The organism is Mesorhizobium sp. BHbdii (assembly GCF_053848045.1).
Map to the genome: position 1 here is coordinate 744,106 of NZ_JBSPKX010000003.1, position 56,516 is coordinate 800,621.

Below are 56,516 nucleotides of genomic sequence, written 5' to 3' on the forward strand. Positions count from 1 at the left end.
CACCGGACCCAAGGTGCTGCTGATGGATGAACCGAGCCGCGGCATCGATGTCGGCGCCAAGGCCGACGTCTTCCGCACCATGCGCAAACTGTCCCGCGACGGACTGGGCATACTTTTCGCCACCTCGGATCTCGACGAGGTGATGGCGCTGTCCGACCGGGTCGCGGTGATGAGCAATGGAAAACTGACCGGCATGTTCGATCGCGCCGAGGCGACGGAGGCGGCACTTGTCGCCGCATCGGCGCTTGGCCACGGACCGGTCCCGCGCACGGAGAGCCACGCCCATGACTGACATCCCGGCCAAGGCTTCAGTTGCCTCCGCCTCGAGCGGCTCCGTCCTGCTGACGCTGATGAAGGCGAGGACGTTCATTGCGTTGATCGCCGTCCTGATCTTCTTCTCGATCGCGGCGCCGAATTTCCTGTCGGCCGCCAACCTGATCCTGATGTCGAAGCACGTGGCGCTGAACGCCTTCCTCGCCATGGGCATGACCTTCGTCATCATCACCGGAGGCATCGACCTCTCGGTCGGCTCGATTGTCGGCCTGTGCGGCATGGTCGCCGGCTATCTCGTGCTCAACGGCATCGACCTGCAGGTCGGCTATACGATCTATTTCAACGTCTTCGAAATCGCGCTGATCACGCTGGCGGTCGGCATATTGATCGGCGCCGTCAACGGATTGCTGATCACCAGGCTGAATGTCGCGCCGTTCATCGCCACGCTCGGCGTGCTCTATGTCGCGCGCGGCTTGGCGCTGCTGTCGTCCGATGGCCGCACCTTCCCGAACCTTGTCGGCAAGCCCGATCTGGGTACGACTGGGTTCGGCTTCCTCGGCGCCGGCCGGCTGTTCGGCCTGCCGGTTTCGATATGGATACTTGTCGTTGTAGCACTTGGGGCGGCCTATCTCGCCAAATATACCCCGCTCGGCCGCCACATCTTCGCCGTCGGCGGCAACGAACGGGCGGCGCGGATTTCGGGCGTCAGGGTCAACATGGTGAAGATGTTCGTCTACATGTTCTCCGGCTTCTGCGCGGCGGTCGTCGGCCTGATCATCTCGTCCGAGCTGATGGCCTCGCATCCGGCGACCGGCGAGAGCTTCGAGCTCAACGCCATCGCAGCGGCGGTGCTCGGCGGCACCTCGATGTCGGGCGGCCGCGGCACGATCGGCGGCACCATCGTCGGTGCCTTCGTCATCGGCATTCTCTCCGATGGGCTGGTCATGATGGGGGTGAGCTCGTTCTGGCAGATGGTGATCAAGGGCCTTGTCATCATCGTCGCTGTCGTCGTCGACCAGGCACAGCGCCGGCTGCAGAGCCGCGTGACGCTAATGCAGATGGCAAAGGCGGGCTGATGGCGGCGGAACTGCGTGGAGCGCTGATCGGCTGCGGCTTCTTTGCCGTCAACCAGATGCACGCCTGGCGCGACATCGCCGGCGCCTCGATCGTCGCCATTTGCGACCGCGATTCGGAACGGCTCAGGATAGTCGGCGACCAGTTCGGCATCACGCGGCGCTATACCGACGCGGCAGCACTTTTTGCCGCCGAAAGACTGGATTTCGTCGATATCGCCACCACCGCGCCGAGCCACCGTCCGCTTGTCGAGATGGCGGCGCGGCATCGCGTTCCGGCAATCTGCCAAAAGCCGTTCGCGCCGACGCTTGCCGATGCCAAGGCCATGGCGAAGGCCTGCTCTGACGCCGGCGTGCCGCTCATGGTGCATGAGAATTTTCGCTGGCAGTCGCCGATCCAGGCGGTGCGCGCCGTGCTCGACAGCGGTGATATCGGCACCCCGTTCTTCGGGCGGATCTCGTTCCGCTCGGCCTATGACGTGTTTTCCGGCCAGCCCTATCTGGCGACGGGAAAGCGCTTCATCATCGAGGACCTGGGCATCCATAGTCTCGACATTGGCCGCTTTCTGCTGGGCGACGTTTCGACGATCACGACACGAACCGCTCGCATTAATCCTGAGATTGCCGGCGAGGACGTCGCTACAATGCTAATGGACCACGAGAGCGGCGCAACGTCTGTGGTCGATTGCAGCTATGCGACCAAGCTCGCTACTGAGCCGTTTCCGCAGACGCTGGTCGAGATCGACGGCAGCGGCGGCACGATCCGGCTCGAGCAGGATTACCGACTCACCGTCACCGGCAGGAACGGAACGGCGGTCAGCGACGTCTCGCCACCGCTGCTGCCATGGGCATCGCGACCATGGCACAACATCCAGGAAAGCGTCGTCGCCATCCAAAAGCACTGGGTCAATTGCCTGGCGAACGGGACCGAGCCGGCAACCTCGGGTGCGGACAATCTCAGGACATTGGCGCTGGTCGAGGCCGCCTATGCGGGCGCTGCGAGCCGTGAGCCGGTGCAGCTCGATACTTTGCTGAGATGACCGCCGATGCCTTCCTCCTCTATGGCACGCGCGCCGTCGAGGCCGAGCCGGTCAGGCTACGCGCCGGCGCACTCAGCGCCGACTTCGTCAACGGCAATCTGCGCACCATCCGCCACGGCGGCACGGAAGTGCTGCGCACCATCGCTTATGTCATCAGGGACCGCGACTGGGGCACTTACGAGCCGGCGCTCACGGATTTAGTCATTGACCAGAGTGCCGACACTTTCTCCGTCAGCTATTCGGCAAGTTGCGTCGGACCAAAGGGAAGCCGGCTCGACTTTCGCGCGACGATCGAAGGTTCCGCCGACGGCCAGCTGGTTTTCGACGTGAGCGCGCGTCCCGAAGACGATTTCGAGACCAATCGCTGCGGCTTCTGCATCCTGCATCCGATCGCCGGCCTGGCCGGCAGCCCGATCACCGTCGAGCACACCGACGGCAGCGTGGTGGAAACGAAGCTTCCGCAGCTGATAGACCCCTGGCAGCCTTTCAAGGATTTGCGGGCGATCACCCATGAGGTCCGGCCCGGCGTCACCGCCGAATGCCGGATGGAAGGCGACGTGTTCGAGATGGAGGACCAACGCAACTGGTCGGACGCGTCCTACAAGACCTATGTCCGGCCGCTCGCGCTGCCATGGCCCTATGTGCTGCCTGCCGGCGAGACTGTGCGCCAGACGATCAGCTTGCGCATCTCAGGCGACGTGAAGGCGCCGGCTGCCGCAACAGCCGCCGAACACGTCCGCGTCGAGCTCGGCGAAGCCGGACCGGCACTACCGGATATCGCCGTGATCATCTACCCGGATGAGGTCGAGGCGGCGCTGGCAAACCTTCCGACGCTGTCCGCGCTTGGCCCGCAACAGCTGACGTTCCACTACGACCCGACGCGTGGCCACGGCCTCGAAGCCTTGCAGTCCTATGCCCGGCTCGCCGCAGCCTGCCCGGTCGAGACGACGCTTGAATGCGTCGTTTCCTGCGTTGGCGATCTCGACGCTGAGCTTTCAGGCGTCGCCGATGCGGTGCGACAGGCCAGGCTGAAGCTCTCGGCCATCGCCGTTTCGCCCTCGGTCGACCGGCAGTCAACGCCGCCGGGCAGCGCATGGCCTGAATGTCCGCCGCTCGAGGACGTCTATGCCGCCGCGCGGCGCGCCTTTCCCGATATCCGCCTCGGCGGCGGCATGTTCAGCTATTTCACTGAGTTGAACCGCAAGCGCGTTCCCGCCGACTTGCTCGATTTCGTCACCCACTGCACATGCCCGATCGTGCACGCCGCCGACGATCTCAGCGTCATGCAATCGCTGGAGGCGCTGCCTTTCATCACCGCATCGGTGCGGGCGATCTTCGGGCCAAAACACTACCGGATCGGCCCATCGACCATCGCCATGCGGCAGAACCCCTATGGCGGTGCGACCAAAGCCAATCCGCACCGTCAGCGCATCGCCATGGCCGACCGGGATCCCCGCCATGCCGGCATGTTCGCGGCAGCATGGACGATCGGCTATGCCGCGCGCGTCGCGCCGGCCGGGCTGGAGATGCTCACGCTGTCCAGCTTCACCGGACCGTTCGGCGTGCTGGCGGCATCCGGGGAACCCGTCGGCGAAGGGGAACCCCGGCCGATTTTCGAGGCTATCAAGGGGCTTTGCGAACTGGCCGGCTTCAGGCACTTAGCGGCGAGGACTAGCGATGAGACGCGGGTGCTCACGCTGGCCGGCCGTTCTTCCGCGGGTCAGACCGTCATTTGGCTGGCGAATCTGACGGCGAGCGAAGTGACGGTTGATATCTCCGGGTTCGAACGACGCCACCTTGTGATGCCGCCTTACGCGATCACCCGGATCGGGTGAAATCAGTTGCCGGAATTCATCACATAGAGCGCGCGCGAGCGCTCGAGGTGCTTGATCATCGCCTTCTCGGCTCCGTCGGCATCCTTCTGCTCGATGCGCCCGATGATCTCTTCGTGCTCGGTCAGCGTGAAGTTTTCCTTGCCGGTCCAGATCAGCATCTCGGTGTGATATTCCTTCAGCCAGCCAAGCATCGCTTCGCTGACCGCGACATAAATCGGGTTGCCGGATATTGCCGCAATCTGGGTATGAAACTTCATGTCCGCGGATATGAAGGCCTCGGAATCGCCGCGAAAGCTCCGCTGTTCGGCAACGGTGGCCCGCAGCCGCTGAACGTCCTCTGCTGTGGCCTTTTCGGCGGCCTCCCTGACCATGCCGCGCTCGAAGAAGATGCGCGCGTTCTTGAGGTGCTCCAGCGTGTCCTTCGACGACGACAGGATGATCTTGGCCGCGCCATCGACCTGTTTGATGATCGACTTGGCGGTCAGCTGAAGCACCTTCGCCCGCTCGCCATGCGAGATCGCGACGAGACCCATATTGCTCAACGCCTGCATCGCTTCGCGGATCGCCGGCCTGCCGACCTCGAAGCGCTCCATCAGTTCGCGCTCCGACGGCATGTCGTCGCCTGGCCGCAATTCGCCGCTGGTGATCAGGCGCTTCAGCCTCAAAAACACTTCGTCGGAAAGCTTGCGCCGGACGATCGGCTCCGAACGGTTCATCGTCGCGAATCACTCCTTGACCGGTGTCTATTTAGCATTGTCGCCTCGATTCCCGGAATGCCTGCGCGAGAGCAGGATATCGCTTGCAATGCTTATGTACTCATTATACCAGATTTCAAATATCGGGGAACTTCTTTCGAGCTATGATCACCCTCACCTATCGCGTCGAGACCTCGGCGAGCATCGAGGCGCTGGCGACCAAGATCGCAAGCGACCAGTCGACCGGAACCTTCGTTGCGCTGGCCGGCGAGACCGAAGAGCTCAAGGCGCGGGTGGCGGCACGCGTCCTGGCGATACGGTCTTTGCCGGACGCCGATCGTCCATCGCTTCCCGAAGCCAGCGACGGGCCCTTCAAGCGCGCGGATGTCGACATCGCGTTTCCGCTGGATGCCATCGGTACCGATCTTTCGGCGCTGATGACCATCGCCATCGGTGGCGCCTATTCGATCAAGGGCCTGTCCGGCATCCGCGTCGTCGACATGAAGCTGCCGGATGAGTATCGCAGCGCCCATCCGGGTCCGCAATTCGGCGTCACCGGCAGCCGCCGACTAACCGGCGTGGAGAACCGCCCGATCATCGGGACGATCGTCAAGCCGGCGCTGGGGCTTCGACCGCGCGAAACGGCGGAGATGGTGGGTGAGCTGATCGCCGCCGGCGTCGATTTCATCAAGGACGACGAGAAGCTGATGAGCCCGGCCTATTCGCCCCTGTCGGAACGGGTGAAGGCGATCATGCCGCTCGTCCTCGACCATGAGCAGAAGACCGGTAAAAAGGTCATGTATGCCTTCGGCATCTCGCATGCCGATCCTGACGAGATGATGCGCAACCACGATCTGGTGGCGAAGGCCGGCGGCAATTGCGCTGTGGTCAACATCAACTCCGTCGGCTTCGGCGGCATGGCTTTCCTCAGAAAGCGCTCCAGCCTGGTGATCCACGCCCACCGCAACGGCTGGGACATTCTCACCCGTCACCCCGGGCTTGGCATGGATTTCAAGGTCTGGCAGCAGTTCTGGCGGCTGCTCGGCGTCGATCAGTTCCAGATCAATGGCATCGCCTCGAAATATTGGGAGCCGGACTGGTCATTCGTCGAATCCTTCAAGGCGGTGACCACGCCGATCTTTTCGCCTGATGATTGCGCGTTGCCGGTCGCCGGCTCCGGCCAGTGGGGCGGACAGGCCCCCGAAACCTACCGGCGAACCGGCCGAACGGTCGATCTTCTCTATCTCTGCGGCGGCGGCATCGTCAGCCATCCGAACGGGCCGGGTGCCGGCGTGCGCGCCGTGCAGCAAGCCTGGCAGGCGGCGGTCGATGGTATCCCGCTGGCGGAGTTCGCGCTGACCCATCCCGAACTGGCGGGATCGATCGAGAAATTCGGCGACGGCAAAGCAGCCTGACCCCATGCAAAATCTGCTTCTCAGCTACTATGGCGATGATCTCACCGGCTCGACCGACGTCATGGAGGCGCTCGAGCTCGGCGGCGTGCCGACCGTGCTGTTCATGCGCCAGCCCGACGAGGCCCTGCTTTCGCGGTTCCGGCATTGCCGTGCCATCGGCCTGGCCGGCACCAGCCGAAGCGAGACGCCGCAATGGATGGACACGCATCTGCGGGGCGCCTTGGCCTGGCTGAAGACCCTGAACGCCGAGATCTGCCATTACAAGGTCTGCTCGACTTTCGATTCCAGCCCGGCGATCGGCAGCATCGGCCGGGCGATCGAGATTGGCCGCTCGGTGTTTAGCCAAGACAGCGTGCCGCTGGTGGTCGGCGCGCCGCAGCTCAAGCGCTACACCGCCTTCGGCCATCTGTTCGCGGCCTACCGCGAAAAATACTTCCGTATTGATCGCCATCCCGTGATGAGCCGCCATCCGACCACGCCGATGGATGAATCCGATTTGCTGATCCATCTGTCGCGCCAGACAGACCTCACCTCGGGGCTGGTCGACCTCGCGACGCTGCAGTCAGCGTCCCGATCGGAAGTGTTCGATCGGCTGACCGAAAATGGCAGCGATATCGTGCTTTTGGACGTCGACAGCCGCGAGACTCAGGCGCTTGCCGGCAAGGAGATATGGCGCGTTCGCACGCCGGGCGGCTATTTCGTCGTCGGCTCTTCCGGGATCGAATATGCGCTGCTGGCCGAATGGGCGTCGAACCATACCGTCAGTGCCGAGCCCAGCTTTTCGCCGCCGGGCGCGGCCGACCGGATCGCGGTGGTCTCGGGCAGTTGTTCGCCGACAACGGAACGACAGATCCGGCATGCTCTGACGGACGGTTTCGACGGGATCGAGGTGGACCCTGTCGAACTGGTCTCAGAGGATTCCGACAAGGCGATCGCTCGCGCGGCAGCAAGCGGTCGCGCCAGTCTGGAGGCCGGGCGCAGCGTCGTCCTCTACACGGCGCTTGGACCAGCAGCCGACCGCGGCGCCGAAATCGACCGGCAGGCAGGCGCCCGCCACAAGCTTGGTCGCGGCCTCGGCGAACTTCTTCGCGAGCTGACGATCGAACAAAAGTTGCAGCGCGTGGTCATCGCCGGCGGCGACACGTCGAGCCATGCACTCGGCCAGATGGGCGTCGATGCGCTGACGGTGCGGATGCCGCTGCCCGCCTCACCAGGTTCGCCCCTCTGCGTCGCCCACTCGCGCGTCAAGACGATCGATGGGCTGGAAGTTGCGCTCAAGGGCGGACAGGTCGGAACCGATCGCTATTTCTGCACCATTCGCGATGGGCTCAGTGATTGACAGGAGGCGCGCTGGATTTTCCTGATCTCACGACTTCTTGAACACGGCGCGGTTACCAACCCACGATGCCTGTCCCACATAAGCCGCCGTATGCGTAGCGGCGGGGCGGCGCACAGCGCTCAAGCCGGAGCTGACCCCGGCTCCGCGAGTGAACCAGCGGGATGCCGCGATGTCATTCAGACCGTTGCTTGGTAACGGACGGGTTCGGAGCCAGGAAGAGAAATCGGAGCCCCTGCAGACCGCGTCGTGGGGCAGCTCCTCGATTGTATTCGACAGTCGGCGGTGGGCGTGCCGGGAGGCGGAACTCCGCTGGACAGCCCCTCATCATCTGATCGTGCTGACCGAAGAAGGCGGAACGTCCCATACATCTATCCGGCACGAGGCAAGATCCCTCTATGACGGAATGGATCGTCCCGGAGCCCTCACCTTCGTCCCCGCAGGCGCGGAGCGGCTCGGCTTCTATCGCGATGTAAACCTCTCCTATTCAGCCTTATGGATCGATCCCGATATCGGGCTTCCCGGATGCGAACGCCTGAGAGATTTGCCGATCCTGGTGAACAAGGAAGACGCGGTGATCGCCACGCTGCTGAGTTCGCTTCGCGACGAGATGGCAAGTGGTCACAGGCCGGACACTGCCTATGTCGAGCATCTGGTCGCCCTCGTCTGCCTCCGCGTGGCCATTCTGAACCGGGATCAACATCCTTCTCTGCGTCACGGCTGCCTCAGCCGTCGGGCGCTTGGTCGAGTTCGGGCTTACATCGATGCACATATGCATTCCGACGTTTCGCTAAGCGAGCTGGCAGCCGTCGCGGGCATGGCCGTCGACAGTTTTGCACGTCGTTTCAAAGCGACGACCGGCCTTGCACCCTATGCCTATGTGATCGAGGAACGCGTGCGGCGAGCGGAGATGCTGCTGCGCGAAACGGGTTTGACGATCGGTAGCATTGCCTTTCGGCTCGGCTTTTCAAGCCAAAGCCACTTCACCACGACGTTCCGGCGTCTCAGGGGGATGACGCCTCGGGCCTATCGGGTGAATTCTTCTCCGGAATCCTGACAATGCCGCCGGTTTCTTGAAAGAAAGCCGCCGGCCGCACCCCCACCTCCAGTGTCGATGAGTGACAGAACTGCGACTGGGAGATCATGCATGGCCAGAACAGACAACAGGAGCGGGCCGACTCGTCGGATGGTGCTGGAGGGCGGGGTGGCGACCGGCGTGCTCCTGGCTACCGGTATACCGGTTGACGCCGAGCCGGCCGACAGCGTCACGGCGGCCGCCTCGCCCACGCCGGTACCGACGATGCCGATGTCCCTGCGGATCAACGCGAAGGATTTTGCCGTCGAACTCGACCCGCGGACGACGCTGCTCGACGCCCTGCGCAACCATCTCGGTCTCACCGGCTCGAAGAAAGGCTGCGACCACGGCCAGTGCGGCGCATGCACGGTGCTGGTCGACGGGCGCCGGATCAATTCCTGCCTGACGCTTGCCGCAATGCATGAAGGCGACGAGATCACCACTGTCGAGGGCCTTGCCGAGGGTGACCGGCTGCATCCGGTGCAGGCCGCCTTCGTCGCCCGCGATGGTTTCCAGTGCGGCTATTGCACGCCGGGCCAGATCTGCTCCGCGGTCGGTATGCTGGGCGAGGCCAGGGCCGGCTGGCCGAGCCACGCGAGCGCGGACGTGGCGGCGGCTTCTGGCGCTCTCAGCGATGCCGAGATCCGCGAGCGGATGAGCGGCAACATCTGCCGTTGTGCCGCTTATCCGAACATCGTCGCTGCAATCCGCGACGCGGCAGAGGAGGCGTGAGCAATGCGGTCCTTCACTTATGAACGTGCGGCAAATGCCGAGCAGGCAGCCGCCGCGGTTGCGGCCCGGCCGGGCGCCAAGTTCATCAGCGGCGGCACCAATCTGCTCGACCTGATGAAGCTCGAGATCGAGCGCCCAGCGCATCTCGTCGACATTAGCCGGCTGCCGTTCGATCGGATCGAGGAGACGGCGGAAGGCGGGCTTCGGGTCGGCGCCCAGGTCCGCAACAGCGATCTCGCCGCCGATCCGCGGGTGAGGTCACGCTACCCGATGCTCACGCAAGCGCTGCTGGCGGGAGCGTCCGGCCAGATACGCAACAAGGCCTCGACCAGCGGCAATCTCCTGCAGCGCACACGCTGCCCCTACTTCTACGATCGCAACATGCCTTGCAACAAGCGCGAGCCGGGTTCGGGCTGCGCGGCGCTTCAGGGCTTCAATCGCATGCACGCCGTACTTGGCGCGAGCGAAGCCTGCATCGCGGTGCATCCCTCCGACATGGCGGCCGCCATGTCCGGGCTCGACGCCAGGATCGAGACCATATCACCCGGCGGCGAGACCCGCACGATCGCGATCGGCGATTTCCACCGATTGCCAGAGGCGATGCCCCATGTGGAAACCGTGCTCGGCCACGGCGAAATGATCGCCGCGGTTCCCCTGCCGCCGCCGCCACCCGGCCGGCAGGTTTACCGCAAGGTGCGCGACCGTGCCTCCTACGCCTTCGCGCTGGTGTCGGTGGCAATAATCGTCGAGAAAAGCGGCGACCGTGTCCTAAGCGCTCGGATCGCCATGGGCGGCGTGGCAGCGAAGCCCTGGCGCGCAACGGAGGCGGAGCGCATGCTCGCAGGAGCGGCGGCGTCCGACCGCGCCTTTACCGATGCGGCCGAAGCCGCGCTCGCCGGAGCCGTCGGATATGGCGGCAATGATTTCAAGATCCCGCTGGCGAAACGGACGATGCGGCACACGCTCGCTGCCGCCGCCGAGAGTGCATGAGGTGACACCATGACAGAGACGAAGACCAGCGAGATCCGTCCTTCCGAAACACGCAATGGCGTTATCGGGCGCCCAGTCGACCGCATCGACGGTCCGCTCAAAGTGACAGGTAATGCCACCTACGCCTACGAGAATGCGCTGGATGGCACAGCCTATGGCTATATTCTCGGCGCCGCCGTCGCCAAGGGGCGCATCGCCGAGATCGACACGGCCGAAGCCGAACGGGCGCCGGCAGTGCTGCTCGTCATGACGCACCGCAATGCGCCGGCCCAGCCGGATTTCGGCCCGGCGGTCACGCCGACCGTACCGGAGGTCTTCACGCGCGCCCGCCCCGCGCTCAACAGCGACCGGGTGCGCTACTACGACGAGCCCGTCGCGCTGGTCGTTGCGGAGACGTTCGAGGCGGCACGCGCTGCGGCGGGCCTCATCAAAGTGCGCTACGACGAGGAGCCGGGCCTCTACGATTTGCCGGGGCGTGTGGCCGACGCCTATGCACCGAAGCGGACCAACGCCGGCTTCGAGACCGACAGTGTGGTCGGCGACTTCGAGAGCGCCTTTGCGGCGGCTCCGGCCAAGATCGATGCCACTTACCGGACGCCCTTCGAACATCACAATCCGATGGAGCCCCATGCGACGCTCGCCGCCTGGTCAGGCAACGAGCTGACGATCCATACATCGGCGCAAACCCTGGCGAATTTCCGGGCGGGGATCGCCAGCACGCTTCGCATCCCGCCCGAGCGTGTGCGCATCGTGAGCCCGTTCATCGGCGGAGGCTTCGGCTCCAAGCTGATTGCCCATTCCGATACAATCCTGGCCGCGCTTGCAGCGCAGGTCCTGCAGCGTCCCGTTAAGATCGCGCTGACGCGACAGCAGATGTTCGCCAATGCCGGTCACCGCGCAGAGATGATCCAACAGGTACGTCTCGGCGCAGACACCGATGGGCGGCTCACCGGGGTCGCGCACGATGTCTGGTCCGCAACGTCCAGCTTCGAGGAGTACTGCGAGCAAACGGCAGTTTTTGCCCGCTCGCTCTACGCGGCGCCGAACCGTCTCACCCGCCATCGCCTGGTTCCGCTGGATATCAACCGCGGCGAATGGATGCGCTCGCCCGGCGAAGCGCCCGGCATGCTTGCTTTCGAATGCGCCATGGATGAGCTTGCCGAGCGGCTCGGCCTGGACCCGATCGAACTCAGGATCCGCAACGAACCGGAACAGGATCCCGAGCGCGGCGTGCCGTTCTCGACCCGCAATCTCGTCGCCTGCATGGAGGACGGCGCCCGCCGTTTCGGTTGGGAGCGGAGAAACCCGACACCCGGCCGCACCCGAGAGGGCCGAAAGCTCATCGGCTACGGCATGGCGGCGGCGATCCGTCCGAACTACATCGGCGCGGCGACGGCGCGGGTTGCACTCGACCGGGCCGGTCGGGTGACGGCGCGGCTCGACATGACCGATATTGGGACCGGCACTTATACGATCCTGACTCAGATCGCTGCGGAAAATCTCGGCGTGCCGATCTCGTCCGTCAAAGTGGAGCTCGGCGACAGCCGCTTCCCGCGTACCTCCGGCTCCGGCGGTTCCTGGGGCGCGGCAAGCGCGGGTTCGGCGCTGCATAACGCCTGCAACGCCCTCAAGCAACGGATCGTGGAGGCGGCGCGGTCGAGCGAAGCCTCGCCACTGCACGGCGCGAACGCCACCGAGGCAAGCTTTGCCGACAGCGAAGTCAGGTTCGGCCAGCGGTCGGCAGGCCTGGCCGACCTCATCCGGAGGATCGCTCCGGACGGGCTTGAGGCCGAAGGCTCCGTAGCCGCAGGCGCCGCCACCCAGTCATACAAGGCTTACTCGCAGCATTCCTATGGAGCACATTTCGCCGAGGTCGCAGTCGATTGCGATACCGGTGAGATCCGCATGCGCCGGATGCTGGCTGTGATGGGCGCGGGCCGTATACTCAACGCCAAGACCGCTCGCTCGCAAATCATCGGCGGCATGACCTGGGGGATCGGTGCGGCGCTGATGGAGCAGACGGTGCTCGACCGGCGCTACGGCCACTTTGTCAATCACGACCTTGCCGAGTATCACGTCCCGATCAACGGCGACGTTCCCGACATGGAGGTCGTCTTCCTCGACGAGCATGACGACAAGGCCAATCCACTTGGCGCGAAGGGCCTCGGCGAGCTCGGCGTCTGCGGTGCGGGGGCTGCTGTCGCCAATGCCATTTACAACGCAACCGGCGTGCGAGTGCGTGAATTTCCCATCACCTTGGACAAGGTGCTGCCGGCCTTGCCCGTGATCGCGATTTAACGCTGCAAGTTATCAGCTCCTCCCTTGCCCTCAAGGGCGATCAGGTCGGAACGTCGTCAAGGTTCTCAGCGCGGCGGTAAAAGTCCTGCTTTCGCACAACTATCATGACGGCGCGGAACATCACCGCTTCTTCTTCAAGCACTTCAAGCTCAAGGGCAAAGAGGCGGCCAATGCCTGCATGCAGATCCTGGCCGCGCGGGAACGTATCGCCGCTGAAATGTCCGTCGCCGGGTAGAAATCCGGGTAACACGCTGTACTATCTGCGAAATACGAAACTCGGGAGGATGCAGGTGCAGACCAAGAAGATCGTCAACGACGGCAACCGCACTGTCGACGAGATGCTGGAAGGAATCCTGGCCGCGCATCCCCGCCATCTCAAAAGCGCGGAGGGCAGCCCACGCTCGATTATCGCCCGCGATGGACCTCGCCAGGGCAAGGTCGGCCTCGTCATCGGCGGCGGCTCCGGCCACGAGCCGACCTTCCTTGGTTTCGTCGGCAAAGGCCTGGCCGACGCGGCGGCGATCGGCAACGTCTTTGCCTCGCCGCCGCCCGACCCGATCCTCGAATGCGCCAAGGCGGCCAGCGGCGGCGCCGGCGTTCTGTTCATGTATGGCAACTATGCCGGCGACGTGATGAATTTCGACATGGCCGCCGAGATGGCGGCGATAGACGATGTCGTGGTGCGCACCGTGCTGACCACTGACGACGTGGCATCGGCGCCGCGTGACCAGAGGCAAAAGCGGCGCGGCGTTGCCGGCAATTTCTTCATCTTCAAGGCCGCCGGTGCCGCCTGCGACCGGATGCTCTCATTCGATGAATGCGAACGCATCGCCAGGAAGGCCAACGATCACACCTTCACCATGGGCGTGGCGCTGTCGCCCTGTTCGCTGCCGCAGACCCGCCGGCCGAATTTCGAGATCGGACCGGACGAGATGGAGATCGGCATGGGCATTCATGGCGAGCCGGGCATCGCACGTGGAAAACTGAAAACGGCCGACGAGATCACTGACGAGATGCTGGACAAGATCCTCGACGAGATGGCGCCGGCGCATGGCGACAAGGTCGCCGTGCTCGTCAATTCGCTCGGCTCGACGCCGCTGATGGAGCTTTACATCATGAACCGGCGCGTGAAGCGTCGGCTGGATGACATCGGCGTGTCAATTCACGCGACATGGGTCGGCAACTACTGCACCTCGCTCGAAATGGCCGGCGCCTCGGTGACGCTGATGCATCTCGATGCCGAATTGCAGACGATGCTCGACCATCCTTGCGACTGCGCCATGTTTCGCGCCGGCTGAAAGTAGCATCCATGACATCCATCGATACGGCCGATCTGAAAAGAATGTTTGATGAAATCGCAGTGGCGATCGAAGCCGACAAGGACAGGCTCTGCCAGCTCGACGGCGTCATCGGCGACGCCGACCATGGCATTGCCATGGGGCTCGGTTTCGGGGCGGTGCGCGATGCACTCGCTTCGCTCGAGCTCGCGGCGACCGAGCCGACAGCTCTCCTCAACACCGCGGCCAAATCGTTCCTCAACGCTGTCGGCGCCTCGTCGGGCCCGCTTTATGCGACCGCCTTCATGCGAGGTGCGGCCGCCGTCAAGGGCAAGGCGACGCTGGCGAGCGCCGACGTCATCGCCCTGTTCCAGGCGATGGCGCAAGGCATCCAGGATCGCGGCAAGGCCGAGATCGGCGAAAAGACAATGGTCGACGCCTGGCTGCCTGCGGCTGAGGCGGCTGCGGTCGCGCATGCCTCCGGCAAGACACTGTCCGAAAGCCTAGCAGCCGGCCTTGAAGCAGCCGAACGGGGCGCCGAGGCGACCAAGGACATGATTGCCGCGAAGGGTCGCTCATCGCGGCTTGGCCAACGATCGCTAGGGCACATGGACCCCGGCGCCGCGTCGGCCGTCACCGTCATTGGCGCGATGCGGAAAAGCTTGGGTTAGCCCAGCTTCGCCGCGTCGAGCCTGTCGATGGCCTGGACATTGCCAGCCGACGGTCCCTTTTCGTCGAACTCCGATGCGAGCCAGGCGTCGACGATCGACTTGGCCAGTTCCGGGCCGATGACGCGGGCGCCCATGGTGATGATCTGGGCATTGTTGGATTTCGCAGCCCGCTCGGCGGAGTAGGTGTCGTGGGTAAGTGCTGCGCGAATGCCGGGCACCTTGTTGGCCGAGATGGAAACGCCGATGCCGGTGCCGCAAAACAGGATGCCGCGATCGTTCTCGCCGTCGAGGATGGTCTGGGCGAGCTTCTGCGACAGGTCGGCATAGTAGCCCGCCTGGCTAAGGTCGCTGACGGTGAGACCGGGTTTGGTGGCGAGATGCGCGGCAATGACGTCGAGCAGCGGCTTGCCCGCGCTGTCGGCTCCAATGGCTATTTTCATTTTATTGTCCTTTCCTGTTCATCGATACTAGATCGCCGCCGAGGCGCGTTGGAGGATGTCGATATAGCCTTCCGCCTGCCAGGCGGAGCGGCCGATGAACAGCCCGTCGATATGCGGCTGGCCGATCAACTCGGCGGCATTTTGCGGATTGACGCTGCCGCCATAGAGCACTGGCGGCTCGGCCGGCAGGAGTTCGCCGGCGATCTTCTTGATCAGCGCCTGCTGCCTATCAGCGTAGTCCGCACTTGCCGGAATGCCCTTGTCGCCGATCGCCCAGACCGGCTCATAGGCAAACAGGATCGTCGCCGCTTTCGCCTCGCCTTCGAGGACCTTTAGCGCGCCGTGCACCTGCAAGGCCAGCACCGCATCGGCCTGGCCGCTGGTGCGTTGCGCCAATGTCTCGCCGACGCAGATGAGCGGCACCAGCCCGTGCTTTACCGCCGCAGCTGCCTTGAGGCCGACAGCATTGTCGGTCTCGCCGAAATGCTCGCGCCGTTCGCTATGGCCGAGCTCGACGAGGTCGAGGCCGCAATCCGTCAGCATCACGGGCGAGATCTCCCCGGTCCAGGCTCCGGCGTCGGCCCAGTGCATGTTCTGGGCGCCGACCTTGACCCGCGTCGTCGCCAACGCCTTCTTGACCTCGCGGGCCGCCGTGAAGGGCGGGATGACGAAGGGCTGGATGCGGTCGTCGAAACCGGGGACGAACCCCGCCAGCGCCTTGGCGAAGTCAGTCGCCTCTGCAAGCGTCTTGTTCATTTTCCAGCTTGTGCCGACCCAGTAAACCACGCATCCTCCTTCTAGAGCCTGTCCCATCCCGCGTAGCGGGATGGGACTCTATCTTCTTCTTTGACCATGATCTTTTCCGAAAACCGGTTCCCACTTTTCGGGATCATGGTCTAGTCCTTCTCGACTAGTGTTAGCGAAACATCGGCGCCATCCAACGCCTCGCGCATCTGCGGTCCCAGTTCGCGACCGGTGAAGACGGCGTCGAACGCCTTGAGATCGGTCAGGAAATGCAGGGCCGTGCGGCCGAACTTGCCGTGATCGACCAGCAGATATTTACGCGCGGCGGCGGCCATCATCAGCCGCTTGGTGTGGACCACTTCCTGGTCCTGGTGGAAGGCGGAAGCGCCGTGGATGGCAGACGACGACAGGAAGGCCACATCGGCGCGCAACGATCTCAACGTGTCCTCGGCCAGCAGGCCGAAGAAACCGTGAAATTTCTTGCTGTACTGGCCACCGAGCGCAATCAGGGTGATCCCTCCAATGCCTGCCAGATCCTGTATGACGGCCAGATTGTTGGAGATCACAGTCAGCGGGCGGAGATCCGCAAGGTGGCGCGCGATGCCACCGGCCGTCGAGCCGTCGTCGATGATCACCGTCTGGCCCGGTTCAATCATCGCCACTGCGGCAGCCGCCAGGCGCTGCTTCTCCTCACCGGCCTGCTTCTGACGGTAGCGGAAATCGCTTTCGAACAGGCCGCTCGGCTGGATCGAGGCGCCGCCGCGCACCTTGCGCAGGAAACCGCTTTCCTCAAGCTCGTCGAGGTCGCGATGGACGGTCATCTTCGACACGCCAAAGCGCGAGGCGAGGTCATCGACACTGGCCGTGCCAGTGTCCATCAGAAAATCCATGATGCCTTGCCGGCGGCCGCCGCTCTTCATTGTCCAGCCTGTTTCCTGAATCCGGTCCGCTGTGAATCCGCCGTGGCGGAAACCGCGAGCCAAAGCTATTATAACAGAGGAAAACGCATAGGCGTCAAATTTTTTGTGATGATGTTACATTTCTTTGGGATATTATTCGCTTCTGATTGCTGTGCTGTAACAAGAATTGCTCCTCGGTGGCATGGCCAAAGGTTGCGGTTCTCTGGAAATCCGGCCAGAAGCATCAAAGGGCTGAACGACGATCGGACGGCTCGCAACCATAGGCTTGAAACCACATACGGGAGACTATTGGGTGGCTCGCATCACATTGAGACAATTGCTCGACCATGCCGCCGAACACGGCTATGGCGTGCCTGCGTTCAACATGAACAATATGGAACAAGGCCTCGCCATCATGGAGGCCGCCGAGGAGACCAAATCGCCTGTTATTCTGCAGGCGAGCCGCGGCGCCCGCGCCTATGCCAACGACGTCGTGCTGGCCAAGCTGATCGACGCGCTGGTCGAGATCCATCCCGATATTCCAGTCTGCATGCATCTCGACCACGGCAACAACGAGGCCACCTGCGTGACCGCGATCCAGTATGGCTTCACCTCGGTGATGATGGACGGCTCGCTGAAAGAGGACGGCAAGACGCCGGCCGATTACGATTATAATTCGGGCATCACGGGCCGCGTCGTCGACATGGCGCATTGGGGCGGTGTTTCTGTCGAAGGCGAGATCGGCGTGCTCGGTTCGCTGGAGATGGGCGGCGGCGAACAGGAAGACGGCCATGGTGTCGAAGGCGCTGTCAGCCACGACCAGTTGCTGACCGATCCGGAACAGGCGGTGCAGTTCGTCAAGGACACACATGTCGACGCGCTGGCCGTCGCCATGGGCACCAGCCACGGCGCCTATAAATTCTCGCGCAAGCCGGACGGCGCTGTTCTGGCCATGAACGTGATCGAGGAAATCCATCGCCGCCTGCCCAACATGCACCTCGTCATGCACGGATCGTCCTCGGTGCCGGAAGAACTGCAGGAGATCATCAACAAATATGGCGGCCAGATGAAGCCGACATGGGGCGTGCCGGTCGAGGAGATCCAGCGCGGCATCAAGCACGGCGTGCGCAAGATCAACATCGACACCGACAACCGGATGGCGCTGACCGGCGCGATCCGCAAGGTGCTGACCGAGAACCCGAGCGAATTCGACCCGCGCAAGTATCTGACGCCGGCTATGGCCGCCATGAGGAAGCTGTGCAAGGAGCGCTTCGAGCAGTTCGGTACCGCCGGCAACGCTCCCAAGATCAAGCCTCTGCCGGTCTCGGAAATGGCCAAGCGCTACAAGTCGGGCAGTCTCGATCCGAAATTCGGCTGAGTTCGGCCGGCATCATCTGACCGGGGCGGCCCGGTTCAACGGGCAGGAGCCGTACCCTGCCCGTCTCGCGGCAGGAGTGCCGCCCTGCCGGTCTCGATGAACGGCGCCCAGTAGTCGACCGACTCGCGGATCATGGCGACGACCTGGTGATCGACCGGCTCGCGCTCGCGAAACGACAGTTCGAGGCAGATCTCGTTGTCGACGCCGCCGCCGCGGCGAACCGTCTCCAGGAATTTTTCCGGCGTGATGCGGCCGTCCTGGTTGTAGGCGGCGATGAACGGCCAATGACCGCCCTTGTTCATCGACGACTGCTTGACGTGGATGATCGGCGATACGTTGGGGAAGGCTTCGGCCCAGGCATAGGGGTCGATGTCGGCCGGGTTGCTCGACGTCACGTCGCCATGGTCAATGTCGACCATCATCTTCATCGGGATGGCCATGCCGGCTGCCTCGATCTCGTTGTGCAGTACCCGGCAGCTCTCGATTGTATGGCCGAATTCGCGCCCGACCGACATCGGCTCCCAGAACAGATAGGTTAAACCGGCCGCTTTGGCGTGCTCGGCGACCTCGCGCCAGCATTCCAGCGCGATGTCGAACAGCCGCGCGCGGCGCTCGGGATCGTCGAAATCCCTGTGCGTGAAGATAGCGAACTGGGTCCCCATACCGGTCGCGCCGAGCTCGGCCGAAATGTCGGCAAAGGTCTTGAACCAATCGACATAGTAGCGGCGCACATCGGCGTCCGGATGGCCGAAATGGTTGAGCCGCCCATAAGGGCCGGTCATCCCCGACGTCACGCGCACGCCGGTGCGGTCGAGCGCGTTGCGGAACAGGCCGATGAATTTCGAGATCGTCGCCGCCGGCCAGCCGGGATTGACGAATTCATGCGTGAGCTGCACGTCCCGGATGCCGATGTCGTAAGCGATCGCATCGATCAGATCGTCCGGTTCGGCGAAACGGTTGACCAGCGGATTGGTGTTGAGAGAAAGCGTAAAGGCCATCAGCTTGCTTTCATCAGCCGGCTCGCGCACCAGTCCTCGAAGGCGGCTCTTTCTGCGGCGGACAGATGCAGCCCATGCTTGGTGCGCCGTTCGAGAATGTCGGCAGCGGTCAGCGCCCATTCATATTCGAACAAATAATTGGCTTCGCGTTCGAAAAAATCCTTGCCGAAGCACCGCCCCAGATCGGCGACTGACCTGGCCGCACCGACCAGAACGCGCGTCCTGGTGCCGTAGAGCCGGCCATAATGCTTGACCAGCGATGCCGGCATCCAGGGATATTCGCGGCCGAGATCGCCGAGAAACTGCTCGAAGTCGGCATTAGCGATATCGCCACCCGGCAGATAGCCTTTCGATGTCCATGGCGTGCCCATTTTCGGAAAGAACGGGGCGATCCTATCCAGCGCGTGCTCGGCCAATTTGCGGAAGGTGGTGATCTTGCCGCCGAAGACGGAGAGCAACGGCGCCTGCCCGGCCGATGCGTCGAGCTCGAAAATATAATCGCGCGTTACCGCGCTGGGGTTGTCGGCGTTGTCGTCATAGAGCGGCCGGACGCCGGAAAACGAGTAGATGACATCGTCGCGGGCAAGTTCGCGCTTGAAGTAGCGGTTGACGATTTTGATCAGGTAGTCGATCTCGCTGCTATCAGCCTTCACATCTTCCGGCCGCCCGTCATAGGGGATGTCGGTGGTACCGATCAGCGCCAGATCGTTCTGGTAAGGGTTGATGAAGATCACGCGCTTGTCGCTGTTCTGGACGAGATAGGCCTGCCGCCCCTCCCAGAATTTCGGCACGACGATGTGGCTGCCCTTGACCAGGCGCACATTTCGTTTGGAGTTCTGGCCGGCCACGCGGTTGATGATGTCGTTGACCCAGGGACCGGCGGCGTTGATCAGCGCCCGTGCCCGAACCGTTGTCGTGACGCCGGTTCGGCTGTCGCGCATCTCGACCGACCACAGGCCGTTTTCACGGCGGGCGGCGGTGCAGGCGGTCCGGGCAAGGATCTTGGCTCCGCGCTCCGCGGCATCGAGCGCATTGATGATGACGAGACGGGCATCGTCGACCCAGCAATCGGAATATTCGAAACCGCGCTTGAACACATCCTTGATCGGCGCGCCTTCGGGCGCGGTGCGCAGGTTGAGCGTGCGGGTGGCCGGCAGCCGCTTGCGGCCGCCGAGATGATCGTAGAGGAACAGGCCGAGCCGGACCAGCCATGCCGGCCGGTCGTCAGGGCTGTGCGGCAGCACGAAGCGCATCGGCCAGATAATGTGCGGAGCGGATTCAAGCAGCACTTCGCGCTCGATCAGCGCCTCGCGCACCAGCCGGAATTCGTAATATTCAAGATAGCGCAGGCCGCCATGGACGAGCTTTCCCGATCGCGAACTGGTGCCTTCGGCCAGATCGTCCTTCTCGCACAGAATGACGGACAAGCCCCGGCCGGCCGCGTCGCGCGCGATGCCGGCGCCGTTGACACCGCCGCCGATAACGAAGAGGTCGACGATTTCAGTGGCGCCGCTCATTTCGCCGGGTCCTCGGTGCCTGGATTGTGTTTCATGGCTGCCGCGACCTTCAGCATGGATTGACCGGCGGGAGCCCGGCGATGAAGCGGCGCACCTCTTCGGCCGCCTGCTCGGCCGCATAGGTCACCGTGCGCACCGATGCGCCGGCGATATGCGGCGTCAGCGTGACGTTCGGAAGCTGCAGCAGCGGCCAGTCCGCAGGCACCGGCTCGACCGCGAACGTCTCCAGCATCGCGCTGCCGATATGGCCTGAGACGAGCGCATCGTAAAGCGCGTCGTAGTCGACCAGCGGCCCGCGCGCCGTGTTGACGAAGATCACCCCAGGCTTCATTCGGGCGATGGTGTCCTTGTTGATCAGTCTGCGGGTCTCCTCAGTCACCCGGGGATGAAGCGTGACCACATCGGAGCGGGACAGGAGATCGTCGAGCGCGACCAGTTCGACGCCGCCATTGCGGTCTTCGGCGCTCAGTTGCACGTAGGGATCGTTGACCAGGATGCGGCAGCCGAACGCGCGCAGCAGGCGGACAACCTTGGTGCCGATATTGCCGTAGCCGATGACGCCGACGGTCATTTCGTTGAGCTCGCGGCCGGTGCGGTCGGCCCGGTAGAGATCGCCGCGCCATTCCCCTTTGCGCAAGGCTTCGTGCCCGACCCGGATCAGCCGCGTCTCGGCAAGGATGGCACCGATGGTGAACTCGGCCACCGCACTTGCATTGCGGCCGGGCACATTGACGACGGTGATGCCGCGGGCCTTGGCGGCAGCCATGTCGATGTTGATCGGGCCGCCGCGCGATACCGCAACCAGTTTGAGTGTGGGCAGGCGCTGCATCATGGTCTCGGAGAGCGGCGCAAGCTGGGTGACGAATATCTCGGCGTCGCCGATGAAATCGACCACCTCGTCCGGATCGCCAAAATACTCCTTGACCTTGTCGAGGCCGAGCGCCGCATTGCCGAACTCCATCGGCTCGTCGGGCCACGCTGTCTCAAGGGTACGAATGTCGAGTTTGTCGCCGCAGGCCTTCTCGATTTTCTCGCGAAACACCTCGGGAAGCATGAAGCGGTCGCCAATGATTGCAATCTTCTTACGCATGCTCGACTTCTCAGTTTGCCCTGGATGCGGCCATCGACCGCCAGACCGGCCGCAGCGCCTCATGCGCCAATGTGTAGGACGGAGCCACCCGCTCATAGATCGCGGCAAGTTTTCGGTCGCGCGGTTCCGCCGCGCCAAGCAGCGGCGTGACCCAATCGCCTACGCATTCGTCCATCGACCTGTATTGGCCAACGCAAACCGCAGCGATCATCGCGGCGCCCGCCGCACCGGCTTCCTCGCGTTGGCTGGTGCGAATGTCGGCGCCGACGACAGCGCTCAGGATCTTGCGCAGAGCCGGGCTTCTGGCCGCACCGCCGGTCAGCCGGATCTCGCTCGGCAGCGGCCCCATGGCGGCGTAGCAATCGCGGGACGCGAATGCCAATCCCTCGAAAACGGCGCGGACCATGTCGGCATAACCGTGCCGCGACGAAATGCCGACGAAACCGGCCCTGGCATTGGCATCGACGAACGGCCCCCGCTCGCCGGCCTCCGACACGTAGGGCTGATAGAGCAGCGAGGCCGGCTCGGATACGGATATCCACTGATCGACCAGCGCGATCATCTCGCCATTTGTGCGCGTAATGCCTTGCGAGGCGAGAATGCCGGAGGCGAGGCTAAGGACCCAATCGATGTTGAGTGTCGCCGCCATGTTCGACTGCATCTGCGCAAAGACCCCCGGCGTCGGCATCGTCATCGTGTAGCCGGTCGCCGCCTCGTTGAGCAGCACCTCGTCCGGCGTCTGCGCAAGCCGCATATGCATGCCGGTGGAGCCGATGATGGAGCAGCCGGGCTTGCGCTCGCGGTCGAGCAGGCCGGCGCCGAGCGCGGTGCAGGCCACGTCGACATAGGCCAGCACCACCGGCGTACCGGAAAGCAGCCCGGTCCCTTCGGCAGCCGTCGCCGAGAGGCCGGCGCTATGCCTGGTGCCGTCGACGATCGGCGGCAGCAGATGCCTAAGATCAGCGACGCCGAGCACCTCAAGCACATCGTCGCAATAGCCACGAGTGCGGAAGTCGCCAAAGGTGAAGGTTCCCTCCGACGGATCGGTGGCGCGTTCCCCGGTCAGGTTGAAATAGAGCCAGTCCTTGCAATGGAATGCCGTCGCCGCCTTGCCAAGCATGTCAGGCGCGTTGCGTTTCATGAAGGCAAGCTGCGGCCCCTGCTGACAGGCGGCCAGCCCGCTGCCGGTCTTTTCGAAACGGAGCCGGTCATCGGGCCGCGCGCGGATCTCCTCGACGATCGCGGCAGCGCGCGCGTCGAGCCACAGCCAGCCCTTAGCGACCGGCTCACCCTCCTTGTCGATCAGCCAGGTGCCATCGCCCTGCCCGGTCACGGCGATGGCATTGGTGCGGCTGGCAAGGTCCGGCACCTTGTCGGCAAGCTGGCGCAAGGTGGTCGCGGTGTCGGCCCAGGTGCGCGCCAGATCCTGCTCGGCGCCGCCGCCCGGCAAGGTCTCATACCGGTTCGGCAACGCCGTGGCCGCGAGCTGCCGGCCCGCCGTGTCGAAGGCGACGGACTTGATGACAGACGTGCCGGCGTCGATGCCGATCAGCACATCCCGCATCAGGCAAGCTCCATGCCGTGCGAAATGGCCATGCCGCTGGACTGATCGAAGACGTGCAGGTTTTTCGGATCGATGCTGATATTGATCGGCGCGCCAAGCTCCAGCCGGGTCCGATCATGTTCGACCAGAACGAGCGAACCGCCGGCGAAATCCGCCGCGATATGCGTCTGGTCGCCGAGCCATTGGTTGGCCGAAACCGTTGCCGGCACGCCTTCCTTCGAGCGGCGAACCGCGTAGGGCCTTATGCCGATGACGACCCGCTGCCGTTTGAGCAATTCGTCGCGAACCGAGCCGCTGAACGCGTCCTTGTCATAGTCGAGCGAAAGTCCGTCGGGCAGCCGCAGATTGATCTTGTCGGCAGCCGTGCCGACATAGGCCTCGAAGACATTCATCGGCGGCTCGCCGACGAAGGTGCCGGTGAACAGGTTGGCCGGCCGCTGCTTGAGCATGTCGGGCGTGTCGAATTGCTGCAGCACGCCGCCTTCCATGACCGCGATCCGGTCGGCAAGCGCATTGGCCTCGGTCTGGTCGTGGGTGACCAGGATCGCGGTCAAGCCGCGCTCCTTGATGAAGTGCTTGATGCGGCCGCGCAGCACGGCGCGAAGTTGCGGTTCGAGCTGGCCCATCGGTTCGTCCAGCAGATGAAGATCCGCCTCGCGGATCAGCGCCCGGCCGAGGCTGGCGCGCTGCTGCTGGCCGCCGGAGATGGAGCTTGGATAGCGCTCCAGAATGTCCTCGATCTCGAGCAGCTTGGCGATGCTGGCAACCTTCGCATCGACGTCGCTTTTCCGCAGTTTGGCCGCCTTCAGCGCAAACGCCATGTTCTCGCGCACGGTCAGCGGCGGATAGAGCGAATAGCCCTCGAACGCCATCGCCACATTGCGCTTGACCGGAGGCAGCGTGTGCACCTTGCGGCCGGCAACCGAGATGGTGCCGCACGAGACCTCCTCGAAACCGGCGATCATGCGCAATGTCGAGGTCTTGCCGCAGCCGGACGAGCCGAGCAATGCGACGATCTCGCCCCTGCCGATTTCCATCGTCAGATTCTGGACGGCGTGCACGCCCCTGTCGATCGGACCGTAAAACTTGTCAACGCCGGAAATGGTGAGTGCGCTCGGGATCATGCCGCTTCTCCGCTGCGCAAATTGACGACGTTCCTGGCGCCGATTCTGTCGCCGCTCGCATGATCGAACAGCAGGGCGCTTTTGCCGTCGACGGCGATATGAGCTCTGCCCTCGGTCTGACCCGGTGTTCCGGCCGGCCGGGAGACCAGGATTTCACGGCCGCGCACGGTGCGCACCAGCGTGACGATCTTTTCATTGAGCGGCGTCTCCGCCTCGACCGTCACCGGAATGGCAGCGGGCGTTCCTTCGTCGACGAAGCTCAGGGCTTCGGGCCGTAAGCCGATCACGCAGTCGCGGCCGACCGTCGCGTCATAGGCACCCGTCAGATGAACCTGGACATTCGACAGGCCGACATAGATGCCCTTGGCATCGCGCGACGGCTTGACGTCGAGCAGGTTGATGGTCGGGTCGCCAAACAGCCGCGCGATCTCGATGTTCGCCGGCTCACGATAGATCTGCTCGGGTGTGCCGAGCTGCTTGATGACGCCTTGCGACATCACCGCGATGCGATCGCCGAGCGCCATGGCCTCTTTGTAGTCCTGGGTGACGTAGACGACGGTCGCGCCACGGTCGGCCAGCAGCCTCGGCAATTCGAGCCGCATTTCGAAGCGCAGTTTGGCATCGACGTTGCGCAAGGGGTCGTCGAGCAGGAGAACCGGCGGCGAGCCGACCAGAGCGCGGGCGAGCGCGGTACGCTGCTTCTGGCCGTTGGACAGCGCCCGTGGCCTGTGGCTGAGCACATGGCCGATCTTGAGCAGCTTGGCGACGCTCTCGACGCCCGCCTTCATCGCACCTTGCGACGAACGCTTGGCCTGAAGCGGCGTGGCGATGTTGTCGAACGCGGTCATATGGGGAAACAGCGCGAAATTCTGGAACGCCATGCCGACGCCGCGGAACTCGGCGTCAAGGTCGGTCATGTCCTCGCCGCCGATGAATATCTTTCCCTCGTCCGGGTCGATAACACCGGCGACCAGCCGCAGCAGCACCGTCTTGCCGCCGCCGGACGGTCCGAACAGGACCAGGGTTTCGCCGTCGGCGACGGTCAGCGAAAGATTGTCGAGGACAGTCTGGCTCTTGTAGCGCTTGACGACGTTTCGCAGTTCGAGGCTGGCCATGAGAACTATCCCTTTACCGCGCCAAGCGACAGGCCTTCGACGAGATAGCGCTGCGCATAGAGGGCAAGTGCCAGCGTCGGCGTGATCGAAAGCACGATCGCCGCCGAGATCTGGCCATACTGGATGCCGGAGGAGGTGATGAAGGCCAGCGCACCGACTGTCACCGGCTGCTTGTCGGCCGAGGCGAGCACGAGCGCGAAGACGAAATTGTTCCAGGCGAAGATGAATGCGAGCAGGCCGGCAGCCGCAATGCCCGGGCCGGCGAGCGGCAGCGCGATCTTGCGGAAGGTGGCGAACCAGGAATGGCCAGCGATGCGATAGGCATATTCGATGTCGGCCGGGATGTCCTCGAAATAGCCGCGCACGATCCATAGGATCAGCGGCAGGCAGATTAGCTGATAGACCCAGATCAGTCCGATATAGGTGTTGGCCAGTCCAAGCTTCTGGAAATAGAGGGTGAGCGGCAGGAGCACCAGCAGCGCGGGCGCGAACCGGAACGACAGCAGCGTAAAGGCAATGTCTTCCGAGCCGCGAAACTTATGCCGTGCAAAGGCGTAGGCCGCCGGAACGCCGAGCAGCAGCGCGACGGCGACCGAGGTGACCGACAGGAACACCGAATTCCAGAGGTTGCGCATGAAGGCGATGTCGAGCGTGCCGGCCGCCGTCGTCAGCTTTCCGGTGATCAGCGCGGTGTAGTTGGCGAGCGTCGGCTTGAAGACAAGCTGCGGTGGGATCCGCAGGATGGTCTCGTTGGTCTGGAACGACATCATGAAGATCCAGGCGATCGGAAACATGAAAAAGATCACGACCAGTGTCAGCGCTATGCCGCGCAGGATGCGTTCGAGAAGCGAGGTGTGTTCCATCTCAGCCTCCTATGCCTGGCCGCGGGCGCGTTCGCGCAGCCGCAGCCAATTCTTGATGAAGATGTTCGAGAGGAAATAGGTGATTGCCCACAGGATGATCATCAGCGCTGCCGAGCGGCCGACATTGGTCGACTGGAAGAAGTTGAGATAGGCCTCGACCTGGAAGACGGTCAGCGTGTCGCCCGGACCGCCCTGGGTCATGGCATAGATGATGTCGAACTGCTGGATGGAATCAAGCAGACGGAACAGCGTCGCCGTCAGGATGTAGGGCATCAGCATCGGCAAGGTAATGCGGAAGAACACGAAACTCCTCGGCACGCCGTCAAGTGCTGCCGCCTCGAAGGGCTGCGTCGGCAGGCTGCGCAGGCCGGCAAGCAGCAGGATCATGATGAAGGGCGTGTAGACCCAGATGTCGACAAGGACCACGGTGAAAAGCGCGGTCGACGGCGACGAGGCCCAGCGGAAATCGTGCAGTCCGATCAGGCTGGCGAGATAGCTCAGCACGCCGAAGCCGGGATTGGTCATCAGCTTCCACATCAGCGCGGCAAGCGCCGGCGCCGTCATCAGCGGCATCAGCAGCATGATCGAGATGAAGTTGTTCAACGTCGAGCGCTTCTGCAAGAGCATGGCGATGCCGAGACCGAGAAGCAGTTCGAGCAGGACGGTGATACCGGCATAGAGCAGCGATATCTCCAGCGTGTTCCAGAACTTCGGGTCGGTGAAAAAAGAGATGTAATTGTCGCCCCAGTTGAACTGACGCGCCCAGGGCTGGCTCAGCCGGTAGCGCTGGAACGAATAGACGACCGATGTGAAGAACGGGATCAGGATACCAATGCAGACGAGCAAGGCCGGCAGGCTGAGCACATAAGGCAGCACCCTCTTGCTGATCCTGAAGCCGGAAGGCTTGTTTCTTTGCATGGTCGCCGCAGTCATCGTGCTGTTCCATCATCTCTGTTGCTTCGCCCTGCCGACCGCCCAGGGAGCTAGGCGGCCGGTTGGGCGAGTGGCGGCACCGCCAGTGTTTGAGCATCGGATTTTCCCAAAACCGGTTTCCACTTTTGGGTCCGATGCTCCAGGCGCCGCTTCGCAGTGGAATGGCCGGCTGGCCCGCAAAAGCGGGCCAGCCGTTCGCCAGGACTTAGCCGAGCCCGGCTTCCTTGAGCTGGCCATCGATGCTGGTGGCCAACATGTCGATGCCTTCGTCGACGGGCACTTCCTTGGCCACCATCTTCTGCAGCGTCGCCGCCCATTCGGTGGTGAGATCGAAGAACAGCGGCTGCGGTGTGAACTTGATGCTGGCGCCGGGCGCCGAGACGTCGAACATCTCGACATAACCCGGGTAGCTCTTGTTCAGCTTCTCGCGAAACATCTCGTCGTTCCAGACCGACTGACGGACCGGATTGACGAAGTCCATCTTGGTCGCGCCGAACAGTGCATGCTCGGGCCCGGATGCCCATTGCATGAAGTACCAGGTGGCGTCCTTATCCTTCGAGAAATTGGACATCGACAGCGACCAGATCCAGATGTTGGGCGTCGGCGCCTTGGCGGCGGGATTGGCCTTGAAGGCGGAGAAGGCGAGCTTGCCTGCCATCTTGTTGTCGCCGCCATTCATGAAGTAGCCGAGGATGTCGGCGTCGAAAATCATCGCCGAGGCGCCGGCGCCAAGATCGGTGCCGACCTGATACCAGGTATAGGTCGACCAGTCCTTGGGGCCGCTCTCCTGGATCATCTGAACCCACTGCTTGTGGAAGGCCTTGGATTCGGCGGTGTTCATCGCGGCCGACAATTTGCCGTCGGCCGAGACATTCAGGTCCTTCTGGTCAAAGTTGGCATAAGCCGAGAGGAAGCCGGGATGGATCGTCGCCCAGGAGCGCGAGCCGCGCACGCCGATGCCGTAGACGCCACCACCGACATCCTTGGTAAGCTTGGCCGCCGTAGCGACCATCTCGTCCATATTCCCGGGAACGCCGACGCCGACCTTGTCAAACATACCCTTGTTGTAGGTGATGTTGTTCTGTTCGAAGCCCCACGGAATGCACCACTGCTTGGCGTCATCGGAGCCGAGCACTCCGCCGGGCTGGCCGTTCCAGGCGCAGGACTTCCTGACACCGGGCAGGAAGTCGTCCCAGGCATAGTTCACGTTGGTCTTGGTCGGATCTTTGATCCACTCGTTGAGGTCGGTGATCCAGCCGGCCGGGCCGTAGGTCCAGGTCATGTAGGCGCCGGTCATGAAGGCATCGTATTCAGGCGAGCTGGCCGACAGCGCAGCGGTGACCTTGTCGAAATAGACGTCTTCCGGGAAGACGTCGTAGACGACCTCCATGCCGGTCAACTTCTTGAAGTTTTCAAGGTTGGCGATCATCGCATCGGCGTAAGGATGCTTGTTGAGCAAGAGCTTGATGGTCTTGCCCTTGTGCGCCTGCCAGTCGAAATCCGCCGCCAGTGCGCGGGTCTGCCCCAGATTGAGCAGCGTGCCGGCGGTGCCGGCGGCAAGGCCCATTGCGCCGAGGCCTTTGATCAGCCCACGACGATCGACTTGTCCGCGCAGGAACGCGTCGATCAGGTCTTTCTCTTTCTCATGCATTTGTCTTCTCCTCCACAGGGTAGTTTCAATCGAATGGTTGCCGGCTACCCGACCGGCGTCTGCTCCACGAGTGATCGCGCCGTCCGCTCATCGGTGACCAGGCCTTTGAGATAGCGACCCTCCAACACCGACTTGATGGCACGAACCTTCACCTTGCCGCCGGCGACGGCGACAATCCTGCGATTGCTGATGTCTTCGCGCGCCAGCGCCAGCGCCCGGTTGGAAAGGGTCGTCTCGACCGCTTTTCCAGCATCGTCGAAGAAATGGCCGAGCAGTTCGCCGACGCCGCCCTTGCGGCGGATCTCCTCCATTTCACCCTTTTCGATCATGCCGGTGGCGACCAGCGACGCCTCGCGCTCGGCGGTGCCGATACCGGCAATGAGCAGGCCGGCGGCCTTGCCGAGATCGAAGACCTCGCTGATGCCTTTCTGCCCGAGCAGCACGGTTCGATCCTCGACCGTGTTGGCGAACATCGGCACCGGCATCACATAGGCTTCCGCGCCGGTCCGTTCGGCCAGACGGTGAATGACGTCGTGCGGATTGGCCGAGAACTTGCGCGTCAGGCCGCCAAGCAGCGAAACGAAACGGGTCTTTTCGGCCGATATGCGCGGCAGATATTCGACGCAGGCGGCAAGCGTGCGGCCATGACCGACGCCGATCAGCGTGTCCTCGCCGCGTTCGATTTCACGCTTGAGGAACTGCGCGCCGGCAATGCCAAGCGCCTTGAGCGGCAAGTCTTCGCCATCGAAGTCGGGGACGACCTCGCAATAATCGAGGCCGTAGCGGCTGGACAAATCATCTTCAAGCGCGACGCATTCCGAGACTTCGCCATCGATATAGACTTTGACCAGCCCTTCCTGATTGGCCTTGGTGATGAGGCGATGCGCCTTGAGGCTGGTCAGGCCAAGTCGCTTGGCAACCTCCGACTGGGTCAGGCCGCCAGCATAATGAAGCCAGGCGGCACGTGTCGCCATACTGGTTTCATCGTCGCGCAGGAGGCCGTTTCCAAAACCAACCATTTCCGCCCTGAGATATTTTTATCAGCTGGTGCAAAATTTTTCACAAGGCGTTGCAGGAGTCAAGCACCTCACCGTTCAAATCGCACAAAAAGGCGCCAAAAAGATTCAGCCCGCTGGAGCGCGATCATGCAGGTTAGCGCCCGTTGAAGTGTCGGGCCTGTCGACCTGAAGGGCAAAGGCTGAACGGCTCGCTCCAGCAACCAGTTGCATGGTTGCTAAGATTTGCTCCCGTCCACTGAGCGCACAACTGGGCTCGCCGACGCCAAACGCCGTTTTGCTGAAAATCCTCTGCCTGCCGAAATGGCGGTGGACCGCGCTTGCCGATCAGGTGAATTCGGCCGCATAAGGATAAGATCGAGAAGTATCGATCTTCGCCTCACGAGAGCTACAATAATTCTTCACAAACGGCTATCTATCCTGGCGACAGGCGTTTGGTTCGAGTCACGAGGGGCGCGGCTTGGAATTCGATTTGAAGACCATCGAGGCGCTTGCCCCCGATCAGGCCTCGCTGAGCGCCGCCTCCAAGCTAACCAAACGATCGAGCTGGCCGCGGCTGGAAAAGAATGAGCAGCAGGCGCTCATCTGGGGTGAATGCCAGGGCTCCGGCTCCAATCCTTATCGGGTGGTGATCGACACAGGCGACCACGGCTACAAATGCACCTGCCCGTCGCGAAAATTCCCGTGCAAGCACACGCTGGCCCTGATGTGGATTGCCGCCACTGCGCCAGCCAGTTTTGCAGCCGCTGAATCGATACCGGAATGGGTGAATGACTGGCTCAGCCGGCGCAGGAAGACGACGCCACCGCCAGGGCAATCGACATCCGGCGCGGCAGTCAAGAGCATCGATGAAGCCGCACGGACGGACCAGAGCGCCGCGGTCGAAGACGTTGCGGCGGTGGAGCGTCGTGAGGCAGCGCAGCGCAAGCAGGTGGAAGACACACGACAAGCAGTGTCGGCGGCGCTAGATGAACTCGACCAATGGATCGCCGACCAGTTGCGGCTTGGCCTTTCGGGTTTTATCGACGGCAGCAGCGACCGTTGCCGCCGGATTGCTGCGCGGCTGGTCGACATGAAGGCAACCGCGCTTGCCGGTCGCATCGACGAGATCCCATCGCGGCTGATGGCGCTACGCAGCGAAGAAAGACCGGATGCGGCGATCCGCGAGCTCGGCAAGCTTGTGCTGCTGGCCAAGGCGTGGCGGTCGGCGCCTGACGATCCCGAGCTGAAGCGCCTCGTATCGACGTCTGAGACCCGCGAACAGGTTCTGGCCAATCCCGATGCAAGACAGGTCGAAAGCTTCTGGGAAGTTCTGGGCGAGAAAATCGAGAGCCGCCGTGACGGTCTCGTCAGCCATTCGACCTGGCTGCTTGATCTGAAGAGCACTACCCCGCAATTTGCCGTGCTGCTCGATTATTTTCCGGCTTCTGCCGGACGCCGGTCCAACGCTTTTGCTCCGGGCGATCGTTTCGATGCCCGGCTGGTCTTCTATCCATCACGCAAGCCGCTCCGCGCACTGGTGGCGGAGCGCATGGGTGAAGTGATATCCGGCGCGTGGCCTGATTTCAGCTTCGGCGCTGCAAAGGACCCACTCGCCACGCATGCTTCCTATCAGGATTCTGCACCTTGGATTGCCGATTGTCCTCTCATGCTGCCGCCTGGTGCGATCCTGGTCGACGACCGGGGCACAGGCTGGTGGCAGGCCGCGGATGATCCGCAAGGGATCGCCTTGCCGATCGCAGGCGCGGTAAATCAAACATTGCTCGGCCTCGACCTTGCCGCCACGGCAGCGCTCTGGGATGGCGCCCGGCTTGACCTTCTGGCGGCGCAAAGCGGGTTCGGGAGGCTTGACCTGTCGTGAACGAGGGCGAGCAAACAGGCCTGGCGACAATGCGCGATTGCTGGATCACCGGCGGCGCCGCTTTCGATCTGGCTCCGACGGCCTGGAAGACGATCGCCGGCGGTGCAAGTCCCGACGAGCAGGAGCGCCGACTCCTTGCAATCGCAGCACAAGCGCTCGACGTCGCCCTGCGGCCTGCGGCGCCGAAGACACTCAAGCGCCGTCCCCCGCTGCCCAGGCTTGCCCTCCCTATGCTGCCGGAGCGGTTGCGGCCGCTGTTGAGAGCCGCTCTGAAACACGCCGTCGACGCGAGACGCAAGACGCGCGTGGTGACGCTTGTCGCCAGCCGCGGCTTTGTCCTCCATCCGATGGACTGGATGCCCTCGGATCAGAACAGTCCGGACGTCTACGCTCCCTGGATCGACTGGCAAGCAAGTTTCGACGGGGAGAGACATGCCCCACTAGAGAAACTGACGGCGGAAAATTGGGATGAATTCTATCCCGCCGCGCGACGCATCGCGCTGGCAGACATGCGACGCACTGAATCGGCTTCGGCTCGAATGCTGATCGAGGCCAAGGCATCGGGCGAGCCGGCCGAGGTCAGGCTTGCGCTCATCGAACTCATGCGCTTCGGCCTGAATCCTGAGGACGCGCCGTTCCTTAAAAGCCTCTCCGCCGACAGGTCCGGCAAGGTGCGCGAACTGGCTGGCCGGCTGCTGGCAAGGTTGGGAGAGCACGGCCACTTAAGCGAAGGCGGGGCGGATGACCCCGCAGTCGAACTCGCCGCCTTCATCAGCGAAGGCAAATCCGGCTTCATCCGCCGCCGGACAACTTACACGCCGGCGAAACTGAAATCCCCAGCGCAGGAAAAGCGCCGCGCCGAATTGTTCGAGACCTGCAATCTGGTCGACCTTGCCGCACGGTTCGGCACTACGGAACCCGAATTCATAGGAGCCTGGCAATTCGGCACCGACAACAACGCTGACATCCTAATCGCACGAATGGTCGCCGCTTCAGGCAGCGACGCTGCGGTGACGCAGATGGCGGATACACTTGTCGCGGATGGCGGCAAACCGGCGCTGTTCGTACTGCACCTCACGCCACGCCTCGACAGTCGCAGAAAACGAGCCCTCGTCCGGCTGATCCTCAAGCAAGCAAATTACCTCAGCGCGATCAATCTTGCGGAAGGCATTGATGCTGGCTGGCTGGAATGGGACGATCTCTCGAATGGGTCGGCTCTTGCGGGGTTGCGTTCCGCCGTTGCGGGAAACGACGAAGCCGTGCGGCGGGGCGCCGACGATATACTGGAATCGCTTGGCTTTCTTGCCACAGCGACCACAGCGGCAAAATTGATCGACGAGGTGGTCGCAGCCGGTATGCCGCCCGCGGCCCCATCACTCAGCGTCCTGCGTCTCAACGCGGCGCTGGCCGAACATCAGTCTAGAACCGACACATGATCAACCGGAGAATAGATATGAACGCTGCCATCCGTCTCCCGGTCGAGCAGGTCTATGCCTCTGAATTGCAGGCGCTGGCGCGCGGTGACGACAGGCAAAAGCCAGCCGGCTGGAGTCTCTCGCCACAGGCTGTGCTGACCTATCTGCTGGGCGGGAAGGCCGGCGACGGCACGCCGGTAACGCCAAAATATGTCGGTCGCCGCCGATTGATGGAGACCGCGGTGGCAACGCTCGCCACCGACCGCGCGCTGTTGCTGCTCGGCGTTCCCGGAACGGCCAAGTCCTGGGTGTCTGAACATCTCGCCGCCGCCATCATGGGTGACTCGACGCTGATCGTGCAGTGCACGGCCGGCACCGACGAGAACCAGATCCGCTATGGCTGGAACTATGCGCAACTTCTGGCAAAGGGCCCGAGCCAGGAAGCATTGGTGCCGACGCCGCTCTACCGCGCCATGCAGACCGGCAAGCTCTGCCGGCTCGAGGAACTGACGCGCATGGGGTCGGATGTGCAGGACACGCTGATCACCGTGCTTTCAGAAAAGATGATGCCGATCCCGGAATTGAACACATCGATCTATGCCCAGCGCGGCTTCAACATCATCGCCACGGCAAACAACCGGGACAAAGGTGTGAATGAACTCTCCTCGGCGCTCAAGCGTCGCTTCAATGTCGTCGTTCTGCCCTTGCCGGAAGACATGGCTGAAGAGGTGGCGATCGTCTCCAAACGGGTCGATGAGATGGCCGGCGGGCTCGACCTGCCGGTGCCGAAAAATGTCGGCGAGGAGATAGCCCGGGTATTGACCATCTTCCGTGAATTGCGCTCCGGTGCGACCGCCGACGGAAAGGTGACGCTGAAGACGCCTTCGGGCTCGCTGTCGACCGCCGAGGCGATCGCGACGATGGTTGGCGGCCTTAGCCAGGCGGCATGGTTCGACAGCGGCAAGCTCGGCGCCGAAGGTCTTGCCGCCAGCCTTGTCGGCGCGATCGTGAAAGACCCGGTCCAGGACAAGGTCGTGCTGGAAGAATACCTGGAAACAGTGATGAAGAAGCGGGCGGACTATGCCGGCTACTACGCGGCCTTGAACGCAGCGATCTGACGCCGTGGGACAGGGCGACATCGCCTATTTCGGCATACGCCATCACGGGCCGGGCTCCGCCGACAGCCTCGCGCAGGCATTGCAGGATTTGCAGCCGGTCGCCGTGCTGATCGAGGGGCCGATCGACGCCTCCGCGCTGCTGCCCTTGCTGGCCCGTCCGGAAATGCAGCCGCCGGTGGCACTGCTTTGCTATCCGGAGGAGGATCCGGCTTCGACAAGCTTCTGGCCCTTCGCCGAGTTCTCGCCCGAATATCAGGCGGTCCTTTGGGCCGTGGACAACAAGGCGGCGTTGCGATTCATCGACCTGCCGTCGTCGGCGCGCTTCTCGGAAGCGGCGGTCGACGGCGCGGAAAGAGTCGATACTGACCAAGCGAAGGAATCAAGCGGGCGTGATGATGTGGCTCCGCATCGGCGTGATCCGATAGGCACGCTGGCCCACGCCGCCGGCTATGAGGATGGCGAAAGCTGGTGGTCGGACATCATCGAGCAGAATCCGGAACCAGGTCCCATATTCGCCGCCATCTCCGACGCGATGATGACGCTAAGGGATGGTGAAGGCTCGATCGCGCAGTTCGAGGCCCAGCGCGAAGCGCATATGCGGCTCGAAATCGCTGCGGCGCGCAAGGAATTCGACGGACCTATCGCCGTCGTCTGCGGGGCGTGGCATGTGCCGGCACTGCAGGCGACACACACGCAGAAAAACGATCAAGCCCTGCTTAAGGGGATTGCAAGGCGCAAGAGCACGATAACATGGGCGCCGTGGACGGGACCGCGTCTGGCGCTGGGCTACGGCTATGGTGCGGGCGTCGTCGCACCCGGCTGGTGCAAGCATCTCTGGCGCACGCGCGGCCGGCGCGATGCAGCAACCTTGTGGCTTGCAATGATTGCAGCGGTGCTGCGGGTGAAGGGTCACCTGGTCTCGACCGCTTCGCTGATCGAAGCGGAGCGGCTCGCCCGCACGCTCGCCGCGATTCGCGAGCGGCCGAAACCCGGGTTTGAGGAATTGCGCGACGCCGCAATTGCGGCTCTGTTCAATGGCGAAGCGTTGCTGTGGGCCCTGGTCGAGGCCGAGCTGCTTCTGGGTGCGGACGTCGGCGAAATTCCACCCGACACGCCGTTGGCGCCGTTGATCGAGGATCTGCAGCGCAACCAGAAGGCGGCGCGGCTGAAGCCTGAAGCGCTGGAGCGGGAACTATCCGTAGACCTGCGAAGCGACAGCGGGCTGTTTCGCTCGACATTGCTGCATCGGCTGAACGTGCTTGGTGTGCATTGGGGCAAGTTGACGGACGCCGGTCGTAGCCGCGGCACCTTTCGCGAGCGGTGGATCCTGTCCTGGGAGCCGGAATATGCAGTTCGCCTGGTGGAGAACCTGATTTATGGGCCGACCATCGAAAAAGCTGCCAACGGCCGCCTGATCCAGATGATCGAAGCCGCAGCGACCCTCGATACGCTTGCGGCACTGGTGCAGGGCGCCATCACGGCAGGCCTGTCGGAAGCATCGACTGCAGGTCTCGCGGCATTGGAGGCGCGAGCGGCGCGCAGCAGCGAATGCCTGGAGATTCTGGCGTCGATGCCGCCGCTCGCCGACATCATCCGCTACGGCGAGGCCCGCAAAACGGAAACGAACCGGCTGTCCGGCCTCATGGAGCGGCTGATCGTCGAAGCTGCGATCGCGCTTCCCTATGCGGCACGCGATCTGGATGAGCAGGCGGCAGCGACGCTGGTTGCCGCGATGCGCAAGGCCGATGAGGCGATCAGGCTGATCGAGCCCGCGCAAGACGTGCTGAACGGATGGCGCAACGGGTTGGCTGCCGTGCTGGAGGGGTCGCGGTCGACGGCGCTGCTGGCCGGATGCGCCGCGCACCTGCTCTACGAAGCCGGCCGGCTGTCCGCCGAAGCCGCGGCCGGGCTGCTCGGGCGACGCCTGTCGCCGGGCACGCCGGTCGCTGAAGCGGCAGGGTTCTTCGAGGGCTTCTTCAGCACAGCCGGTCAACGGCTGATCTATGATGAAGGTCTGCGCGGCGCTGTCGATTCCTGGCTTAAATCGCTCGACGAAAATGCTTTCATCGCGCACCTGCCGTTGCTGCGCCGCGTCTTTTCCAATCTGGACAGCATGGAGCGCCGGCGGCTGATCGAGGCAGTTCTCGGCCGCGCCGCGCGCTTGCCGGCCGGCCTGACGCTGACGCCGGATGGCGGCGAGGCGTGGCGCCGACACCTGGAGCTGCTTGGACCATTGCTCACGGGAGGAAACGGCAATGGATGACGAGGGCGAAATGAACGAGGCCGGCCCACTCACAGCCGATGGCGGAAGGGAGCGCCGCTGGCGCCTGGCGATCGGCGCCGCCAATGAGGCATCGCCGTCGCTTTCCAGCGACGACAAACGGCTTTCGGCGGCGCTCGATGCTCTCTACGGCGATGGCGACAGCGCAGCCAGCGACCCGCGCAAGCGGCGCGGCGGATTCGGCCGCTCGGCGCCGCGCGTTGCACAGTGGATGGGCGATATCAGGTCCTTCTTTCCCGCGCAGGTCGTTCAGATCGTCCAGAAGGACGCTTTCGAACGGCTGGACTTGAAGCAGATGCTGATGGAGCCTGAATTCCTCAAAGCGATCGAGGCCGACGTCAACCTCGTCGCCGACCTGATTTCGCTGCGCTCGGTCATGCCGGCCAGGACAAAGGACATCGCCCGCACGATCATCGCCGATATCGTTGCCAAGCTTATGCAAAGGCTGGAGCAGAAAACCGCCGAGGCGATACGCGGCGCACTCGACCGATCGAGGCGCACCAACCGCCCGCGTGCACGCGATATCGACTGGCAGCGCACCATCTCGGCGAACCTTCGCCACTACCAGCCCGAGCATAAGACTATCGTGCCGGAGAAGCTGGTTGGTTTCATGCGCAAGCAGCGCCGCCTGGTCGATCTCGACGAAGTCGTTGTCTGCGTCGACCAGTCCGGCTCGATGGCAAGCTCGGTGATCTACGCCTCGATCTTCGCAGCGGTTATGGCCTCGCTGCCCGTTGTGCGCACCAAGCTCGTTTGCTTCGACACGGCCATCGTCGACCTTACCGAGGAACTCAGCGATCCCGTCGAAGTGCTGTTCGGCGTGCAGCTTGGCGGCGGCACCGATATCAACCAGGCCGTCGCCTACTGCGCCGACCGTATCGAGCGGCCAACCAAGTCGCATCTGGTGCTAATCACCGACCTCTATGAGGGCGGCAATGGCCAGGAGTTGCTGCGGCGGCTGGCGGCGCTGGTTCGATCCGGCGTCAATGTCGTCGTGCTTCTGGCGCTGACCGACCAGGGCCGGCCCGGCTATGACCCGGCCATGGCAGGTTCGGTTGCGGGCCTTGGCATTCCGGTCTTCGCCTGCACGCCAGATCTGTTTCCGGACATGATGGCGGCGGCATTGCGCCGGGAAGATATCGGTGCCTGGGCGGCGGGGGCCGATATCAAGCTCATTCGCGCCGACGCCGAGGCGCCTAGAGCGGACGAGTGAGCCCCATGTCACAGAAGGTTGCCGAGCTCCTGTCGCGGCTGGAAAAACGGCTGGACAGATCAGCGATCGTCTCGGCCAACGATGCCGGACCACGCTACCAGGAAGACCCCGACGGCAAAGCCGGCGCACCGCCGGAGTTCGTGCTGCGTCCGCGCACTGCCGGCGAGGTGTCGGACATACTGAGCCTGTGCAACGACGCCCGGCAAAGGCTTGTCGTCCAGGGCGGCCGGACCGGGCTTGCCGGTGCGGCTCGCATCCAGCCCGGCGAAGCGGTGCTGTCGCTGGAGCGCATGACGGCGATCGCGGCTCCCGACCGTGAGGCGGCGACGATCGTCGCCGAGGCCGGCGCGCCGCTGCAGATGGTGCAGGACGCGGCCGATGCGGCCGGCTTGCTGTTCGGCGTCGACATCGGCGCGCGCGGTACGGCCACGGTCGGCGGCAATGTCGCGACCAATGCCGGCGGCATTCGCGTGCTGCGCTACGGCATGTACCGCGCGCAGGTGCTCGGCCTGGAAGCGGTGCTTGCCGACGGCAGCATCCTTACCTCGCTCAAGGGCCTGCCCAAGGACAATTCCGGCTATGATCTCAACCAGCTCTTCATCGGCAGCGAAGGCACGCTTGGCGTCGTCACGCGCGCCTGCCTGCGGCTGCACCCGAAGCCCTCCACAGAGGTCAACGCCTTCTGCGCGCTTGCTTCGCTCGACGCGGCGATCGCGCTGCTCGGCCTGCTCAGGCAGAGGCTTGGACTCCTGCTCTCGGCCTATGAAGTGAATTTCGCACCGCTCTACGGCGCCATGGTTGCCGGCATGGACGCGCCGGCGCCGCTGCCCGTCGGCTCGCCGGTCTATGTGCTCGCCGAGATACAGGGCAGCGAGCCCGACCGCGACGGCGAGCGTTTTGCCGATGTGCTGATGCAGGCGGTTGAAGACGGCATGATCGATGACGTGGTCGTCTCGCAGTCACCGCGTGAATTCCGCGCACTCTGGGCGGTGCGAGAGGACGCCAATCGCTTCCTGTTTTCGATAAAAGGCCTGATCGGCGTCGACATCAGCATCCCGTTGGCGCGGATGGGGACTTTCCTGAAAGAAGCGAAAGCTGCGATCCAGGCCATCGACCGCAACGCCGACATCTATGTCTTTGGCCACCTCGGCGATGGCAATCTGCACTATCAGGTTCGCACCCTGGATCCGGCGGCGGCGTATGACATCATCTATCGCAGCGTGGCTGCCGCCGGCGGTGGCGTCTCGGCCGAACATGGCATCGGCCTCGACAAGAAGGAATGGCTGCACCTGGTGCGCAGCGATGCCGAGATCGCCGCCATGCGGCGCTTGAAAGCAGCGTTCGATCCGAACAATATCCTCAATGCCGGGCGGGTCTTCGACCTCTCACCGGGGGCTACCATACGTGACGTGCCGCCCCAATGAGGCTGGAAATCGACGGCCGGTAGCGCTGTCCGGGTGCTGAGTCTAACCGCCCACGGGCTTCAACCGCGCATGCGCCACTGCGATGCGAGCGGCGAGTGCGGCGTTGTTGCGGACCAGCGCGATGTTGGCCTTCAGGCTGCGGCCTTGCGAGAGCTCGTTGATGCGGGCGAGCAGGAACGGCGTCAGCTCCTTGCGCCCGATGCCGCGTGTCCCGGCTTCGGCCACCGCTGCCGTGATCGTGCCGTCGATGAAGGCCGGATCGATCGCATCCACTTCCGGAATTGGATTGGCGACTAGGATGCCGGTGCCCGAGCCGATCTGCTCGTGCAGCAGCATAGCCCCCGCAATGTCCTCGGGCGTATCGAGGCGGTGATCGGCTTTCAGTCCGCTGGAGCGCGTGTAGAAGGCCGGAAAATCGTCGCTCTGATAGGCAATCACCGGCACGCGTTGTGTCTCCAGATATTCCAGCGTTTTTGCAATGTCGAGGATCGATTTTACGCCGGCGCAGACGACGGTCGTGCCGGTCTGGCCGAGTTCGGTCAGGTCGGCCGAGATATCGAAAGTGGCCTCGGCGCCACGATGCACGCCGCCGACGCCGCCCGTCGCGAAAATGCCGATGCCGGCGAGTGCAGCGATCCGCATCGTCGCCGAGACCGTGGTTCCGGCCGAGCCGCCGCCCACCATGATGGCGGCGAGGTCGCGCCCGGATGCCTTGACCACGTCTTTTGCCGCTGCCAGCTGCTCCAGCTCAGTGTCGTCAAGCCCGACCTTGATCTTGCCGGCGACCACCGCGATCGTGGCGGGCACCGCACCGTTCTCGCGCACCACGGTTTCGACGCCGCGCGCGGTCTCCAGATTGGCCGGATAGGGCATGCCGTGGGTGATGATCGTCGATTCCAGTGCCACCACTGCGCGGCCTTCTTGAAGTGCTGCCGCGACTTCGTCGTTCAGGTGAAGAAGGGAAGGTTTCATCGTCGTCTCGCTTTCAGGGTCGTCTCGCTTTCAGGCGGGAATGCGGTACATGCCGGCAGTGAGGAGGCGCGGCGACAGATCGGGATGAACGCTGGATTCGCTCTCGGTGGTCAGCGTGGCAAGCAGCGCCCCGGTGCGGGCCGCGTTGGGCACGGAATCTCCCGAAAGCACCTTGTACAAGGTGCCGGCAATCATCGCGTCGCCGGCGCCAGTGATATCGACGGCGCGGGCCGGGACGGAGCGCATCGTCGACACACCATTTTCGGTTGCCACCGCAAATCCATGCGCGCCCATGGTCACGATCACTTCGCTGGCGCCAGCGTCGCGCAACGCGGCCGCAGCCTCGTTCGGCTTCAGCCGCTTGTCGGCATCGATGATGCCAAGCATCATGTTGGCCTCGTCGTGGTTGGTGAACAAGAGGTCGATGCCGGTCAGGTCCTTCGGCAGGCGCGCCGATTTCGGCGACGACACCGTGTCGACGGCGAGCTTGAAGCGCGCGCTCTGCTTGCGCGACATCAGCGCGGCGATCGTTGCGGCCGGCAGGTTGCAGTCGATGAACACCCATGTCGCCGAAGCAAGATGCGGCCAGAAACGGTCGAGATAGGACGGCGAAAACAGATCGAAAATCTCCATGTCAGCGATGCCGAGGACGAGATCGTTGTTGAGATCGAGGATGGCCGCATATTCCGCCGTCGGCCGCTCCGTGGTGGTGATGACCTGGCTGACGTCAGCGCCGAGATCCCGCAGATGCCGCACCAGCGAGCGCCCGGTTTCATCGTCGCCAACAATCGAGACGAAGCTTACGTTGACGCCGAGGCGGACAAGGTTCTCGGCGACGTTGCGGGCGACGCCGCCGAAGCTGCGATAACCGTCGACCGGGTTCGACGTCTCGAAGATCAGATCCTTCTTGGCGTGGTACTTACGGTCCAGAACCGCGCCGCCGATGCAGATCATGCGCTTGGATGCCGGCAAGACATAGCCGCGGCCGAGAATGTAGCCCTTGTTGACGAGCTGCACGATGTGGGCCGCGACGGTCGAGCGGGCAATGCCGAGCGCGGTCGCAATGTCCTGCTGGCCGGCGAAGGGGTTCGCCGCGATGAGATCCAGAACCGCTTGTTCCTGTGCTCCAAGGTTGTCCATCGTCTCACCGGTCCGTCGAATTCATGGCTGACGTTGATCAACAACAGACGATCTTGTCAACATTTGTCTGGAGCGAGTGAAGGCCCGTCAAATGCTGGTACTGGTCGACGCTTGGCGCCGCATCACATTACTTACTGCCGACGGCAAGAACTTTGAAAGCAAGCGGATGAGCGAACAGGAGTTGATGTCGGAGCTGGAACGGTTGGTTTCCGAGGACCGGAACCCGAAGACGATGGATATCGACCTGCTGCCAACCATCGAGATCCTGCGCAAGATCAATGACGAGGACAGCGGCGTTCCGGCCGCTGTCGAGAAAGTCATTCCGGAAATCGCTGCCGCGGTAGACCGGATCGTTAGTGCGTTTCAAAAAGGCGCGCGGCTTGTCTACATCGGCGCCGGCACGAGCGGCCGGTTGGGAGTTCTCGACGCCTCGGAGTGTCCACCGACATTCGGTGTGCCCGAGGACATGGTGCTCGGCCTGATCGCGGGCGGCCCCAAAGCGCTGATGCGGGCTGCGGAAGGCGCCGAGGATGATCCGCAACAAGGCATGAAGGCACTGCAGGACATCAAGTTGACCGCCGAGGATGTGGTGGTCGGCATCGCGGTCAGCGGCCGCACGCCTTATGTGATCGGCGGTTTGACCTACGCAAAGCAGGTGGGAGCGCCTACAGTGGCGCTCTCCTGCAATCCCAGATCGACCATTGCCGGCATTGCCGACATTGCCATCTCTCCGTTTGTCGGCCCCGAGGTTCTCGCCGGCTCGACCCGGCTGAAGTCGGGAACCGCGCAAAAACTGGTTCTCAACATGCTGACGACAGCCAGCATGATTCGGATCGGCAAGAGCTATCAGAACCTGATGGTCGACCTTAATCCCAGCAACAAGAAACTCGTCGCCAGGGCGGTTGGGATCGTGATGCAGACCACCGGCTGCACAGCGCAGCAGGCACGACAGGCGCTCGACCAGACCGGCAAAGACGTGAAGCTGGCGATCCTGGTGACAATCACCGGCATGAGCGTCAAAGAGGCGCGGCAAGCCCTCGACAATGCGGGAGGATTCCTGCGAAAGGCGATAGGCGAAAAGCCTGTGTGAGGATGAGGGCTGGCGGCGGCCGGCTGTGCAGGGACGGGGTCGGGCATACCGCTTTACCGGCATCCGACTGTGGATCGACCTCGACAAAGGCAAGGCATGGACCTTGCTCGCCAAACGGATCCATCCGACACATCATTCAACAGCGGAATCGCTTCGCCAATCGGTCGGCGATCTCGCCAATGGAGCCTAACAAATCATGATTGCGAAAAGTGACCAGCCAATCTGGGCCGTCGGCCTGATGACCGGCACCGTCCTCGACGGCAATATCGACGTCGCGCTGATCAAGACCGATGGCGAGCGGATCGCGGATTTCGGCACCTACACGCTGGCACCCTACCCCAGGTCGATCCGGACCCTGCTGGAGGAGACGCTGGATCAGGCCAGGGTGTGGAATTTCACCGGACCGGAGCCGGCGATCTTTCGCGAAGCTGAAGAAGCGCTGACGCGCGCCCAGTCAGCGGCGGTCAAGGACCTGGTCGAAAGCTGTGGATTGAAGATGGCCGATATCGGGGTCGTCGGCTTCCATGGCCAGACCGTGCTGCATCGTGCTCCGCAAGTCGGCCGGCCCGGCCAGACCCGCCAGCTCGGCGATGGCGAGTTGATGCATGCCATCCTGGATACAAAAATTGCCTACGACTTCCGCTCGGCCGACATGCGCGCCGGCGGGCAAGGTGCGCCGCTGTCCGCGGCCTATCACGCCGCGCTGCTGCGCGATGCGGACGCCAGCGGCGACACGGCCGTTCTCAATCTCGGCGGCGTCGCCAACGTCACCTGGTGGGATGGCAAGGACAATGTCGTTGCCTTCGACACCGGACCGGCCAATGCGCCGTTGAACGATTTCATCAAGTCCAAAGGGCTCGGCGAAATGGACCGCGACGGCGCGCTGGCCCGCGCCGGCACTGTCGACGAAGCGCGGCTGACCAAGCTCTTGCAGCATCCCTATCTGGCCAAGCCCTATCCAAAGTCGCTGGACCGGTTCGACTTCGGCGCAGCCATGGCGGATGGGATGAACGCTGAGGATGGCGCTGCACTGCTGACGGCCTTCACCGCCGCCGCCGTCGGCAAGGCGCTCGACCTCCTGCCACACCGGCCGAAGCGGCTGGTGGTCAGCGGTGGCGGCCGCCACAACCCGACGATCATGGCCATGCTCGCCAGCCGTGCCGGTGTCGAAGCCGTGCCGGCGGAGGCGCTCGGCTGGAAGGGTGACGCGGTGGAGGCGGAATGCTTTGCCTTCCTTGCGGTTCGCGTGCTCAGGGGCCTGCCGATCAGCTTCCCGACCACCACTGGTGTGCCACAGCCGATGCGCGGCGGACGCCTCGCCGGCTAATCAAGCCGACGATTCTTCTGCAGGAAGACGCGGCTGCGGCCGACGGGAAGATCGGGAAGCACGCCGAAAGGCCGATAACCCCGACGCTCATAGACCTTGACCGCCTGGGGATTGAACGTCTCGATCAGCCGCGTGGCTCCGCGACTACACGGACCGCGGCGAACGCCACACTGCCGCTGAGGCCGCGACAAGCATGAGCAACGCTGCGACCACGGCCGATGCCGCAAAACCAAAGCTGGAATAAAGCGGTCCGAAGGCCGTGGTTCCGACAAACACCGCGAGATAGGTCACGGCGCTGTTCAGACCCATGATCGTGCCGCGCCGCGCCGGATCGAGCGCCGACAGGCGCATAACTAGGACGTTCAGTCCAACATGATTGGCAAGACCCCAGGCCGCCACCATCGCGATGGTCAGGCCGAAGCTGCCGCTTGCCGCGGCAAGCGCGACATAGACGACCGCAACGAGCAGATAGGCGAACGGCATGACGCGTCGCGCGCCGAGGCGATCGATCACGCCGTCGAGAAGCGCCGCCATGCCGAAGCCGGCGCCATAGGCGAGCGCGGCCAAGCCGTTGGCGCTGACCGGCCGTCCCAAGCCATTGTGAAGGTGATCGCCGAGATAGCCGTAGACACCGTAGAAGGCGGTCATGAAGGCGCCGCAGGCGACCAGAAGCGGCACTATGCCGGGCACGGCCAAAGCGCTGAGCGGCGTCGGCGCCGGGCCGCTTTTCCTGACATCGCTCAGCGACGTCAGCGTAAGACCGGTCAATGCGAGCGCCGTAAGGACCGCTACCGCCGCAAAAACAGCGCGCCAATACACGAGGTCGGCAAGCACCGCCGATAATGAGACGCCGGCCACCATGCTGAGGGTCCATCCGGTCAGCACGACGCCGATCGTCCCGCTTTCGCGGCCAGGCGGCGCAATCGCGGCCGAGCTGGCATAGATTGCCGGCATGGCGACACCGGCAGCGATGCCGGCGAGAAGCTGGGCCGCAACCAGCGTCGTTACCGTCGGCGCGGCAGCGCTGGACACAAGTGCTATCGCCAGCAGCAGCAACGCCCCTTGCAGCATGCGACGGGCGCCGAGCCGATCTATATAGCGCGCCAGGAACAAGGCGCTTGCCGACGTGCCAAGACCGAACGCAGCGGACGCGATCATGACGGCCGGCACGCTCGTCGTAAACGACGCGGCCACTGCCGGTGCTATCGGACCGAGGACCAGCGAGTTGGAGCCGATCACGGCTATGCATCCGGTCAGCAGATAAGCGAGCGCCGGGATAGGCGGCCTTGCCGTCAAAGTTGCGACTTGATCACTGTTCGACATATGGCCATAATGGCCGTATTAAATTCTGTATCAACAAGGAACTTCATTATGGATGAAGAAACAGATGGCGTTCCGCAGAACCGGCCTGCTGCCCGCGATGTTGACGCAACCGACCGAAAGATATTAGGCGTTCTGGTCGATGACGCCACGATCAGCTATGCCGAGCTCGGTGATCGCGTCGGCCTGTCGCCGCCGGCAGCGCATGAACGGGTGAAGCGGCTTCGGCGCAGCGGCGCCATCCGCAACACCGCGGCGATCATCGATCCCAAGGCGGTGCGCAAGCCGTTGCTCGCTTTCGTGCACATCGACACCAAGGGTTGGGGAAAGACCCCCGAACTGATGGCGATTTCCGAGCACCCCGAAGTCGAGGAGATTCATTCGGTGGCCGGCGACACATGCATGCTGATCAAGGTCCGCACCGAGGACACTCGGGCGCTCGAAGGCCTGCTGTCGCGGCTTTACGAAACGCCCGGCGTCACCTCGACACGAAGCTACGTGGTTCTGTCGACCTATCTCGAGCGGCCGGTGCAGCCCGGGATCACGACAGAATGGCCGTCGCCCCGGCACATGGCCAAGCCGCTGTATTAGTTCAAACGATCTTCACGCGCGTATCCAAAATCGAACCGGGAACGTCTTAGCTATCGGGTGCCTTGTCACGATCGAGGGACCGGTTCGTTCGCCGGTTCTCGATCATGACGGGAAGGCCTGCTGCGCAACCGGAGACGTGCAATGAGAAAATTGATCGTGGGCAGCTTCATTTCGCTGGACGGCGTCATCGAAGCACCAATGGACTGGGCTTCGCCCTTCTTCGACGAAGAAGCCAGGGAGCATTCTTACCAAAAGGCTGGCGAGGCGGATTTTTTCCTGCTCGGTCGCGTGACCTATGAAATGTTTTCGGCGCGCTGGCCGCAGGTCAAGGGTAGCAAGTATATGGATCGCATGAACGGGCTGAAGAAGCTTGTCGCATCACGCAGCCTCAAAGACGTGAGCTGGAACGCGTCGCTGATCGAGGGTGATGTCGCCGCCGAAATCGCTAGGATCAAGCAGCAGGCCGGCGGGGACATACTGAAATATGGGGTGAGCAATCTCGACCAGACGCTGCTCGCCAACAAGCTTGTCGACGAGTATCAGCTCTCCATCGTGCCCACCCGTGTGGGCCATGGCAAACGCGCTTTCCAGGATATCGACCCGTCCCTGGTCAAGCTGGAGCTTGTGAACACGCACCGGTTCAAGAACGGCGTCATCACGCTGACCTATATCCCACGGTGATCCGTCTCTGGATATTGATACCATGAGGATGCAGCCAAGAATCGATCCAACCGGGCTTTTTGACGTCCGCTACGCCGCGTTCCTGGAGACGGTCGCACATTTGCGCGGACGGCTGCACCGCTACTGTGCACGCATGACAGGTTCGACGCTCGACGGCGAAGACCTCATGCAGGAGGCCCTGTTCGAAGCCTATCGGAAGATCGAGAAGCTTGACGATCCGAGCGCTCTTCGCCCTTGGCTGTTTCGCATTGCGCATAATCGCTGCATCGATTTCCTGCGAAGCAGACAAGCACGCGAGCGTGCGGAGGCCAATTTCGTCGAAAACGAAATCATCCTGCCGGTCGAGCCGCCGGGCCAGGGCGCCGATCGCGCGATCGAACGGCTGGTGATCCACCTGCCGCCCAGGGAACGCGCCTGCGTCCTGCTCAAGGATGTATTCGACTATTCGCTGGAAGAGATCGCCGGCCTCGTCGGCTCGACCGTGGGTGGCGTCAAGGCGGCGTTGAGCCGTGGACGCTCCAAGCTGGCGATGCTGCCAAACGAACCAGACGTCCGTTCGGAGTCCCAGCGCAATGCCGAGCTTTCAAAATTGCTCAACCGCTATGTCGAGCTTTTCAATCGCCGTGACTGGGATGGCGTGCGGGCGTTGATCAGCGCCGATGCCCAATTGCGGGTCGCGGATTGCTTCAAGGGCCAGTTGTTGGAATCGCCCTATTTTGTCGAGTATGAAAACGCCCAAATGACCTGGAAGATGGTGACTGGCGAGATCGATGGCGAAGCGGTGCTGCTCGTGCTCCACCGCGGCGAAGGCGGTTGGAAACCAGCCCATCCGGTTCGGATCGAAGCGATCGATGGGGTCATAAACCGCATTGCCGATTATTACGCCTGTCCCTGGATAATGCCGGCGGCCAGAGCGGTGTTCGTTTCCATCCCCAACCAACCGGGCGCACGCCCGGGCAACAAACGGGACGATGCAAGTGTCCGGCATCAACCCTAGTGAAATGATGCCGGACAAGACATAGGCGCCTTACTGAAGCTTCGCCTGCAGGGCGTTGACGTCATCCGTGGTCATCTCGCCGTCGGTCGTCACCTTGCCGTCGACGATCTTCCAGAGGCGAAACGGGCCGGTGATGTCGCCGTACTTGTCGAATGCGACCGGGCCGATGACGCCTTCGTAACGGATCGGCTTGCCATCCTTGATCAGGCTGAGCGCCTTGGCGAACTCGTCCTTGCCGGCATAGATCGGCGTGCCGGCCGGATCGACCGCCTTGTAGATCGCGTCCTTGATCTTGGCCGGATCCTCGGAACCAGCAATGGCTATGGCCAACCCGACGATGGCGCCGGCATCATAGGACCGGTCGGCTGCCGGGTTCGATGGTTCGATACCGGAAAATTCCTTGTAGTTCTTGGTGAAATATTCGGTCGATGCGGTCGGGCTGGTGCCCGACGAAGTGCCATAGGCGTCCTTCAGGTAATCGGCGCCGACGGATTCGATGAAGTCCGGGCTGTTCATGCCGTCATTGAGCAGAAATTTCTGGACGCCGCCTTGCGAAATCCAGGTGCGGGCGATGGTTGCGCCGTCGACAGGCGTGCTGACGAGATAAAGCCCGTCCGGCTCGCCTGATATCGCCGCGGTCACTTCCGAGGCATAGCTCGACTGCTTTTCATTGTAAGGCGTGTCAGAGACGATGGTGCCGCCGAGCGCCTTATAGGCGCGCGAGAATTCGGCCACCATGTTGACGCCGAAGTCGTTGTTGACGTGGATGACCGACAGCTTCTTGAAGCCCTTGTCGATGGCATATTTGGCGGCGGCGACGCCCTGCAGCGCATCCGAGGTGATGGTACGGAAGAAGATGCCGTTGGTCTTGCCATCGCGCCCGAGCGCCGTCAGCGTCGGCGACGAGGAAGCGGGCGACACCTGGACGATCTTGGCCGGAGCGGTGACCGAGGTCAGGATCGGGATCGACACCGAGGAGATGATGCCGCCGATGATCACCGGCACCTTCTTGACCTGCACAAGCTGGGTCGCGGCGTCGACCGCAATGTTGCCCTGGCTCTGGCTGTCGCGCGTGTCGGTCGCGAGATCGCAACCGCGAACGCCGCCGGCGGCGTTGATATCGCGGAAAGCCATCTCGACCGATTTAGCGCCGGCTTGGCCGTATTCGCCGGCCGGGCCAGTCAGTTCCATGACGAGGCCAACGGTGATCTTGCAATCGGCGGCTTGCGCTGCACCTGCTGCCGTCAGCAGAGCTAGCGCGGTGGTGATCAGAAGTATCATCTTTGTCATTGTTGTTCCCCTTTCGTCACACGACTCTGGTTCAATTCATGTCTTGAGCCTGTTCAGCCTTCCGGCATCTGCAGCCAGGTTTCATGCAGATGCCGCCATTCAACGCCGTTGGGCGCCGATGAACTGGTGGTGAAAACGGCGCTCGAGCGACGACGGCTGTGCTTGCCGGCGCGCTGCTGTGCCTCGACGTAGCTGATGACGATCGTGTCGCCGGCCTGCCAGCCGGCCCGGATATCCTCGATCGAGATGGCGAAATCGCCGTCACAGGCGGCGCGGCTTGCCTTGATATGATCGAGCACCGCCTTACGATCGAGGACCTGCCCGCTCGGCGCGACCATGCAGAAGCCGTCACCCATGACGCGTTCGAAGCGGCTGAAATCCACCCTGTCGGCGCTCGCCCTGTCGAACCAGTCGACGAAGAAGCGATGCAGATCGACGATCTCTGCGCTTGCGCGTGAAAGCAGAGAGGGCTTCTCGTTCATGGCCGAGCTCATTTTCTTCCGGCGTTCAAATTGTAGTGCATAATCGAGCCATGGCGACCGTGGCGGTCGCGCTCCAATGTATAGACGTCGCCGAGAGGCCCGCTGCTTTGCGCGATCACTGCGGCGATCCGCGCCCGGTCCTCGACATCGAGCGCGATGTCCATGATCCCGGCATTGGCAAGGGCGTGCGCCTGGTTGCGAGCGCCGACGATGACGGCCGCCACTTGCGGCTGCTCCAGCACCCAGGCGCTGGCGATGGTGGCGATGTCGACGCCGTGGCGGTCGGCGACCGCCTTCAATGCCCCCAGCAGTTCCTGGAAGAGATCCCAGCCGCCGAAATCATCGATGATTAGCTTGTATTTGACCAGCGACCGGTTTTCGAGCGGCGGCGTCTGCGGCTCGGCGACATCAAGCCATCTCTCGCTGAGGAAGCCGCCCGCCACCGAACCGTAGCAGAGGAGACTGACGCCGTTCTGGCTGGCAAGTGTTGCAAGGCTGTTGGCCGGCCGCTGATCGAGCACGGAATATTGCAGCTGCTGGCTGACCAGCGGCACGCCGGCCGCTAGGATCTCGGCCAAATGCGGCGTGTCGAAATTGGTGGCGCCGACGTTGCGCACCTTGCCCTCCAGGCGGAGGTCGTTGAGCCAGCCCATCGCATCGACGTAACCGGGCACTGCATAATCCCACCAGTGGAACTGCACGAGATCGAGCCGTTCGGTCTTCAGCCGCCGCAGCGACTGGTCGACGATGCCTCTCACATAGTCGCGGCTGATATTCGCAAGCCTTTCCAAGTCAGGCACCAGCTTGGTGTGCACCTTCATTTTGGTGGCGGCGTCGAGACCGCGCTCACTGGCCAACCGCAGCCGCGCCGCACCGATCAGTTCCTCGACGCCGGTATAGATATCGGCACAATCATAGGTCCTGATGCCGGCGTCGAAGGTGGCGATCAGGTCGGTCACCGCCTGTTCGCGGTCGATTGCGCCGTGTCCGCCGGCAAGCTGCCAGCCGCCGCGAATGACGCGCGAGATCGTATAGCCCGGGCTGAGCTCGAAGGACTTTTCGGTCATCTCTGGTCATTCTCCTTCGGCAGCGGCACCGCCGTGGTCTCGGCATGGCTGAACCGCCGCTTCCCAGTCCTGATGATCCTCAGCCGGCTGGCGCAATTGGGATCGGGACAGGCGATCTCGGCATCCGACGTCATCCAGTCGTTCCTGTGGGTCGGGCGCTGTTTTGCCGCGAGCAGCGGCAACACAGCTGATATCGAATAGATCGAAAAACCCTGCCCCGCCGGCATCGACAGCATCTCGCCCTTGAGCTCGAAATAATCGCCTGATTTGGCGCCGCAATAGATCGGCTTGCCCTCGGGGACAACCGCCTCGACGCGAAGGTCGAAGAGTTCGAAACTGTCGTCGCTCTCAGCCATTCAGATCTCCACCCGAGTGAAGGTAATTTCGCAAGCGCCGTTGCGGCGGATCACGCCGCAGGCGACGGCGAACCGGTCGCGCTCCTCGGGACGCACCTGCGCGACCACGCTTCCGGCAAGCCAGCCGATCGGGAACAGCAGACGCGCACCCTGGCCATAAAACAGGCCGATGTCGAATATCGCATTCGGACTACCGCCCCACATGCGCGGCGGCACGTAGGATAGCACGATGTCGCCCGCCTGCGGCGTCAGGGTTGCATTCTCCGCCGGCAACGGCCTGGCATAGGCTTGGCCCTCAATATCCGCTGATGGAACCGGGCAGGAGATTTCCGGCCCTGTCCACATCGCATGGATGCCGGCAACGACGCGCGGCTGCTCGAGATAGGCCAGCAGGAAAGCAGCGTTCTCGGGCGCCTTTTCAGGCAACAGAAGCGCCGTCACGGACAGCTTTGAGCGTGGCTCGGCGATGCTGATGGCAAGCGTCATGCCCTCAATCTTTCCTATTGGCGGATTGAAGCTTGTCGCGCAGGAAAGCGAAGGGCCGGCTGATGTCGGCCACCAGCGCCTCGCGCGCTGCTTGGGCATCCTGCCTTGCAAGCGCTGCGACAATGCTGCGGTGATAGTGGGCGGTATCGACCTCGCCGGCTTCGGAAAAGGCGTATATGGCGACGCGGATACAGGGTCCGGATTGCAGCCACAGGCTCTCGATCATCGGGATCAACACGGCGGAGCCGCAGCAACGGTAGATCTCAAAGTGGAAGCTCTGGTTGAGCGTCGCCTCGCGGTCGATATCCTTCTTGTGCTTTAACGCCCGCATCTCGTCCCACTCGCCGAGCATGGCTTCGACCGAAGCAATCTGGCGCGGATTCATGCGCGTGGCGGCCAGCGCGATTGCTTCGCCCTCGATCAGGGAGCGGGCGCGCAAGAGATCGTCGATACGCTCCAGCGTGATCGGCGGCACGCGCACGGAACGGTTGGGAAGCGCCTCCAGCGCCTTTTCCGTGATCAGTCGTCCGAGCGCCTCACGCACCGGCATGGTGCTGGTGACCAGCGCGTCGGCGAGGCCGCGGATCGTCAAAACCTGGCTCGGCTCGAAAAGGCCGCCGATCAAGGCCCGGCGCAACTCCGAATAGACGCGATCCTGCACGGTTTCGCGGCCGACCGGCGTAAGCTGGGCTGCGACCACCTCGTTGTTCTTTTCGATGACGGCCTTCTGCATGGGCAGTCCCGGTCTTGGCCCGTTTTCGGCTTGCGGAAGAAATTAAAGCCGAATAGCGTGATCAAAGCAAGTGTGATCACAAATCAAACCAGAAGGCGGCGACATTCGCTTTCGGCCCGAGGGTTCCATGAGTGACACAACCGCACAACAGCGGGCGGACACCCGTACGCCGGTTCTGACGGCCAGAAACGTCGTCCGGCGCTTCGGCGGCCTCGTCGCGGTCAACAATGTCTCGTTCGACGTCCAGCCGGGTGAAATACTCGGCCTCATCGGCCCGAACGGCGCCGGCAAGACGACGATGTTCGACCTGCTGGCCGGCAGCATCCTGCCGACCAGTGGCGACATCCTTCTCAACGGCACACTGGTGTCGGGAGAGGCAGCGCATCGCCGCATCGGCCGCGGCCTTGGCCGCACATTCCAGATCCCCCGGCCCTTGCCCAACCTGACGCTGATCGAAAACGTCATGCTGGCCGCGCAGGGGCAGGCCGGGGAAAGACTGCTCGCCAATTTCCTGACGCCACGGCGGGTCGCCGCCGAGGAGCGGGCGGCCGAGACGAAAGCCATCGAGCTGCTCGAGCTCGTCACGCTCGCCCGCCTGGCGCACGAGCCGGCGCGTGTGCTTTCCGGTGGCCAGCGCAAGCTGCTCGAACTCGCCCGCGTCATGATGGCCGACCCGGCGATCATCCTGCTCGACGAACCGGCGGCCGGCGTCAATGCGACGTTGCTCGAAGTCATCATCGATCGCATCCGCGACATCAACGCCCGCGGCATTACTTTCCTGCTGATCGAGCACAATATCGACATGGTGACGCGGCTCTGCCACCGGGTGCTAGTCATGGCGAGCGGCCAGCTCCTGTGCGAAGGCACGCCTGATGAGGTGGCACGCGATCCGCGCGTCATCGAGGCCTATCTCGGAGGCGCGGCATGAGCCAAACGGTTCTCGATGTCCGCGACCTCGAAGCCGGCTACGAGCCAGGCGTCCCGATCGTGCGCGGCGCCTCAATCACCGTCGACAAGGGCGAGATCGTTGTCGTTCTCGGCCCCAACGGCGCCGGCAAGTCGACCTTGATCAAGGCGATCGCCGGCCTTGTCCCGATCACCGGCGGCACGGTCCTGCTGGACGGCAAGGATATCACCGCGGCGCCCGCCCATATCATGGTCCGCCTCGGCCTTGCCTTCGTGCCGCAGACCGAAAACATCTTCCCCTTGATGTCAGTCGAGGACAATCTGAAGGTTGCCTGCGGCATCCTGATGCCGCGCGAGACCCCTGCCCGCATCGAGGAAATGTATGCGGCCTTTCCCGACCTCGTCCGTCAGCGCAGAACCGCCGCCGGAAATCTCTCGGGCGGACAGCGGCAGATGCTGGCCGTTGCCCGGGCATTGATCGTTCATCCCAAGGTGCTGGTGCTCGACGAGCCGTCGGCCGGCCTGTCGCCGAAATTCGTGTCGATGGTGTTCGAGATGCTGGCCGGTATACGCAAATCCGGCGTCACCATTCTCCTGGTCGAACAGAACGCCAAGGCAGCACTTGCCATCGGCGATCGCGCCTATGTGCTGGTCGAGGGCAAGGACCGGCACGAGGGCATCGCCTCCGAGCTCTGGAACGATCCGGTCGTCGCCGAACTCTATCTTGGTCAGCGCCGTCTCGATCCTGAAAGAGACCGGCACTCGGGCAAAGGAAGCGCGGCATGAACCTGCAATTTGTCGTCGACGGACTGCTGGCAGGTTCGATGATCGGCCTCGGCGCCATCGGCGTGACGCTCACCTATTCGATCCTGCGCTTCTCGAACTTCGCGCATGGCGACTTCATGGCCTGGGGCGCCTATGCGACGCTCGCCGTCGTCGGCGCCATCGGCGCAATGTTCGGCAAGATCGCGCCGATGGCTCCGCTGTCCTTCGGCTGGCCGCTGATCGCCGCGGTAATCATCGGCATGGCGATCACCGGCCTGCTGGCGCTGCTGCTCGACATGATGCTTTTCGCGCGGCTGCGGGCCAAGGGCCAGGCGATCATTGTGGTGATGGCGAGCTTCGGCGCCTCGATGGCGCTGAGAAGCCTGCTCGAATTCATCTTCACCTCGCGTCCGACCTATTTCAGCCGGGCCATCCAGATCGCCATACCGGTTGGCTTCGGCATTCGCGTCACTCCCGACCAGATCGCGCTGCTGCTGCTGACCGCCGTGCTCGTGCTCGGCGTGCATCTGTTGATGACCCGCACCCAGACCGGCCGTTCCATGCAGGCACTGAGCCAGAATGCGGCCTTGGCGCGCATTGTCGGCATCGACGTCGCCAAGATCGTGCGCGTCACCTGGATCATTGGCGGAGCGCTAGCCTGCGTCGCCGGCGTGATGATCGGCATTCTCATCCAGATCCGTCCATTCATGGGTTTCGACATGCTGCTGCCGATGTTTGCGGCCGCCATCCTCGGCGGCATCGGCAGCGTGCCTGGCGCTGTTCTCGGCGGATTGATCATCGGTATGGCCGAAGCCGGCGCAGTGCAGTTGGTCGGCGCCGAATGGCGTGCTGCCGTCTCCTTCATCATCCTGATGTCCGTGCTGTTCGTGCGGCCTATCGGCCTTTTCGGAGTGAGAGAACGCTGATGGATCTGCTCGGCTATGGCGCTTTCTTCCTGACGACCGCACTGATCTTTTCGCTCGTCACGCTCGGGCTCAACCTGCAATGGGGGCTCACCGGCCTTTTCAATGTCGGACTCGCGGGCTTCGTTGCCATCGGCGCCTACACGTCGGCACTGCTGACCACGCCCGACGATGCTGCGCGCCTGGGCGGCTTCGGCCTGCCGATCCTTGTCGGCTGGCTCGGCGCCATGCTGGTGGGCGGCATCGCCGCCGCGATTACCGGCATTGCCACGCTGCGCCTGAGATCGGACTATCTGGCGATCACCACCTTCGGCGTTGCCGTCGTCGTGCAGCTGGTGGCGCTCAATGCCCAGAAGCTGACGGGCGGCCCGTTCGGCATCGGCTTCATTCCGCGTCCTTTCGGCGGCCTCGCCGAAACGCCTTTGCTGTTCAACCTGTCGAACCTTGCCGTCGTTTCGGTGGTGACGCTGATCGTCTATCTCGCGCTGGAGCATCTGTCGCGCAGCCCGTGGGGGCGCGTGTTGAAGGCGCTTCGCGAGGATGAGCGGGCAGCGATATCCCTGGGGAAAAGCGCACGCTTCTACCGCGTTCAGGCCTTTGCCGTGGGCGGTGCCATCATGGCACTGGCCGGCGCGTTGCAGGCGCATTTCACCGGCTTCATCGCTCCGGACAATTATTTGCCGGCGCTGACTTTTCAGGTCTGGGTGATGCTGATCGTCGGCGGCTCGGGCAGCAACATCGGCGCCGTCATCGGCAGCATCCTGGTCTGGGCGATATGGGCCGGATCGGGAGCCTTAACGAGCGTGTTGTTTTCGCCGGAACAGCAGGCCCGCGCCGCCTCGCTGCAGATCGTCGCCATCGGCGTGATGCTGTGCGTCATTCTTCTGGTCAGGCCGAACGGCCTGTTTGGCGACAGGCCGTGGCGGCCAAGATTCGGCAAGCGTGTCCGAGTGGCTACGGGTGAGAGCGGAACAGCGTCATGATCGAGGTTGCCGGGTCTTCCGGCGTTTCCCTCTGGCACGCCGTCAGCCGCAATCGCCGTGACCGGCCTACCCTCGAAGGCGCACTCGATGTCGACCTGGCGATTGTCGGCGGCGGGTTCTCAGGCCTTTCCACCGCGCTGCATACCGCCGAAAAAGGCATCTCGGTCGCCGTCCTCGAAGCGGAAATCATCGCCTGGGGCGCGACCGGCAGGAATGCCGGCTTCGTCGTGCCGAATTTCGCGAAAAGAGACCCCGACGATATCATTGCCCAGCTCGGACCCGGACGCGGCGAACGCCTTGTCGAGTTCGCCACCGGCAGCGCCGACCTCGTCTTCGACCTGATCAGACGGCACCGCATCGAATGCGACGCAGTCCAGAGCGGATGGATACAACCGGCCCATTCGCAGGCCGCTCTCGAAAAAACCAGATTGCGTGCCGAACAATGGGCAAGGCGCGGAAGACCGACCGTTACGCTGGACAGGCAGGCAACCGAAGATCTGACCGGCATTCGGGGTTATCCCGGCGGCTGGATGGACCGGTCGGGCGGTGTCCTCAATCCGGTCGAATATGCGCGCGGGCTCGCTAACGCGGCGGAAAAGGCCGGGGCCCGCATCTTCGAGCATACGCGCGTTGCATTGATCGACGGCGACGGAGATGGCTGGGCTTTGAAGACGGAATCGGGTTCGGTGCGTGCTGGAAAGGTGCTGATTGCCACCAACGCCTATGGCGGGTCGCTGCACCGTGCGCTGCAGCGAACCTACTTTCCTCTGAAAATCTTCCAGATCGCGACGGCTCCGCTGCCGCGCGAATACCGCACTTACCTGCTTCCAGGCGGGCAAGGCGTCGGCGACACCAGGCGCAATCTTTTCACCTTCCGCTTCGATAGCGAAAACCGGCTGATAACCGGCGGCATGCATAGTCTTGGTCCCGGCGCCGACGCGCGGGTGCCGCATGCGATCTGGCGCCGGCTTGCAAAACACCTCGATCTCCCGGAAATCCCACAACTCGCCTACAGCTGGTCGGGGATGGCCGCCGTCGAGCCCGACTTCCTGC

At 63.3% G+C, this 56,516-nt stretch carries 52 protein-coding genes and 2 pseudogenes (2 of these 54 only partly in view); 31 read left to right on the plus strand and 23 right to left on the minus strand.

Going from position 1 to position 56,516, the window contains the following annotated elements:
• The 4 genes in view from ACWTU8_RS20340 to apnL are tightly spaced (each overlapping or abutting the next) and all read left to right on the plus strand, a layout consistent with a single transcriptional unit that may run on beyond the window.
• Positions 1-292 carry the end of a sugar ABC transporter ATP-binding protein gene (locus tag ACWTU8_RS20340; protein WP_455849552.1) on the plus strand. Its footprint begins 1,265 nt before the window's first position, so the window shows 292 of its 1,557 coding nt (coding positions 1,266-1,557); its start codon lies beyond the left edge, outside the window; the stop codon is at positions 290-292.
• On the plus strand, positions 285-1,349 hold the full coding sequence (locus ACWTU8_RS20345) for an ABC transporter permease (RefSeq protein ID WP_455849553.1): 1,065 nt from the start codon (positions 285-287) through the stop codon (positions 1,347-1,349). Before ACWTU8_RS20340 ends, ACWTU8_RS20345 begins: the two co-directional genes overlap by 8 nt.
• Positions 1,349-2,386, plus strand: a complete 1,038-nt coding sequence (locus ACWTU8_RS20350) for a Gfo/Idh/MocA family protein (protein WP_455849554.1) — start codon at positions 1,349-1,351, stop codon at positions 2,384-2,386. Before ACWTU8_RS20345 ends, ACWTU8_RS20350 begins: the two co-directional genes overlap by 1 nt.
• Complete coding sequence (gene apnL / locus ACWTU8_RS20355; RefSeq protein ID WP_455849555.1) at positions 2,383-4,221, plus strand: D-apionate lactonase; 1,839 nt, start codon at positions 2,383-2,385, stop codon at positions 4,219-4,221. The genes ACWTU8_RS20350 and apnL overlap by 4 nt, the downstream gene beginning before the upstream one ends.
• A 2-nt stretch (positions 4,222-4,223) precedes the next feature.
• Here apnL and ACWTU8_RS20360 read toward each other — a convergent pair whose 3' ends face one another.
• Entirely contained in the window at positions 4,224-4,937 is a 714-nt protein-coding gene (locus ACWTU8_RS20360) for a transcriptional regulator NanR (protein ID WP_455849556.1), read from the minus strand.
• A gap of 143 nt (positions 4,938-5,080) precedes the next feature.
• Between ACWTU8_RS20360 and oiaX the strand changes: the two genes are divergently transcribed.
• The 9 genes and pseudogenes from oiaX (at position 5,081) to dhaL (ending at position 14,710) form a co-directional block, all read left to right on the plus strand.
• Positions 5,081-6,331 (plus strand): 3-oxo-isoapionate-4-phosphate decarboxylase OiaX, encoded by a 1,251-nt coding sequence (gene oiaX, locus ACWTU8_RS20365; RefSeq protein WP_455849557.1) that lies wholly within the window; start codon positions 5,081-5,083, stop codon positions 6,329-6,331.
• 4 nt (positions 6,332-6,335) lie between these two features.
• On the plus strand, positions 6,336-7,670 hold the full coding sequence (locus tag ACWTU8_RS20370) for a four-carbon acid sugar kinase family protein (RefSeq protein ID WP_455849558.1): 1,335 nt from the start codon (positions 6,336-6,338) through the stop codon (positions 7,668-7,670).
• A gap of 169 nt (positions 7,671-7,839) precedes the next feature.
• Positions 7,840-8,724, plus strand: coding sequence for a helix-turn-helix domain-containing protein (locus ACWTU8_RS20375; protein ID WP_455849559.1), 885 nt, complete (start codon positions 7,840-7,842; stop codon positions 8,722-8,724).
• Between the two features lie 90 nt (positions 8,725-8,814).
• The gene (locus ACWTU8_RS20380) at positions 8,815-9,474 is read left to right on the plus strand and encodes a 2Fe-2S iron-sulfur cluster-binding protein (RefSeq protein ID WP_455849560.1); all 660 of its coding nucleotides are present in this window, start codon (positions 8,815-8,817) and stop codon (positions 9,472-9,474) included.
• 3 nt (positions 9,475-9,477) lie between these two features.
• A complete protein-coding gene (locus ACWTU8_RS20385; RefSeq protein ID WP_455849561.1) occupies positions 9,478-10,464 on the plus strand; it encodes an FAD binding domain-containing protein in 987 nt (328 codons plus the stop codon).
• Between the two features lie 9 nt (positions 10,465-10,473).
• Complete coding sequence (locus ACWTU8_RS20390; RefSeq protein ID WP_455849562.1) at positions 10,474-12,762, plus strand: xanthine dehydrogenase family protein molybdopterin-binding subunit; 2,289 nt, start codon at positions 10,474-10,476, stop codon at positions 12,760-12,762.
• Between the two features lie 55 nt (positions 12,763-12,817).
• Positions 12,818-12,997, plus strand: a pseudogene (locus ACWTU8_RS20395) (hypothetical protein); the annotation flags it as partial.
• A gap of 55 nt (positions 12,998-13,052) precedes the next feature.
• Entirely contained in the window at positions 13,053-14,060 is a 1,008-nt protein-coding gene (locus tag ACWTU8_RS20400) for a dihydroxyacetone kinase subunit DhaK (RefSeq protein ID WP_455849563.1), read from the plus strand.
• An 11-nt stretch (positions 14,061-14,071) separates the two neighbouring features.
• Entirely contained in the window at positions 14,072-14,710 is a 639-nt protein-coding gene (gene dhaL / locus ACWTU8_RS20405; RefSeq protein ID WP_455849564.1) for a dihydroxyacetone kinase subunit DhaL, read from the plus strand.
• Here the strand turns inward: dhaL and derI are convergent.
• From derI to ACWTU8_RS20420, 3 genes are all read right to left on the minus strand, one after another.
• Positions 14,707-15,150, minus strand: a complete 444-nt coding sequence (gene derI, locus ACWTU8_RS20410; protein ID WP_029355267.1) for a D-erythrulose-4-phosphate isomerase — start codon at positions 15,148-15,150, stop codon at positions 14,707-14,709. The genes dhaL and derI overlap by 4 nt on opposite strands.
• 27 nt (positions 15,151-15,177) lie before the next feature.
• The gene (locus tag ACWTU8_RS20415; RefSeq protein WP_455849565.1) at positions 15,178-15,963 is read right to left on the minus strand and encodes a triose-phosphate isomerase; all 786 of its coding nucleotides are present in this window, start codon (positions 15,961-15,963) and stop codon (positions 15,178-15,180) included.
• 83 nt (positions 15,964-16,046) lie between these two features.
• A complete protein-coding gene (locus ACWTU8_RS20420) occupies positions 16,047-16,814 on the minus strand; it encodes a DeoR/GlpR family DNA-binding transcription regulator (RefSeq protein ID WP_455849566.1) in 768 nt (255 codons plus the stop codon).
• Positions 16,815-17,106: 292 nt separating this feature from the next.
• On the opposite strand from ACWTU8_RS20420, the gene fba reads away from it, so the two are divergent.
• Entirely contained in the window at positions 17,107-18,171 is a 1,065-nt protein-coding gene (gene fba / locus ACWTU8_RS20425) for a class II fructose-bisphosphate aldolase (RefSeq protein ID WP_029355262.1), read from the plus strand.
• 35 nt (positions 18,172-18,206) lie between these two features.
• Here the strand turns inward: fba and ACWTU8_RS20430 are convergent, their stop codons facing one another.
• From ACWTU8_RS20430 to ACWTU8_RS20475, 10 genes are all read right to left on the minus strand, one after another.
• Positions 18,207-19,169: a sugar phosphate isomerase/epimerase family protein gene (locus tag ACWTU8_RS20430; RefSeq protein WP_455849567.1), complete on the minus strand. Its 963-nt coding sequence runs from the start codon at positions 19,167-19,169 to the stop codon at positions 18,207-18,209.
• Positions 19,169-20,686: a glycerol-3-phosphate dehydrogenase gene (locus ACWTU8_RS20435; RefSeq protein WP_455849568.1), complete on the minus strand. Its 1,518-nt coding sequence runs from the start codon at positions 20,684-20,686 to the stop codon at positions 19,169-19,171. Before ACWTU8_RS20435 ends, ACWTU8_RS20430 begins: the two co-directional genes overlap by 1 nt.
• A gap of 49 nt (positions 20,687-20,735) precedes the next feature.
• Positions 20,736-21,776, minus strand: coding sequence for a 2-hydroxyacid dehydrogenase (locus ACWTU8_RS20440; protein ID WP_455849569.1), 1,041 nt, complete (start codon positions 21,774-21,776; stop codon positions 20,736-20,738).
• 10 nt (positions 21,777-21,786) lie between these two features.
• Complete coding sequence (locus ACWTU8_RS20445; protein WP_455849570.1) at positions 21,787-23,340, minus strand: FGGY family carbohydrate kinase; 1,554 nt, start codon at positions 23,338-23,340, stop codon at positions 21,787-21,789.
• Positions 23,340-24,464 carry an ABC transporter ATP-binding protein gene (locus tag ACWTU8_RS20450; protein ID WP_455849571.1) on the minus strand — a complete coding sequence of 375 codons (1,125 nt, stop codon included), beginning with the start codon at positions 24,462-24,464 and terminating at the stop codon, positions 23,340-23,342. The genes ACWTU8_RS20445 and ACWTU8_RS20450 overlap by 1 nt, the downstream gene beginning before the upstream one ends.
• The gene (locus ACWTU8_RS20455; protein WP_455849572.1) at positions 24,461-25,579 is read right to left on the minus strand and encodes an ABC transporter ATP-binding protein; all 1,119 of its coding nucleotides are present in this window, start codon (positions 25,577-25,579) and stop codon (positions 24,461-24,463) included. The genes ACWTU8_RS20450 and ACWTU8_RS20455 overlap by 4 nt, the downstream gene beginning before the upstream one ends.
• 5 nt (positions 25,580-25,584) lie before the next feature.
• Entirely contained in the window at positions 25,585-26,442 is an 858-nt protein-coding gene (locus ACWTU8_RS20460) for a carbohydrate ABC transporter permease (protein ID WP_135937092.1), read from the minus strand.
• Positions 26,443-26,451: 9 nt separating this feature from the next.
• Positions 26,452-27,375 (minus strand): carbohydrate ABC transporter permease, encoded by a 924-nt coding sequence (locus ACWTU8_RS20465; protein ID WP_029355248.1) that lies wholly within the window; start codon positions 27,373-27,375, stop codon positions 26,452-26,454.
• A gap of 205 nt (positions 27,376-27,580) precedes the next feature.
• The gene (locus tag ACWTU8_RS20470; RefSeq protein WP_095518158.1) at positions 27,581-29,026 is read right to left on the minus strand and encodes an ABC transporter substrate-binding protein; all 1,446 of its coding nucleotides are present in this window, start codon (positions 29,024-29,026) and stop codon (positions 27,581-27,583) included.
• Between the two features lie 44 nt (positions 29,027-29,070).
• Positions 29,071-30,045: a sugar-binding transcriptional regulator gene (locus ACWTU8_RS20475; RefSeq protein WP_095518157.1), complete on the minus strand. Its 975-nt coding sequence runs from the start codon at positions 30,043-30,045 to the stop codon at positions 29,071-29,073.
• A gap of 457 nt (positions 30,046-30,502) precedes the next feature.
• Between ACWTU8_RS20475 and ACWTU8_RS20480 the strand changes: the two genes are divergently transcribed.
• The 6 genes from ACWTU8_RS20480 to ACWTU8_RS20505 are packed head-to-tail and all read left to right on the plus strand — an operon-like array spanning position 30,503 to position 39,354.
• Positions 30,503-31,903 carry an SWIM zinc finger family protein gene (locus ACWTU8_RS20480; RefSeq protein ID WP_455849573.1) on the plus strand — a complete coding sequence of 467 codons (1,401 nt, stop codon included), beginning with the start codon at positions 30,503-30,505 and terminating at the stop codon, positions 31,901-31,903.
• A complete protein-coding gene (locus ACWTU8_RS20485; RefSeq protein ID WP_455849574.1) occupies positions 31,900-33,339 on the plus strand; it encodes a DUF5691 domain-containing protein in 1,440 nt (479 codons plus the stop codon). The genes ACWTU8_RS20480 and ACWTU8_RS20485 overlap by 4 nt, the downstream gene beginning before the upstream one ends.
• Before the next feature lie 17 nt (positions 33,340-33,356).
• Positions 33,357-34,436, plus strand: coding sequence for an ATP-binding protein (locus tag ACWTU8_RS20490; protein WP_455849575.1), 1,080 nt, complete (start codon positions 33,357-33,359; stop codon positions 34,434-34,436).
• A gap of 4 nt (positions 34,437-34,440) precedes the next feature.
• Complete coding sequence (locus ACWTU8_RS20495; protein ID WP_455849576.1) at positions 34,441-36,699, plus strand: DUF5682 family protein; 2,259 nt, start codon at positions 34,441-34,443, stop codon at positions 36,697-36,699.
• Positions 36,692-37,930, plus strand: coding sequence for a VWA domain-containing protein (locus tag ACWTU8_RS20500; protein ID WP_455849577.1), 1,239 nt, complete (start codon positions 36,692-36,694; stop codon positions 37,928-37,930). Before ACWTU8_RS20495 ends, ACWTU8_RS20500 begins: the two co-directional genes overlap by 8 nt.
• Positions 37,931-37,935: 5 nt before the next feature.
• Positions 37,936-39,354: an FAD-binding oxidoreductase gene (locus tag ACWTU8_RS20505; protein WP_455849578.1), complete on the plus strand. Its 1,419-nt coding sequence runs from the start codon at positions 37,936-37,938 to the stop codon at positions 39,352-39,354.
• 42 nt (positions 39,355-39,396) lie between these two features.
• Here ACWTU8_RS20505 and ACWTU8_RS20510 read toward each other — a convergent pair whose 3' ends face one another.
• Complete coding sequence (locus ACWTU8_RS20510) at positions 39,397-40,326, minus strand: pseudouridine-5'-phosphate glycosidase (RefSeq protein ID WP_455849579.1); 930 nt, start codon at positions 40,324-40,326, stop codon at positions 39,397-39,399.
• A 30-nt stretch (positions 40,327-40,356) separates the two neighbouring features.
• Complete coding sequence (locus ACWTU8_RS20515) at positions 40,357-41,466, minus strand: carbohydrate kinase (protein WP_455849580.1); 1,110 nt, start codon at positions 41,464-41,466, stop codon at positions 40,357-40,359.
• 166 nt (positions 41,467-41,632) lie between these two features.
• On the opposite strand from ACWTU8_RS20515, the gene murQ reads away from it, so the two are divergent.
• The 3 genes and pseudogenes from murQ (at position 41,633) to ACWTU8_RS20530 (ending at position 43,883) form a co-directional block, all read left to right on the plus strand.
• The gene (gene murQ / locus ACWTU8_RS20520; RefSeq protein WP_455849637.1) at positions 41,633-42,556 is read left to right on the plus strand and encodes an N-acetylmuramic acid 6-phosphate etherase; all 924 of its coding nucleotides are present in this window, start codon (positions 41,633-41,635) and stop codon (positions 42,554-42,556) included.
• A gap of 14 nt (positions 42,557-42,570) precedes the next feature.
• A pseudogene (locus ACWTU8_RS20525) lies at positions 42,571-42,746 on the plus strand (esterase); the annotation flags it as partial.
• A 6-nt stretch (positions 42,747-42,752) separates the two neighbouring features.
• Positions 42,753-43,883: an anhydro-N-acetylmuramic acid kinase gene (locus ACWTU8_RS20530; RefSeq protein ID WP_455849581.1), complete on the plus strand. Its 1,131-nt coding sequence runs from the start codon at positions 42,753-42,755 to the stop codon at positions 43,881-43,883.
• 144 nt (positions 43,884-44,027) lie between these two features.
• Here the strand turns inward: ACWTU8_RS20530 and ACWTU8_RS20535 are convergent, their stop codons facing one another.
• Positions 44,028-45,206 (minus strand): MFS transporter, encoded by a 1,179-nt coding sequence (locus tag ACWTU8_RS20535; RefSeq protein WP_455849582.1) that lies wholly within the window; start codon positions 45,204-45,206, stop codon positions 44,028-44,030.
• Between the two features lie 48 nt (positions 45,207-45,254).
• On the opposite strand from ACWTU8_RS20535, the gene ACWTU8_RS20540 reads away from it, so the two are divergent.
• The 3 genes from ACWTU8_RS20540 to ACWTU8_RS20550 all read left to right on the plus strand — a co-directional run bounded on the left by ACWTU8_RS20540 (position 45,255) and on the right by ACWTU8_RS20550 (position 47,472).
• Positions 45,255-45,794: an Lrp/AsnC family transcriptional regulator gene (locus tag ACWTU8_RS20540; protein ID WP_065008381.1), complete on the plus strand. Its 540-nt coding sequence runs from the start codon at positions 45,255-45,257 to the stop codon at positions 45,792-45,794.
• Positions 45,795-45,935: 141 nt separating this feature from the next.
• Positions 45,936-46,475 carry a dihydrofolate reductase family protein gene (locus tag ACWTU8_RS20545; protein WP_095518144.1) on the plus strand — a complete coding sequence of 180 codons (540 nt, stop codon included), beginning with the start codon at positions 45,936-45,938 and terminating at the stop codon, positions 46,473-46,475.
• A gap of 22 nt (positions 46,476-46,497) precedes the next feature.
• Positions 46,498-47,472 carry a sigma-70 family RNA polymerase sigma factor gene (locus ACWTU8_RS20550; protein WP_455849583.1) on the plus strand — a complete coding sequence of 325 codons (975 nt, stop codon included), beginning with the start codon at positions 46,498-46,500 and terminating at the stop codon, positions 47,470-47,472.
• A gap of 30 nt (positions 47,473-47,502) precedes the next feature.
• On the opposite strand, the gene ACWTU8_RS20555 is transcribed toward ACWTU8_RS20550, so the two are convergent.
• The 6 genes from ACWTU8_RS20555 to ACWTU8_RS20580 are packed head-to-tail and all read right to left on the minus strand — an operon-like array spanning position 47,503 to position 51,886.
• Positions 47,503-48,762 carry an ABC transporter substrate-binding protein gene (locus ACWTU8_RS20555; RefSeq protein WP_455849584.1) on the minus strand — a complete coding sequence of 420 codons (1,260 nt, stop codon included), beginning with the start codon at positions 48,760-48,762 and terminating at the stop codon, positions 47,503-47,505.
• 53 nt (positions 48,763-48,815) lie between these two features.
• Positions 48,816-49,244 (minus strand): DUF4440 domain-containing protein, encoded by a 429-nt coding sequence (locus ACWTU8_RS20560; protein WP_455849585.1) that lies wholly within the window; start codon positions 49,242-49,244, stop codon positions 48,816-48,818.
• An 8-nt stretch (positions 49,245-49,252) separates the two neighbouring features.
• Positions 49,253-50,311 carry an aldo/keto reductase gene (locus tag ACWTU8_RS20565; RefSeq protein ID WP_455849586.1) on the minus strand — a complete coding sequence of 353 codons (1,059 nt, stop codon included), beginning with the start codon at positions 50,309-50,311 and terminating at the stop codon, positions 49,253-49,255.
• Positions 50,308-50,667, minus strand: a complete 360-nt coding sequence (locus ACWTU8_RS20570) for a TIGR04076 family protein (protein ID WP_455849587.1) — start codon at positions 50,665-50,667, stop codon at positions 50,308-50,310. The genes ACWTU8_RS20565 and ACWTU8_RS20570 overlap by 4 nt, the downstream gene beginning before the upstream one ends.
• Positions 50,668-51,153, minus strand: coding sequence for a DUF3830 family protein (locus ACWTU8_RS20575; RefSeq protein ID WP_455849588.1), 486 nt, complete (start codon positions 51,151-51,153; stop codon positions 50,668-50,670).
• 4 nt (positions 51,154-51,157) lie between these two features.
• A complete protein-coding gene (locus ACWTU8_RS20580) occupies positions 51,158-51,886 on the minus strand; it encodes a GntR family transcriptional regulator (RefSeq protein WP_455849589.1) in 729 nt (242 codons plus the stop codon).
• A 127-nt stretch (positions 51,887-52,013) separates the two neighbouring features.
• Between ACWTU8_RS20580 and ACWTU8_RS20585 the strand changes: the two genes are divergently transcribed.
• The 5 genes in view from ACWTU8_RS20585 to ACWTU8_RS20605 are tightly spaced (each overlapping or abutting the next) and all read left to right on the plus strand, a layout consistent with a single transcriptional unit that may run on beyond the window.
• Positions 52,014-52,814: an ABC transporter ATP-binding protein gene (locus ACWTU8_RS20585; RefSeq protein WP_455849590.1), complete on the plus strand. Its 801-nt coding sequence runs from the start codon at positions 52,014-52,016 to the stop codon at positions 52,812-52,814.
• Positions 52,811-53,578, plus strand: a complete 768-nt coding sequence (locus ACWTU8_RS20590; protein WP_455849591.1) for a branched-chain amino acid ABC transporter ATP-binding protein — start codon at positions 52,811-52,813, stop codon at positions 53,576-53,578. Before ACWTU8_RS20585 ends, ACWTU8_RS20590 begins: the two co-directional genes overlap by 4 nt.
• A complete protein-coding gene (locus tag ACWTU8_RS20595) occupies positions 53,575-54,483 on the plus strand; it encodes a branched-chain amino acid ABC transporter permease (protein ID WP_455849592.1) in 909 nt (302 codons plus the stop codon). Before ACWTU8_RS20590 ends, ACWTU8_RS20595 begins: the two co-directional genes overlap by 4 nt.
• On the plus strand, positions 54,480-55,463 hold the full coding sequence (locus tag ACWTU8_RS20600; protein WP_065008421.1) for a branched-chain amino acid ABC transporter permease: 984 nt from the start codon (positions 54,480-54,482) through the stop codon (positions 55,461-55,463). Before ACWTU8_RS20595 ends, ACWTU8_RS20600 begins: the two co-directional genes overlap by 4 nt.
• Positions 55,460-56,516: the 5' portion of an NAD(P)/FAD-dependent oxidoreductase gene (locus ACWTU8_RS20605; RefSeq protein WP_455849593.1), read on the plus strand. 242 nt of this gene lie beyond the right edge of the window; the window shows 1,057 of its 1,299 coding nt (coding positions 1-1,057); the start codon lies at positions 55,460-55,462; the stop codon falls past the right edge of the window. Before ACWTU8_RS20600 ends, ACWTU8_RS20605 begins: the two co-directional genes overlap by 4 nt.

Coding starts and splice junctions, on each gene's coding strand:
- ACWTU8_RS20345 (WP_455849553.1), top strand. CDS start 285: ATGACTGACATCCCGGCCAAGGCTTCAGTTGCCTCCGCCTCGAGCGGC.
- ACWTU8_RS20350 (WP_455849554.1), top strand. CDS start 1,349: ATGGCGGCGGAACTGCGTGGAGCGCTGATCGGCTGCGGCTTCTTTGCC.
- apnL (WP_455849555.1), top strand. CDS start 2,383: ATGACCGCCGATGCCTTCCTCCTCTATGGCACGCGCGCCGTCGAGGCC.
- ACWTU8_RS20360 (WP_455849556.1), bottom strand. CDS start 4,937: ATGAACCGTTCGGAGCCGATCGTCCGGCGCAAGCTTTCCGACGAAGTG.
- oiaX (WP_455849557.1), top strand. CDS start 5,081: ATGATCACCCTCACCTATCGCGTCGAGACCTCGGCGAGCATCGAGGCG.
- ACWTU8_RS20370 (WP_455849558.1), top strand. CDS start 6,336: ATGCAAAATCTGCTTCTCAGCTACTATGGCGATGATCTCACCGGCTCG.
- ACWTU8_RS20375 (WP_455849559.1), top strand. CDS start 7,840: ATGTCATTCAGACCGTTGCTTGGTAACGGACGGGTTCGGAGCCAGGAA.
- ACWTU8_RS20380 (WP_455849560.1), top strand. CDS start 8,815: ATGGCCAGAACAGACAACAGGAGCGGGCCGACTCGTCGGATGGTGCTG.
- ACWTU8_RS20385 (WP_455849561.1), top strand. CDS start 9,478: ATGCGGTCCTTCACTTATGAACGTGCGGCAAATGCCGAGCAGGCAGCC.
- ACWTU8_RS20390 (WP_455849562.1), top strand. CDS start 10,474: ATGACAGAGACGAAGACCAGCGAGATCCGTCCTTCCGAAACACGCAAT.
- dhaL (WP_455849564.1), top strand. CDS start 14,072: ATGACATCCATCGATACGGCCGATCTGAAAAGAATGTTTGATGAAATC.
- derI (WP_029355267.1), bottom strand. CDS start 15,150: ATGAAAATAGCCATTGGAGCCGACAGCGCGGGCAAGCCGCTGCTCGAC.
- ACWTU8_RS20415 (WP_455849565.1), bottom strand. CDS start 15,963: ATGGGACAGGCTCTAGAAGGAGGATGCGTGGTTTACTGGGTCGGCACA.
- ACWTU8_RS20420 (WP_455849566.1), bottom strand. CDS start 16,814: ATGAAGAGCGGCGGCCGCCGGCAAGGCATCATGGATTTTCTGATGGAC.
- ACWTU8_RS20430 (WP_455849567.1), bottom strand. CDS start 19,169: ATGGCCTTTACGCTTTCTCTCAACACCAATCCGCTGGTCAACCGTTTC.
- ACWTU8_RS20435 (WP_455849568.1), bottom strand. CDS start 20,686: ATGAGCGGCGCCACTGAAATCGTCGACCTCTTCGTTATCGGCGGCGGT.
- ACWTU8_RS20440 (WP_455849569.1), bottom strand. CDS start 21,776: ATGCGTAAGAAGATTGCAATCATTGGCGACCGCTTCATGCTTCCCGAG.
- ACWTU8_RS20445 (WP_455849570.1), bottom strand. CDS start 23,340: ATGCGGGATGTGCTGATCGGCATCGACGCCGGCACGTCTGTCATCAAG.
- ACWTU8_RS20450 (WP_455849571.1), bottom strand. CDS start 24,464: ATGATCCCGAGCGCACTCACCATTTCCGGCGTTGACAAGTTTTACGGT.
- ACWTU8_RS20455 (WP_455849572.1), bottom strand. CDS start 25,579: ATGGCCAGCCTCGAACTGCGAAACGTCGTCAAGCGCTACAAGAGCCAG.
- ACWTU8_RS20460 (WP_135937092.1), bottom strand. CDS start 26,442: ATGGAACACACCTCGCTTCTCGAACGCATCCTGCGCGGCATAGCGCTG.
- ACWTU8_RS20465 (WP_029355248.1), bottom strand. CDS start 27,375: ATGACTGCGGCGACCATGCAAAGAAACAAGCCTTCCGGCTTCAGGATC.
- ACWTU8_RS20470 (WP_095518158.1), bottom strand. CDS start 29,026: ATGCATGAGAAAGAGAAAGACCTGATCGACGCGTTCCTGCGCGGACAA.
- ACWTU8_RS20475 (WP_095518157.1), bottom strand. CDS start 30,045: ATGGTTGGTTTTGGAAACGGCCTCCTGCGCGACGATGAAACCAGTATG.
- ACWTU8_RS20490 (WP_455849575.1), top strand. CDS start 33,357: ATGAACGCTGCCATCCGTCTCCCGGTCGAGCAGGTCTATGCCTCTGAA.
- ACWTU8_RS20500 (WP_455849577.1), top strand. CDS start 36,692: ATGGATGACGAGGGCGAAATGAACGAGGCCGGCCCACTCACAGCCGAT.
- ACWTU8_RS20505 (WP_455849578.1), top strand. CDS start 37,936: ATGTCACAGAAGGTTGCCGAGCTCCTGTCGCGGCTGGAAAAACGGCTG.
- ACWTU8_RS20510 (WP_455849579.1), bottom strand. CDS start 40,326: ATGAAACCTTCCCTTCTTCACCTGAACGACGAAGTCGCGGCAGCACTT.
- ACWTU8_RS20515 (WP_455849580.1), bottom strand. CDS start 41,466: ATGGACAACCTTGGAGCACAGGAACAAGCGGTTCTGGATCTCATCGCG.
- murQ (WP_455849637.1), top strand. CDS start 41,633: ATGAGCGAACAGGAGTTGATGTCGGAGCTGGAACGGTTGGTTTCCGAG.
- ACWTU8_RS20530 (WP_455849581.1), top strand. CDS start 42,753: ATGATTGCGAAAAGTGACCAGCCAATCTGGGCCGTCGGCCTGATGACC.
- ACWTU8_RS20535 (WP_455849582.1), bottom strand. CDS start 45,206: ATGTCGAACAGTGATCAAGTCGCAACTTTGACGGCAAGGCCGCCTATC.
- ACWTU8_RS20540 (WP_065008381.1), top strand. CDS start 45,255: ATGGATGAAGAAACAGATGGCGTTCCGCAGAACCGGCCTGCTGCCCGC.
- ACWTU8_RS20545 (WP_095518144.1), top strand. CDS start 45,936: ATGAGAAAATTGATCGTGGGCAGCTTCATTTCGCTGGACGGCGTCATC.
- ACWTU8_RS20550 (WP_455849583.1), top strand. CDS start 46,498: ATGAGGATGCAGCCAAGAATCGATCCAACCGGGCTTTTTGACGTCCGC.
- ACWTU8_RS20555 (WP_455849584.1), bottom strand. CDS start 48,762: ATGACAAAGATGATACTTCTGATCACCACCGCGCTAGCTCTGCTGACG.
- ACWTU8_RS20560 (WP_455849585.1), bottom strand. CDS start 49,244: ATGAACGAGAAGCCCTCTCTGCTTTCACGCGCAAGCGCAGAGATCGTC.
- ACWTU8_RS20565 (WP_455849586.1), bottom strand. CDS start 50,311: ATGACCGAAAAGTCCTTCGAGCTCAGCCCGGGCTATACGATCTCGCGC.
- ACWTU8_RS20570 (WP_455849587.1), bottom strand. CDS start 50,667: ATGGCTGAGAGCGACGACAGTTTCGAACTCTTCGACCTTCGCGTCGAG.
- ACWTU8_RS20575 (WP_455849588.1), bottom strand. CDS start 51,153: ATGACGCTTGCCATCAGCATCGCCGAGCCACGCTCAAAGCTGTCCGTG.
- ACWTU8_RS20580 (WP_455849589.1), bottom strand. CDS start 51,886: ATGCAGAAGGCCGTCATCGAAAAGAACAACGAGGTGGTCGCAGCCCAG.
- ACWTU8_RS20585 (WP_455849590.1), top strand. CDS start 52,014: ATGAGTGACACAACCGCACAACAGCGGGCGGACACCCGTACGCCGGTT.
- ACWTU8_RS20590 (WP_455849591.1), top strand. CDS start 52,811: ATGAGCCAAACGGTTCTCGATGTCCGCGACCTCGAAGCCGGCTACGAG.
- ACWTU8_RS20595 (WP_455849592.1), top strand. CDS start 53,575: ATGAACCTGCAATTTGTCGTCGACGGACTGCTGGCAGGTTCGATGATC.